Annotated in this window: 56 protein-coding genes and 1 other annotated feature (2 of these 57 cut by a window edge); of the genes, 15 read left to right on the top strand and 41 right to left on the bottom strand. The window is 44.5% G+C overall.

Features of this window, described 5'->3' with window-relative positions; genetic code table 11:
- The 3 genes in view from NYE20_RS16280 to thpR are tightly spaced (at most 48 nt apart) and all read right to left on the bottom strand, a layout consistent with a single transcriptional unit that may run on beyond the window.
- Positions 1–108, bottom strand: partial view of a YegS/Rv2252/BmrU family lipid kinase gene (locus tag NYE20_RS16280; RefSeq protein ID WP_161621735.1) — the beginning only. The gene continues 822 nt to the left of window position 1, outside the view; only the first 108 of its 930 coding nucleotides appear in the window; its start codon is at positions 106–108; the stop codon falls past the left edge of the window.
- Between the two features lie 48 nt (positions 109–156).
- On the bottom strand, positions 157–1,071 hold the full coding sequence (locus NYE20_RS16285) for a hypothetical protein (RefSeq protein ID WP_003229241.1): 915 nt from the start codon (positions 1,069–1,071) through the stop codon (positions 157–159).
- A 25-nt stretch (positions 1,072–1,096) separates the two neighbouring features.
- Positions 1,097–1,648 carry an RNA 2',3'-cyclic phosphodiesterase gene (thpR, locus tag NYE20_RS16290; protein ID WP_049141016.1) on the bottom strand — a complete coding sequence of 184 codons (552 nt, stop codon included), beginning with the start codon at positions 1,646–1,648 and terminating at the stop codon, positions 1,097–1,099.
- 148 nt (positions 1,649–1,796) lie between these two features.
- On the opposite strand from thpR, the gene cysK reads away from it, so the two are divergent.
- On the top strand, positions 1,797–2,732 hold the full coding sequence (gene cysK, locus NYE20_RS16295; RefSeq protein ID WP_003229237.1) for a cysteine synthase A: 936 nt from the start codon (positions 1,797–1,799) through the stop codon (positions 2,730–2,732).
- A gap of 33 nt (positions 2,733–2,765) precedes the next feature.
- Here cysK and pepV read toward each other — a convergent pair whose 3' ends face one another.
- A complete protein-coding gene (pepV, locus tag NYE20_RS16300; protein ID WP_161621736.1) occupies positions 2,766–4,157 on the bottom strand; it encodes a dipeptidase PepV in 1,392 nt (463 codons plus the stop codon).
- Between the two features lie 96 nt (positions 4,158–4,253).
- Here pepV and pbuO point away from each other — a divergent pair, with 96 nt between their 5' ends.
- Positions 4,254–5,552 carry a hypoxanthine/guanine permease PbuO gene (gene pbuO, locus NYE20_RS16305; protein ID WP_161621737.1) on the top strand — a complete coding sequence of 433 codons (1,299 nt, stop codon included), beginning with the start codon at positions 4,254–4,256 and terminating at the stop codon, positions 5,550–5,552.
- A 38-nt stretch (positions 5,553–5,590) separates the two neighbouring features.
- Here the strand turns inward: pbuO and NYE20_RS16310 are convergent, their stop codons facing one another.
- Together NYE20_RS16310 and NYE20_RS16315 are read right to left on the bottom strand one after the other, a co-directional pair.
- A complete protein-coding gene (locus tag NYE20_RS16310) occupies positions 5,591–6,748 on the bottom strand; it encodes an ABC transporter permease (RefSeq protein WP_161621738.1) in 1,158 nt (385 codons plus the stop codon).
- Entirely contained in the window at positions 6,745–7,455 is a 711-nt protein-coding gene (locus NYE20_RS16315) for an ABC transporter ATP-binding protein (RefSeq protein ID WP_161621739.1), read from the bottom strand. Before NYE20_RS16315 ends, NYE20_RS16310 begins: the two co-directional genes overlap by 4 nt.
- A gap of 289 nt (positions 7,456–7,744) precedes the next feature.
- Between NYE20_RS16315 and NYE20_RS16320 the strand changes: the two genes are divergently transcribed.
- On the top strand, positions 7,745–7,966 hold the full coding sequence (locus tag NYE20_RS16320; RefSeq protein ID WP_003152337.1) for a DeoR family transcriptional regulator: 222 nt from the start codon (positions 7,745–7,747) through the stop codon (positions 7,964–7,966).
- 121 nt (positions 7,967–8,087) lie between these two features.
- Here NYE20_RS16320 and NYE20_RS16325 read toward each other — a convergent pair whose 3' ends face one another.
- The gene (locus NYE20_RS16325) at positions 8,088–8,807 is read right to left on the bottom strand and encodes a pseudouridine synthase (RefSeq protein WP_101502192.1); all 720 of its coding nucleotides are present in this window, start codon (positions 8,805–8,807) and stop codon (positions 8,088–8,090) included.
- A 68-nt stretch (positions 8,808–8,875) separates the two neighbouring features.
- Positions 8,876–10,510, bottom strand: coding sequence for a lipid II flippase MurJ (gene murJ / locus NYE20_RS16330; RefSeq protein ID WP_014480588.1), 1,635 nt, complete (start codon positions 10,508–10,510; stop codon positions 8,876–8,878).
- 202 nt (positions 10,511–10,712) lie between these two features.
- Between murJ and NYE20_RS16335 the strand changes: the two genes are divergently transcribed.
- Both NYE20_RS16335 and opuD read left to right on the top strand, forming a co-directional pair.
- Entirely contained in the window at positions 10,713–11,975 is a 1,263-nt protein-coding gene (locus NYE20_RS16335; RefSeq protein WP_072173641.1) for an NAD(P)/FAD-dependent oxidoreductase, read from the top strand.
- A 188-nt stretch (positions 11,976–12,163) separates the two neighbouring features.
- Entirely contained in the window at positions 12,164–13,702 is a 1,539-nt protein-coding gene (gene opuD, locus NYE20_RS16340) for a glycine betaine transporter OpuD (protein WP_003229220.1), read from the top strand.
- A 36-nt stretch (positions 13,703–13,738) separates the two neighbouring features.
- Here the strand turns inward: opuD and NYE20_RS16345 are convergent, their stop codons facing one another.
- The 6 genes from NYE20_RS16345 to rmgP form a co-directional block, all read right to left on the bottom strand.
- A complete protein-coding gene (locus NYE20_RS16345) occupies positions 13,739–13,921 on the bottom strand; it encodes a sporulation protein Cse60 (RefSeq protein ID WP_003223398.1) in 183 nt (60 codons plus the stop codon).
- A gap of 67 nt (positions 13,922–13,988) precedes the next feature.
- Positions 13,989–14,657: a YesL family protein gene (locus NYE20_RS16350; RefSeq protein ID WP_161621740.1), complete on the bottom strand. Its 669-nt coding sequence runs from the start codon at positions 14,655–14,657 to the stop codon at positions 13,989–13,991.
- Positions 14,658–14,679: 22 nt separating this feature from the next.
- Positions 14,680–15,966 carry a Gfo/Idh/MocA family oxidoreductase gene (locus NYE20_RS16355; RefSeq protein ID WP_161621741.1) on the bottom strand — a complete coding sequence of 429 codons (1,287 nt, stop codon included), beginning with the start codon at positions 15,964–15,966 and terminating at the stop codon, positions 14,680–14,682.
- A gap of 11 nt (positions 15,967–15,977) precedes the next feature.
- Positions 15,978–16,481, bottom strand: a complete 504-nt coding sequence (gene rmgS / locus NYE20_RS16360; RefSeq protein WP_339183464.1) for a rhamnogalaturonan transport/degradation protein RmgS — start codon at positions 16,479–16,481, stop codon at positions 15,978–15,980.
- Positions 16,478–17,599 (bottom strand): unsaturated rhamnogalacturonyl hydrolase, encoded by a 1,122-nt coding sequence (gene rmgQ, locus NYE20_RS16365; RefSeq protein ID WP_120028495.1) that lies wholly within the window; start codon positions 17,597–17,599, stop codon positions 16,478–16,480. The genes rmgS and rmgQ overlap by 4 nt, the downstream gene beginning before the upstream one ends.
- 7 nt (positions 17,600–17,606) lie before the next feature.
- Complete coding sequence (gene rmgP, locus NYE20_RS16370; RefSeq protein WP_014665041.1) at positions 17,607–18,572, bottom strand: polygalacturonan/rhamnogalacturonan ABC transporter permease; 966 nt, start codon at positions 18,570–18,572, stop codon at positions 17,607–17,609.
- 215 nt (positions 18,573–18,787) lie between these two features.
- Here rmgP and NYE20_RS16375 point away from each other — a divergent pair, with 215 nt between their 5' ends.
- Complete coding sequence (locus NYE20_RS16375) at positions 18,788–21,106, top strand: helix-turn-helix domain-containing protein (protein ID WP_161621743.1); 2,319 nt, start codon at positions 18,788–18,790, stop codon at positions 21,104–21,106.
- Between the two features lie 40 nt (positions 21,107–21,146).
- Here NYE20_RS16375 and NYE20_RS16380 read toward each other — a convergent pair whose 3' ends face one another.
- The 10 genes from NYE20_RS16380 to NYE20_RS16425 form a co-directional block, all read right to left on the bottom strand.
- A complete protein-coding gene (locus tag NYE20_RS16380; RefSeq protein WP_161621744.1) occupies positions 21,147–22,643 on the bottom strand; it encodes an extracellular solute-binding protein in 1,497 nt (498 codons plus the stop codon).
- Positions 22,644–22,667: 24 nt separating this feature from the next.
- Positions 22,668–23,528 (bottom strand): carbohydrate ABC transporter permease, encoded by an 861-nt coding sequence (locus NYE20_RS16385; RefSeq protein ID WP_010886597.1) that lies wholly within the window; start codon positions 23,526–23,528, stop codon positions 22,668–22,670.
- Between the two features lie 205 nt (positions 23,529–23,733).
- Positions 23,734–24,495 (bottom strand): NAD(P)-dependent oxidoreductase, encoded by a 762-nt coding sequence (locus tag NYE20_RS16390; protein WP_159377008.1) that lies wholly within the window; start codon positions 24,493–24,495, stop codon positions 23,734–23,736.
- Between the two features lie 76 nt (positions 24,496–24,571).
- Positions 24,572–25,759 carry a biotin biosynthesis cytochrome P450 gene (gene bioI, locus NYE20_RS16395; RefSeq protein WP_161621745.1) on the bottom strand — a complete coding sequence of 396 codons (1,188 nt, stop codon included), beginning with the start codon at positions 25,757–25,759 and terminating at the stop codon, positions 24,572–24,574.
- Positions 25,760–25,827: 68 nt separating this feature from the next.
- The gene (bioB, locus tag NYE20_RS16400) at positions 25,828–26,835 is read right to left on the bottom strand and encodes a biotin synthase BioB (protein WP_004398967.1); all 1,008 of its coding nucleotides are present in this window, start codon (positions 26,833–26,835) and stop codon (positions 25,828–25,830) included.
- 2 nt (positions 26,836–26,837) lie between these two features.
- Positions 26,838–27,533: a dethiobiotin synthase gene (gene bioD / locus NYE20_RS16405; RefSeq protein WP_041851110.1), complete on the bottom strand. Its 696-nt coding sequence runs from the start codon at positions 27,531–27,533 to the stop codon at positions 26,838–26,840.
- Positions 27,530–28,699 carry an 8-amino-7-oxononanoate synthase gene (gene bioF, locus NYE20_RS16410; RefSeq protein ID WP_161621746.1) on the bottom strand — a complete coding sequence of 390 codons (1,170 nt, stop codon included), beginning with the start codon at positions 28,697–28,699 and terminating at the stop codon, positions 27,530–27,532. Before bioF ends, bioD begins: the two co-directional genes overlap by 4 nt.
- Positions 28,689–30,035 carry an adenosylmethionine--8-amino-7-oxononanoate transaminase gene (gene bioA, locus NYE20_RS16415; RefSeq protein ID WP_015251414.1) on the bottom strand — a complete coding sequence of 449 codons (1,347 nt, stop codon included), beginning with the start codon at positions 30,033–30,035 and terminating at the stop codon, positions 28,689–28,691. Before bioA ends, bioF begins: the two co-directional genes overlap by 11 nt.
- On the bottom strand, positions 30,025–30,801 hold the full coding sequence (gene bioW, locus NYE20_RS16420; RefSeq protein WP_161621747.1) for a 6-carboxyhexanoate--CoA ligase: 777 nt from the start codon (positions 30,799–30,801) through the stop codon (positions 30,025–30,027). The genes bioA and bioW overlap by 11 nt, the downstream gene beginning before the upstream one ends.
- A 208-nt stretch (positions 30,802–31,009) precedes the next feature.
- Positions 31,010–31,909, bottom strand: a complete 900-nt coding sequence (locus NYE20_RS16425) for a dienelactone hydrolase family protein (RefSeq protein WP_041851112.1) — start codon at positions 31,907–31,909, stop codon at positions 31,010–31,012.
- Positions 31,910–32,126: 217 nt separating this feature from the next.
- Between NYE20_RS16425 and NYE20_RS16430 the strand changes: the two genes are divergently transcribed.
- The 5 genes from NYE20_RS16430 to melA are packed head-to-tail and all read left to right on the top strand — an operon-like array spanning position 32,127 to position 37,524.
- The gene (locus tag NYE20_RS16430) at positions 32,127–33,161 is read left to right on the top strand and encodes a LacI family DNA-binding transcriptional regulator (RefSeq protein ID WP_041851113.1); all 1,035 of its coding nucleotides are present in this window, start codon (positions 32,127–32,129) and stop codon (positions 33,159–33,161) included.
- 33 nt (positions 33,162–33,194) lie between these two features.
- Positions 33,195–34,475, top strand: a complete 1,281-nt coding sequence (locus NYE20_RS16435) for an ABC transporter substrate-binding protein (protein WP_103803278.1) — start codon at positions 33,195–33,197, stop codon at positions 34,473–34,475.
- Complete coding sequence (locus NYE20_RS16440; RefSeq protein WP_015251409.1) at positions 34,468–35,379, top strand: sugar ABC transporter permease; 912 nt, start codon at positions 34,468–34,470, stop codon at positions 35,377–35,379. Before NYE20_RS16435 ends, NYE20_RS16440 begins: the two co-directional genes overlap by 8 nt.
- Positions 35,376–36,206, top strand: coding sequence for a carbohydrate ABC transporter permease (locus tag NYE20_RS16445; protein WP_014480612.1), 831 nt, complete (start codon positions 35,376–35,378; stop codon positions 36,204–36,206). The genes NYE20_RS16440 and NYE20_RS16445 overlap by 4 nt, the downstream gene beginning before the upstream one ends.
- A 19-nt stretch (positions 36,207–36,225) precedes the next feature.
- A complete protein-coding gene (gene melA, locus NYE20_RS16450) occupies positions 36,226–37,524 on the top strand; it encodes an alpha-galactosidase MelA (RefSeq protein ID WP_161621748.1) in 1,299 nt (432 codons plus the stop codon).
- Between the two features lie 21 nt (positions 37,525–37,545).
- On the opposite strand, the gene NYE20_RS16455 is transcribed toward melA, so the two are convergent.
- The 3 genes from NYE20_RS16455 to NYE20_RS16465 all read right to left on the bottom strand — a co-directional run bounded on the left by NYE20_RS16455 (position 37,546) and on the right by NYE20_RS16465 (position 41,149).
- A complete protein-coding gene (locus NYE20_RS16455) occupies positions 37,546–37,857 on the bottom strand; it encodes a rhodanese-like domain-containing protein (protein WP_004398993.1) in 312 nt (103 codons plus the stop codon).
- Between the two features lie 115 nt (positions 37,858–37,972).
- Positions 37,973–40,387, bottom strand: a complete 2,415-nt coding sequence (leuS, locus tag NYE20_RS16460; RefSeq protein ID WP_015251406.1) for a leucine--tRNA ligase — start codon at positions 40,385–40,387, stop codon at positions 37,973–37,975.
- 109 nt (positions 40,388–40,496) lie between these two features.
- Positions 40,497–40,711 (bottom strand) — a binding site (T-box leader).
- Between the two features lie 102 nt (positions 40,712–40,813).
- Positions 40,814–41,149: a DUF4257 domain-containing protein gene (locus NYE20_RS16465; protein ID WP_003246114.1), complete on the bottom strand. Its 336-nt coding sequence runs from the start codon at positions 41,147–41,149 to the stop codon at positions 40,814–40,816.
- 404 nt (positions 41,150–41,553) lie between these two features.
- Here NYE20_RS16465 and NYE20_RS16470 point away from each other — a divergent pair, with 404 nt between their 5' ends.
- Positions 41,554–42,339: a blue-light photoreceptor gene (locus tag NYE20_RS16470; protein WP_003229169.1), complete on the top strand. Its 786-nt coding sequence runs from the start codon at positions 41,554–41,556 to the stop codon at positions 42,337–42,339.
- Positions 42,340–42,575: 236 nt separating this feature from the next.
- Here the strand turns inward: NYE20_RS16470 and NYE20_RS16475 are convergent, their stop codons facing one another.
- Positions 42,576–43,769, bottom strand: coding sequence for an MFS transporter (locus NYE20_RS16475; protein ID WP_072175867.1), 1,194 nt, complete (start codon positions 43,767–43,769; stop codon positions 42,576–42,578).
- A gap of 188 nt (positions 43,770–43,957) precedes the next feature.
- Here NYE20_RS16475 and NYE20_RS16480 point away from each other — a divergent pair, with 188 nt between their 5' ends.
- Entirely contained in the window at positions 43,958–44,704 is a 747-nt protein-coding gene (locus NYE20_RS16480) for an LMBR1 domain-containing protein (protein WP_161621749.1), read from the top strand.
- A 36-nt stretch (positions 44,705–44,740) separates the two neighbouring features.
- Here the strand turns inward: NYE20_RS16480 and bceB are convergent, their stop codons facing one another.
- The 12 genes from bceB to NYE20_RS16540 all read right to left on the bottom strand — a co-directional run bounded on the left by bceB (position 44,741) and on the right by NYE20_RS16540 (position 55,181).
- Positions 44,741–46,681 carry a bacitracin ABC transporter permease BceB gene (gene bceB, locus NYE20_RS16485; protein WP_141949772.1) on the bottom strand — a complete coding sequence of 647 codons (1,941 nt, stop codon included), beginning with the start codon at positions 46,679–46,681 and terminating at the stop codon, positions 44,741–44,743.
- On the bottom strand, positions 46,671–47,432 hold the full coding sequence (bceA, locus tag NYE20_RS16490; RefSeq protein WP_003229137.1) for a bacitracin ABC transporter ATP-binding protein BceA: 762 nt from the start codon (positions 47,430–47,432) through the stop codon (positions 46,671–46,673). Before bceA ends, bceB begins: the two co-directional genes overlap by 11 nt.
- A gap of 101 nt (positions 47,433–47,533) precedes the next feature.
- Positions 47,534–48,538, bottom strand: coding sequence for a two-component sensor histidine kinase BceS (gene bceS / locus NYE20_RS16495; protein WP_161619632.1), 1,005 nt, complete (start codon positions 48,536–48,538; stop codon positions 47,534–47,536).
- A complete protein-coding gene (bceR, locus tag NYE20_RS16500) occupies positions 48,531–49,226 on the bottom strand; it encodes a two-component response regulator BceR (protein WP_070547660.1) in 696 nt (231 codons plus the stop codon). Before bceR ends, bceS begins: the two co-directional genes overlap by 8 nt.
- A 96-nt stretch (positions 49,227–49,322) precedes the next feature.
- Entirely contained in the window at positions 49,323–50,633 is a 1,311-nt protein-coding gene (ytrF, locus tag NYE20_RS16505; protein ID WP_049140981.1) for an ABC transporter permease YtrF, read from the bottom strand.
- A complete protein-coding gene (gene ytrE / locus NYE20_RS16510) occupies positions 50,623–51,318 on the bottom strand; it encodes an ABC transporter ATP-binding protein YtrE (RefSeq protein ID WP_014477726.1) in 696 nt (231 codons plus the stop codon). The genes ytrF and ytrE overlap by 11 nt, the downstream gene beginning before the upstream one ends.
- A gap of 14 nt (positions 51,319–51,332) precedes the next feature.
- Entirely contained in the window at positions 51,333–52,310 is a 978-nt protein-coding gene (gene ytrD / locus NYE20_RS16515) for an ABC transporter permease YtrD (RefSeq protein ID WP_161621750.1), read from the bottom strand.
- A 29-nt stretch (positions 52,311–52,339) separates the two neighbouring features.
- Entirely contained in the window at positions 52,340–53,326 is a 987-nt protein-coding gene (gene ytrC, locus NYE20_RS16520) for an ABC transporter permease YtrC (protein ID WP_015483589.1), read from the bottom strand.
- Positions 53,320–54,198, bottom strand: coding sequence for an ABC transporter ATP-binding protein YtrB (gene ytrB, locus NYE20_RS16525; RefSeq protein WP_003229123.1), 879 nt, complete (start codon positions 54,196–54,198; stop codon positions 53,320–53,322). The genes ytrC and ytrB overlap by 7 nt, the downstream gene beginning before the upstream one ends.
- Positions 54,191–54,583 (bottom strand): GntR family transcriptional regulator YtrA, encoded by a 393-nt coding sequence (gene ytrA, locus NYE20_RS16530; protein ID WP_003229121.1) that lies wholly within the window; start codon positions 54,581–54,583, stop codon positions 54,191–54,193. The genes ytrB and ytrA overlap by 8 nt, the downstream gene beginning before the upstream one ends.
- 33 nt (positions 54,584–54,616) lie before the next feature.
- The gene (locus NYE20_RS16535; protein WP_003229119.1) at positions 54,617–54,754 is read right to left on the bottom strand and encodes a hypothetical protein; all 138 of its coding nucleotides are present in this window, start codon (positions 54,752–54,754) and stop codon (positions 54,617–54,619) included.
- Positions 54,755–54,908: 154 nt separating this feature from the next.
- Positions 54,909–55,181 (bottom strand): YtzC family protein, encoded by a 273-nt coding sequence (locus NYE20_RS16540; protein ID WP_161621751.1) that lies wholly within the window; start codon positions 55,179–55,181, stop codon positions 54,909–54,911.
- A gap of 161 nt (positions 55,182–55,342) precedes the next feature.
- Here NYE20_RS16540 and NYE20_RS16545 point away from each other — a divergent pair, with 161 nt between their 5' ends.
- Entirely contained in the window at positions 55,343–56,311 is a 969-nt protein-coding gene (locus NYE20_RS16545) for a TIGR01212 family radical SAM protein (protein WP_161621752.1), read from the top strand.
- Complete coding sequence (locus NYE20_RS16550; protein ID WP_161621753.1) at positions 56,308–56,892, top strand: class I SAM-dependent methyltransferase; 585 nt, start codon at positions 56,308–56,310, stop codon at positions 56,890–56,892. The genes NYE20_RS16545 and NYE20_RS16550 overlap by 4 nt, the downstream gene beginning before the upstream one ends.
- Here the strand turns inward: NYE20_RS16550 and tbcS are convergent.
- A protein-coding gene (tbcS, locus tag NYE20_RS16555; protein ID WP_161621754.1) for a tetraprenyl-beta-curcumene synthase crosses the window boundary here: on the bottom strand, positions 56,882–57,671 show its 3' portion. The gene runs 314 nt beyond the window's last position; only the last 790 of its 1,104 coding nucleotides appear in the window; its start codon lies beyond the right edge, outside the window — the gene reads right to left on this strand; its stop codon occupies positions 56,882–56,884. The two genes, NYE20_RS16550 and tbcS, sit on opposite strands and share 11 nt — an antisense overlap.

The raw sequence follows: 57,671 nt of genomic DNA on the forward strand, positions 1-57,671 counted from the left end.
ACGGTGCTCAACCTTTCGTTTGATCAATTCTTTTTGAATGGACTTCCAAACACGCAGGCCGTTTCGATGTCCTGCTGTCGGATTAATAATAAAAAACCAATGGCTCATCTTTCTCACCTGCTTATGTTATGAGAAAACCGCTCAAATCGTTCTCTTTTACTCCAGCCACTCCTGTCTGCGATAGGAGTCAGACATGCAGTAAGACAATAGAGCCTTTGCAGCCTTTACCTGATGATGTTTGATCGGAGCAGTGTTTTTCTTCTGCCGCTCAATCCATTCTTCCGCGCTCCGCTTATCCGCTATTTCTAAGCCGTATGGCGGCTCCGGGTAATCGATGTACGACGTTCTGCTCAGAAGCAATTTTCGAACCGGAATCTCAGCCTGTTTTTCCTTTACGATCTTTGACACAACCGAGTCCGTACGAAACAGGCTAAGCCCTGGATTTAACACTGATGCAGTCTGAGAGGCTGTTTTCTTGTCCCAAAAACGATTTTTAGACCCTATGTAGACACTGTCTTCCTCAGCCTCTAAAAAAGAAACGCAATAAATTTCCAGAGGAGAAATAATCACAATGCTTAATTCAACCGCCGCCTGCTGAATTTTCAGCACAGGCTTATACATAATAAAATAAGAATCAGGCAGCTGCTGGGTCAGATAACGCAAAATGCGGTCCTGCTTCACCTGGTTTGAGAGTTGAGATATTTCTGAAAGAGTAGAGCTTGCCCATTTGAGCTGAAAATCATATAAATGTCTTTTATAAAAAGAAGCAAGCGCCACCCTGCTCTTCGGGAGCCTTACATGAATATCTTCTTCGTCCTCAAACCATTGGTGTCTCTCTTCTTGTATATCGGCTTTTATCTCTTCTTTTCTTCTCTTCAATGAAAATTTTTTTCGTTTCTGCACCGGTTCCGGTTCTTCAGCACTGGCTTGCCTTTCTTCATGCTGTCGCTCCGCTGCTTCTACTAGTGAAAGCCAGCGCTCTTTTTTCAGACGTACAAACTGGTTGATATAATGGTACGGATCAAGCTCATATCTTGATATATAATCATGAATTTTGATGATTTGTGCCATGTTTGTTTCTCCACTCCGCAATGAATTAAGATAATTGAAATTTGAATATTTCCTTGTATTTTGGTGATTGGTTCAAGTGTATTTGAAAGAGCGAAAATCGTTCAGCCATCATCGAAACTTCGCCGCTTTCAAACGGAACATGAGCTGGAAATCCTTCTTCGCCTGTCCATTTTCTTGCCAGCGTCATATGAGGATGATACGGTCTTTTTTCCACTTGAAAGCCGGCCTGAAGTACAGCCTGCTTCGTATGTTCCCGCAGTCTATCAAGCGTTTTGTTTTTCTTTGGCTCCAGATGTAAAACGCGCGGCCTTCTGCGGTCGCCGAATACATCTATCTTGTCAAACTCAATTGAAAATGGGTCAATTTCTGAAGCAATCTCTGCTAGCGAAACTTCAAGCTTCTTTATTTGTGTCTCATCCGCCGCTCCGAGAAAAATTAACGTGATATGATAGTCAAGCGGGTGCACCCATTTTTGAAACGTCAATACCGGTTCGTTTTTCGCAGCCTGGTAGATCGGATTTGCAATTCCCTCAGGTATGGGAACACCGATGAAATAATGAGGCCGTATATCTGGCATCCGTCTGACACTCCCTTCTTTGACAGCTATTATTTTATCAATAAAGAGGCTGTGCGGATAGAGGAACAGTGTATGAAAACACTCTCGCACAAACGTTTATTATGTTAGGATATTATATGACACTTGTTTTATTCAGAAAGGAATGACAATGTTGAAAATCGTTGCAAACACAGCTGATCTGATAGGAGATACACCGCTAGTGAGATTGAATCGGCTTCAGCCGGAAAATGCGGCACAAGTCTATTTAAAGCTTGAATTTTTCAATCCGAGCGGCAGTGTGAAAGACAGAGCCGCTTATCAAATGATCATAGAAGCTGAACAAAACGGTTTACTCAAGCCGGGATCAGTTATTATAGAGCCGACAAGCGGAAATACCGGAATCGGGCTCGCCATGAATGCGGCAGCACGCGGATATAAAGCAATTTTAGTTATGCCTGATACGATGACGAAGGAACGGATCAACCTGCTTAAAGCTTACGGTGCAGAGGTTGTATTAACTCCCGGAGAGGAAAGAATGCCGGGCAGCATCAAAAAAGCGAAGGAGCTTGCCGAACAAATTCCGAACAGCTATATTCCAATGCAGTTCGATAACACTGCTAATCCTGATGCGCACCGGAAAACAACAGCGCCTGAAATCGCCCGGGCAATAGAGGAAATCGGAAAACCGCTCGGCGCTTTTGTCGCCTCCTCTGGAACGGGCGGAACCATTACCGGAACAGGTGAGGCGCTCAAAGAGCTTTTTCCGGATATCACGGTTCATGTTGTTGAGCCAGCGGGTTCGCCTGTATTATCCGGCGGAAAACCTGGCGCGCATAAACTTGTAGGAACGAGCCCAGGCTTTATACCGCCGATTTTAAATGAAGACGTTTATGATGAAATTATCAAAATCTCTGATGAAGACGCGTATACGACGACAAGACGGCTTGCTGCTGAAGAAGGAATTCTTGTCGGTCCTTCATCAGGCGCTGCCTGCTTCGCGGCAATCGAAACAGCGAAACGCCTCTCTCCTGACAAAGTTGTGGTCTGCATGACAGCTGATACAGGAGAACGGTACTTATCAACTGATTTATGGTCATTTATTTAAAAAAAGGACTGGCTTCAGCAGAAGCCGGTCCTTTTATTTTGCAAGCTCGTAAATGGCCTGAGCATATAACGCTGTCGATCTCAGCAGGTCATCAATTTCGATATATTCATCCTTTTGGTGTGCGCTGTCAGGACGTCCGGGGAACAGCGGGCCGAACGCGACACCGGCTTTTAAGGATCTCGCATATGTCCCCCCGCCGATTGAGATTAAGTCAGCTTTTTTACCCAGCTGGCCTTCATAAACCTTTTGCAGGGTTTTGACTAACGGATGATCTGCGGACACGTGATGCGGCTTGCTGTCTTTGAATTCTCCCAGCTCAAATTCAGATGCGCTTTCGAATGCATCGCGGATCACTTTGCTTTCAGCTGTCACAGGATAGCGGATATTGATCCCGAGCTCGCCTCCTTGCCCTTCTTTATAGCGCAGTGTTCCGACATTTAATGTCAGCTCACCGCTGATTTCATCCTCACAGTCGATGTCCAGTTTTTTTCCTCTTGTATCACCTGAGAACTTATCTGTCACAACTTGCACAAACCGCTTTCCTGCATCGTCAAGCTCAGTCTGCTGGAGAAATTCGCACAATAAAATACCGGCATTGATCCCATTGTTCGGTTCCATCGCATGGCAGGAAAGACCGTACATACGCAAAATGAGCTGTCCGTTCTCTATTGCAGCTTCCCCTTTTTGGTCCGTCGTGCGGAGCATGTCTTTAAATGAAGACAGAATCTCTTCATTTTTCGGCCCTTCAATGACAGCTTCCGCAGCATCAGGCACCATGTTCAAACGAAGGCCTGATTGAAACGAGACAAGCACTGCCTTTGGTTCTGCTTGATTTGGACGGTGTGGAATAAGTAAAGAAGCATCGATGATCCCTTTTTCCGCATTAATGATCGGAAAATCGGCGTCAGGCGCAAAGCCCATTGTTGGCATTTCTTCATGCTTGAAATAATGCTCTACGCATCTCCAATCACTTTCTTCATCTGTTCCGATAATCATTCTGACTCGCTTGGACAGGGGCAGATTCATGTCTTTCACGATTTTCAGCGCGTAGAATGCCGCCATTGTCGGGCCTTTGTCATCAATGGCGCCCCTTGCATAAATCCGTCCGTTGCGGATTTCAGCTAAAAATGGATCACTCGTCCACCCATCTCCCGGCGGCACGACGTCAACATGGCAAAGTACGCCGATAATGTCATCGCCCTCCCCCCATTCAATATGACCTGCGAAGCCGTCAAGATTTTTTGTTGTAAAGCCTTCTTTTTCTCCAAGCTCCAGCAATGAAGTCAGGCTGGCGTTTACCCCTTCTCCAAACGGTTTACCGGGTCCGGCGGTTGTTTCGTCCATGACACTATTGATTCTCAAAAATTCCTGCGTATCACGAATTAAATCCTCTTTTTTTCTGATCACTTCAACTTCCCAGTTCATAATGATCCCCTTTCCGCAAGAAATGACTTGCAAAAACCAAATAAAACGAATAATATTAATGGTGTTTTGTTAAAACGTTCGTAATTGGAGGATACTATGTTTCATCTAAAAGAGCAGCAAACATCCATAAAGCAAGAAATCATAGCAGGGCTGACGACCTTTTTCACAATGGTCTATATCGTCGTGGTCAATCCGGTCATTCTGGCTAACGCCGGGGTTCCTTTCGACCAGGTGTTCACCGCAACGATTATTGCCTCCATTGTCGGAACGCTGTGGATGGCCCTGGCAGCAAATTATCCGATTGCTATTGCGCCCGGCATGGGCTTGAACGCTTATTTAGCCTTTCATGTCGTAAGCGCAAGCGATGGCGGCATCACGTACGCAACAGCTTTCAGCGCAGTATTTACAGCAGGGGTTCTCTTCATTATTCTATCGTTAACGCCTTTAAGAAAACAACTTATAGAAGCGATTCCAAACAATTTAAAATACGGGATCACAACTGGGATCGGGCTGTTTATTGCTTTTATCGGTTTGCGTCAAGCGGGCATTGTGGCAGCTGATGAGTCAAACCTGGTCACTCTCGGCAATCTGCATTCACCTGGTGTTATCTTAACGCTGGTTGGCCTTTTGATCAGCGTGGTCCTGATGGTGCTGAATGTAAGCGGCGCTTTATTTATCGGAATGGCAGCTACCGCTTTGATCGCCTTTTTCACCGGTCAGCTCCATTTTCCAAAGGGATTTATGTCGCTTCCTCATTTGCCGGAAGGATTGATGATCTCAAATCCATTTACCGCTTTTGGCGATGTCATTCATCACGGCCTGTACGCTGTCGTCTTTTCTTTTCTATTAGTCACCATTTTTGATACGACAGGCACGATGATCGGAGTTGCCGAGCAAGCCGGGCTGATGAAAAACAACAAGCTGCCTAACGTGCGAAAAGCGCTGCTTGCTGATTCAACAGCGACGACAGTAGGAGCTGTTTTCGGCACAAGTCCGACAACCGCATTTATCGAATCTTCCGCCGGTGTCGCAGCCGGGGGAAGAACGGGGCTTACGGCTTTGACTGTGGCTGTGATGTTTGCCGCTTCAATGTTTTTCAGTCCGCTTGTCAGCGCCTTGTCCGGTATAGCCGCCATCACCTCGCCTGCTTTGATTATCGTCGGCAGCTTGATGATGGGCTCGGTTTCCAATATGAACTGGAAAGAGATGGACGAGGCATTTCCAGCGTTTCTCGTCATTCTGGCCATGCCTTTGACATCCAGCATTTCTACAGGAATCGCGCTTGGCTTTATTTCGTACCCAATAGTAAAAGTGGCGCGGGGAAAATGGAGAGAGATTCATCCGCTCGTCATCGTTTTCGCCATTCTGTTTTTCATCCAGCTGTTTATTTTATAACATAGACCAAAAAACCCAAACGTCGTCGTTTGGGTTTTTTATGTAAACAATAAAGAGACAGCGGCCGCTAAAAAACAACAGGCGGCAAACGCATAGTGCAGGATGTTGATACAGTTTTTTCTGGCCCAATAATATTCATCACTTTCCTTATCGGTGCCAATTAAAAAAGGGGCATCCATGACCTTGTCAAAAATAAGCGTCAGGATATAACGGCAAACCCCTGTATATACCAGCAGCGCAATCACCTTCAGCCAAATTGGGGAAACAAATATGAGAACGGTGAAAGCTGACAATAGCATGTACATCTGCCTCGCATACTCGCCATTCCTCAGCATGACTTTAAAAAACAATTCCTTATAGCCTGTGCAGATCGTTCGTCTTTTAAATATCCTTTTTGAATTTCGGTATAATAACGGTTTTCTTCTCATCCTGTCTTTTACTTTTGGCATTCCCGCCTCCTGACTCATCATCATCACAAGTCCTGCAAGGGCAAGCCTGCTTTTTTTCTCTTCAGTCACCTCAGCTTCAAAAGCCGTGAACGAAGCCGTCTTTTTCAAACTGCGGATAACTGAGAAAAGCAAAAATAAAAGGCCAAAAAGCGTAAGCAAGTGCCACTGAGTCAAAACAATCAGGATAGCAGAACCAGCAAAAAATATAGCTCTGACAAGGATATCACCAATCCATCTCGAAATAGAGCGCGGCTTTCTGATCCTGTCTTGCTTTAAGGATAAAAAGAATATATGAAGGCCAAACAAATAACACAATAGAGCAGTGCTTTCTGCGAATGTGATGTGAACAGAATGACTGATCAAGGGAAGGACAATGAAAAAGAGAAGCAGCCATTTAGCCATCGTGACGAGAAAAGAATACAAAAGCGCGTACCGTTTGAGCTGATAGATGATTTCTTTCTTTTGCAGCAAAAACACTTTGTCCGCTTCCATTAAAAATGTACGAATCGAGCCTGTAAACATGATCAGCCCACACACAGCGTACAGCCATCTCCACTCCGCCACTTCAGACCACTCATAAAGAAGGCCTCTTCCATTCATCAAATCAATATACTGATAGATGACAAAAGCAATCGCCGGCAAAACAATATAGAGAGCGACTGTCCAGTCAATGACCGCATGCAACACTTTAAACTGATACTTGTAATAGTCAAACAGCCTTCGAAAAAAGAGCGTACGCCCGTTCATGGCCGATCACCTTGAACTGCCTTATAAAAACAGTCAAGCAATGACTGCCCCTCTAATCCGGTCTTGTCCTGAATATCTTTTAACGTGCCTTGGAGAAATAATGAACCTTTCTCAATCATATAAAACCGGTCACAGATTTTTTCCGCGGTATCGAGTACATGCGTGCACATAAGAATTCCGGCTCCACGTTCTTTTTCAGCCTTAAGCATGTCCACAAAGCGTTTCGTCGATATCGGATCAAGGCCGATAAACGGTTCATCAATCACATACATATCCGGCTTAGAGAGAAAGGCCTGGATAAGCATTAGTTTTTGCTGCATGCCCTTCGAAAAGGTGACAGGCAGCTCATGTTTGACATGATCAAGCGAAAACGTCTGCAGCAGGCTTTGGGCCCGATGCGCAAATTCTCTCTCTTCAATGCCGTGGAGTGTGCTGATCAGATCCAAATGCTCCCACAGCGTCAGTTCTTCGTAAAAGGACGGATGCTCCGGAATATATGCAAATGAACAGTCGTTCCAGGCAAGATGCCCTTTAAAATCTTCTGAAAGGCCGAGTATCGCCTTGATTGCGGTGCTTTTTCCGGCGCCGTTAGCTCCGATCAGTCCAACTAGTTCCCCTTTTCTGACTTCCAGAAAAACATCGGTGAGCACTTTTTTTCGGCTTGTATACCCGGCCTGTTCTATTGAAGCTTCAAGCAAATTTGTCAAAACTCACCCACCTCCAAAATTTACTACGAAACAGAATAAAAAAAGTTTCTTTAACCATAATAATATTGAGCCGAAATACATAGTAATCCAACAAGGATGGCTGCCCAACGCGAATTGGAAAAAATTAATAGGAGTTATCCCTAGATTCATCACTGCAATATCGTGTATAATGAGGGCGAATTATTTTAACAATTACAGATGTCTGCCTTTGTTGCTATTTCGTACGCAGTTGATAGTCGTGAGTTGTGGTTAGTCAAGTCCATCCGATCTTATGATAGGGAGTGGTTTTTTGAAACCTTCAACAAACCGTATGCTAACTCGAATCAAATCAGTTTACATGTTTATCCAAGAAAAAGGTCTTGTGACAACACAGGAACTGGTTGACGAATTCGGCATTACACCTAGAACGATTCAAAGAGACTTAAATGTGTTGGCATATAATGATCTTGTTCATAGTCCAAGCCGTGGCAAGTGGGAGACAACGAGAAAGAAAGTAAAGATTACCTCATAAATTGAAAAATTACATAGGGCCGCCTGAGAGCGGCCCGATAGATAATAGGGCGCAGAAACTGCTGAGCCTTGTTTTTGTGTGCTTATAAATAAAACCCCGCATTCGATATGCGGGGTTTTTGTCATGCTTGCGGCTCATTGAGCAAATGAAGCTCTTCCTCTGTCAGCTCACGGTATTCTCCGGGTGCCAGAGCGGGATCTAGGGAAACGCGTCCCATCGAAAGCCGCTTCAGATAAACCACTTCATTGCCGACTGCCTTTGCCATTTGCTTGACCTGATGGTATTTTCCTTCTGTAATTGTCAGGTATATCACGGTATTGCCACTGTTGTTTGTTTTGATTTCCGCTCTTGCCGGCTTTGTTTTATAGCCGCCCTCTATGTAGACACCCGTTTCCAAATCGGAGATGTCTTCCCTAGAAATCTGTGATTTTAAATGGACTTCATATGTTTTTGGAACATGCTTTTTAGGAGAAAGGAGCCGATGTGCGAGCTGGCCATCATTTGTGAGCAGCAAAAAGCCCTCTGTATCTTTATCAAGCCTGCCGGCTGGAAATGGCTCAAATCTCATCTCCTCCGGCGTCAGCAGATCGACCACTGTTTGCTGCCGGCTGTCCTCAGTCGCCGACAGCACGCCCTGCGGTTTATTCATCATAAGATAAATGAACTCTCGATAATCAACCGGTTCCCCGTATACGGTCACCTCCTGCGTATCAGGATCAACGTGCGCCTTTACATCTTTGGCAGGTTTGCCGTCGATCATCACGGCTCCAGCCTTTACAACGGCTTTGACTTCTTTTCTGGAACCATACCCGCTGTTGGCAAGCAGCTTATCAAGTCTCATTCCCAATCTCTCCTTTATAAAAGAAAGCCCGCAGCATGCGAGCCCTCAGTTTCATCATATCTAGTTCATCAGCCTGCATGTCTGCCTTTCCTTAAGAAACCTGGCAAACGGCGGCCTAAAATTTTCTGTAAAAATCCTAATCGGTAGCCGCAATACAGGTAGACAGCTCCGCCAACAGCGGCCGCGATCACCACAACAATCGCAGCTTGCAGCTGGCCATCCTGATAGGAAATAAAGAAGCCTAATACCCACTGCACGATTTTCACGGCAATACCCATAATGGCTGATAAGACAAGCATCAAAACAGTTCGTTTAACTAGTATCTTATACGAATAGCCTGCATGGCGCTTAATCATGATAAACCCATATAAAAGTGAAGCGATATATCCAAGCGCCGTCGCTAAAATCGCTCCGTCAGCCTGCATCAGCTTGATCAGCGGAACATTCAGCACAAGCTTGATCACGACACCGATCACAAGGCTGACAACCGCAAATTTTTGCTTATTGATGCCCTGCAGAATGGCTGCGTTGACTGTAAACAAAGAGAACAAAATCGCGACTGGCGAATACCATAGCAAAATGTTTGCTCCCAGTTCAGGGTGAAGGCTCTCTGACCCGTAAAAGAACGTATACGTCGGTCCTGACAATAGAGAGATCCCGACAACAGCCGGAATAATTAAAAACAGGATCGTCTGCATCGTTTGATTAATCTGCTGATTTAACAGCTTATAGTTTCCGCTTGTAAACGATTCAGTAATCGTTGGAATTAATGTCAGTCCGAAAGCAGTTGCTAGGGAAACCGGGATCATCACGAGCTTCTGAACATACAGGGTTAGAATCGCAAGCATGTCCTGGCTGATGGCTTGATGACCGGCTTCAATCATCGCTTTGTTAAACGTATTTGTATCAATATAGTTATACAAAGGGATGGCTAGTCCGACAAAAACGTACGGAGCAGCATAGCTGAACAGCTCGAAAAACATTTTCTTGTAGCTTAGGTTTGCTGTCGGACCCGTATTCGGCATCATCGCCAGCAGGCTGCCCTTCCGTTTGTTCCAATAAATATAAAGCACGACCAGCCCTCCGAAGGCACCGATCAGCGCTGCGAAGGTTGCATAGCCCACAGCGATGACAAGGCCGCCGTTGAAAACCTTCAAAATCAAGAATGTCGCACTCAATAGAAAGATGATGCGGACAATCTGTTCAACGACTTGGGAAACAGCTGTCGGACCCATCATTTGGTGCCCTTGAAAGAATCCGCGGACAAGGCTCATAATCGGTACGACCAAAAGCGCTAAGCTGACCATGCGGATGACATAAACGACATGATCAATTGTCAAGCCGTTATTATCCTTGCCTCCCAGCGATATTTCCGCAAACATCGGAGCCGATAGATACAGAATGAAAAAGGCTATCATTCCTGTGACGAGCATAACCGACATGCCCGCCTTGAGCATTTTCCTGCTTGTCTCATAATCCCCTTTTGAATTATATTTGGAAACAAATTTAGAAACAGCGGCCGGAAAGCCCATCGTAGCAATATTCAAAAATAAAGTGTATTGGTTGTATCCGTATTGAAATAATGCACCGCCTGTCGCCCCGACCATAATGCTGAAGGGAATTAAATAGACCATCCCCAGAATCCGCGATATATATGTACCGAGCGTTAATACAAACGTGCCTCTTAACAGTTTGCTTGACATGTTTCTTCATCACCATTTTCTACGAAGATTCAACTTTTCTATTTTACCACAACTGGGCATTTAGACGGTAATAAATACAAAAGCAATCTTGTGAACATTCATGTCCGCGGCAAAAGACGTTTAAGGAGCGGCTTTCTTTCGCTATAATAGTACTGCGGACGGGGTGTCCGCACACGAAATGAAAAGAAAGTTGATGATAAAGATGAAACAATATGACGTAATCGTAATCGGCGGAGGCCCTTCAGGCTTGATGGCTGCGATTGCAGCAGGAGAACAGGGCGCTGGCGTGTTGCTGATAGATAAAGGAAATAAATTAGGACGGAAACTCGCGATTTCCGGGGGCGGCCGCTGTAATGTGACGAACCGCCTTCCTGTGGAAGAAATTATCAAGCACATCCCCGGCAACGGGCGTTTTTTATACAGCGCGTTTTCTGAATTTAATAATGAGGACATTATCAAGTTTTTTGAAAACCTCGGCATTCAATTGAAGGAAGAGGATCACGGCCGGATGTTTCCTGTGACCGACAAAGCCCAAAGTGTCGTTGACGCGCTGTTAAACAGGCTGAAGCAGCTCCGCGTAACAATCAGAACGAACGAGAAAATTAAATCTGTTATATATGAAGATGGACAGGCAGCAGGGATTGTGACGAATAATGGCGAAATGATCCATAGCCAGGCAGTCATTATCGCTGTAGGCGGTAAAAGCGTGCCTCATACCGGAAGCACGGGAGACGGCTATGAATGGGCTGAAGCCGCGGGCCATACCATAACAGAGCTGTTTCCGACAGAGGTTCCCGTCACTTCTGGCGAACCGTTCATTAAGCAAAAAACACTTCAGGGCTTATCACTAAGAGATGTAGCCGTCAGTGTGTTAAATAAAAAAGGCAAACCGATTATCACACATAAAATGGACATGCTGTTTACCCATTTCGGCCTCTCAGGACCTGCCATTCTCAGATGCAGCCAATTTGTCGTAAAAGAGCTGAAAAAACAGCCTCAAGTGCCGATCAGAATCGACTTGTATCCGGATATCAATGAAGAAACGCTTTTCCAAAAGATGTATAAAGAACTGAAGGAAGCACCGAAAAAAACCATTAAAAACGTGCTGAAGCCTTGGATGCAGGAGCGCTATCTTCTATTCCTGCTCGAAAAAAACGGCATCTCTCCGAACGTATCGTTTTCTGAGCTGCCGAAGGATCCTTTCAGACAATTTGTAAGGGACTGCAAGCAGTTTACTGTCCTCGCAAATGGCACACTGTCGCTTGATAAGGCATTTGTCACGGGAGGCGGGGTATCTGTAAAAGAAATTGACCCGAAAAAGATGGCTTCTAAAAAAATGGAGGGGCTTTATTTTTGCGGTGAAATTCTGGATATCCATGGCTACACAGGCGGATACAATATTACCTCCGCCCTTGTCACAGGCAGGCTTGCAGGGCTAAATGCCGGGCAATACGCCCGTTCTTAATCATTACTCTTTAAATCTCTTGCCTCCAAACTCACATTTGAACATTCCCCGCATTCATGTTAGGGTGAGACTTGTTTTGTTTCACCTGATTGCGGGGTAATTTTAAGAGAGGAATGAGCTGCCATCGTACGACCATACTAAGCCTGCGAGCAAGATATAGGCGTACACAAAAAATTAGAGGGTGAGAAATGTTGAAACATATATCTAGTGTATTTTGGATTGTGATTGCAATCACAGCTGCAGCTGTATTATGGGGTGTTATTTCTCCTGACAGCCTGCAAAATGTGTCTCAATCGGCACAAGCATTTATTACCGATTCATTTGGTTGGTATTATCTTTTAGTTGTCTCTTTGTTTGTCGGGTTTTGTCTCTTTTTGATTTTCAGCCCGATCGGAAAAATCAAACTCGGAAAGCCTGATGAAAAACCGGAATTCGGGTTATTATCATGGTTTGCCATGCTGTTCAGCGCAGGCATGGGAATCGGCTTAGTATTCTACGGTGCGGCTGAACCGATCAGCCATTACGCAATTAGCTCTCCATCAGGTGAAACAGAAACCCCCCAAGCCTTCAGAGATGCACTCCGCTATACGTTTTTCCACTGGGGTTTGCACGCTTGGGCCATTTATGCCATTGTGGCATTATGCATTGCCTATTTCCAATTCCGCAAAGGCGCGCCCGGATTAATCAGCAGCACACTGTCACCGATTCTCGGGGATAAAGTAAACGGACCGATCGGAAAGGCCATTGACTGTATTGCAGTTTTCGCCACTGTTGTCGGGGTGTCAACAAGTCTTGGTCTTGGCGCAACCCAAATTAACGGCGGTTTGAATTACCTGTTCGGCATTCCGAATGCGTTTATCGTCCAATTGGTTTTAATCATTATTGTGACAGTGCTCTTTTTACTTTCTGCGTGGAGCGGACTCGGAAAAGGAATTAAGTATTTAAGCAACACAAACATGGTATTGGCCGGATTGTTAATGTTGTTTATGCTCGTTGTCGGTCCTACAGTGCTGATAATGAACTCATTTACAGATTCTATCGGACAATACATTCAAAATATTGTTCAAATGAGCTTCAGACTGACACCGAATGATCCTGAAAAACGCGAATGGATTAATAGCTGGACGATTTTCTATTGGGCATGGTGGATTTCCTGGTCTCCATTTGTCGGCATTTTCATCGCCCGTGTATCCAGAGGCCGGACGATCCGCGAATTTTTAATCGGCGTCTTGGTGACACCTTGTATTTTGACATTTCTATGGTTCTCCATTTTCGGCGTATCAGCCATGGATCTCCAGCAAAAAGGCGCGTTCAATGTAGCAAAGCTGTCCACTGAAACGATGCTGTTCGGAACACTTGATCACTATCCGCTGACAATGGTGACATCGATCCTTGCATTGATTCTGATCGCAGTATTTTTTATCACGTCTGCAGATTCAGCTACATTCGTGCTGGGCATGCAGACGTCGTACGGTTCTTTAAATCCGGCGAATTCTGTGAAACTCAGCTGGGGCATCATTCAGTCCGCCATGGCGGCTGTGCTCCTATATTCCGGAGGGCTTGCCGCTTTGCAGAACACAGCGATTCTGGCAGCGCTGCCGTTTTCTATCGTTATCCTGCTGATGATTGCCTCTCTCTATCAATCGCTCTCAAAAGAAAGAAGAGAGATCAAAAAAGCGGAGAAACTCGATAAACCGAGAAGTCCAAGAGTGAAAAAAGCATATTAACAAAAAAGATCTTTCCGCGCCTGCGGAAAGATCTTTTTATTTGCGATATAAGATAAGGGCGGAAAAACAGTAAAGCTGCTCGCCGTCTGGGTCGCACGCGGCCGAAACCGTATATTTGATATCAATCAGCTGCTCCTCCGATATCCCTTTTAAAAATGAATTGATTTCCGTCTGTAAGTCTTTTTCATGCTCTTCATCAAATACCGCTACCTTCAGCATTTTATCCGCTCTCCTTTCTCTATCAATCTATTCCGTTTGGAACAGCGTTATGATAGAGAAATGATGATTATCTCGTTTCCGGATAAAAAGCTTTCCGTATATGGGATTTCCTCTGTGGCTCGCCGCCGTGCTGCTCCACTTTCAGCAGCACGGCATAAACAATGCGCATATGACAGTAGCTGATAAGGCTGACGCTGAAAAAAGGGACAATGCCCGGCAGGTACGCAAGCAAGAAAAAGAGAGCAACAGTCAGCGCAAGCATAGCAAGCGTATATTGCAAATACGCCACACTGAGCAAGAGCGAAAATTTCACATACAGACGTTTTTTCCAGTCAAAATGGACAAGCAGCGGAAACACATAAAAAAGCATGGATACGAACAAAAAGCCAAATATCATAATGGCGAAGCGCAGGATGTGCAGAAGGAAATGACTTGGATAAATGAAAACCAAATCAATATAAATGATCACTCCGATGAGCGCCAGAACAGCGCCGAGCAGATTCGAACGAAAAAATTCACCCTTGTATTCCTGCCAAAACGTTTTGAGCACCGGAACGTTGTCCTGCCCCTGGATCCACTTCCGCATGACAGCAAATAAAGCCGCGGTCGCGGGCATAATGCCAAACACACCGAGACCGAGCAACGTAAAAAACAGCCACAGCAAGTTTGTATACGCAAATCTCATGATCCATTCGCAAAAACGCAGCATCCGTCCCAGTGAGCCATCATGTTCCATGGCGCCCCCTCCTTTTTTTGCATTATACATTCTGCATCTGAAAAAGCTCTTTCATGCCGATCGGCTTCTTTTCGGCAACCGAGCGCCACATTCCCTCACCAACCGCGATGGAGTAGGCTCCAGCTTCAGCCCCGGCTAAAATATCATAGCGGCGCAGCGGGTCTTTTCCTAAAAAAAGATCCTCAAGCAAAAGCGGATCACCTCCGCCATGCCCCCCTTCATTTTTGACTACTTGTATCGTCTGCTTTGATTCAAAAAGCGGATAGTATTCGATTGTCTGCTCAGGAAAAGCAAACGGAATTCTGGAAGGTTCGTGAAATTCATTTGATTCAATACGCCCTTTTGTGCCGTTGATCGTCAGCCGGTAGCCTTCATACGGGGCCGAAAAAACAATCGAGTAGCTTAACAGTGCGCCGCCATCATATTTGACTGCCGCTACGTACGTATCCTCGATGTCAATTTCCTCGTCAAAAATACACGCGTCAGGCCTGTATGCAGTATATAAGCTAGACTGGTCTCCTGCTTCGAGATGATCATCTTTTATAGAAGCTTTAGAGGAACGGGGATGCCACCTTGAATAGTAGTGGCATTTTTCTTTAACACGGCACGTCCCGCAAAAACGCCCGTCTTCTTCCGGCAAGGGGTTCCACTCACTGTCCGGCCCATAGTAATTCAAGGCGCCATAAGCAAATACCTCTTCCGGATTTTGCCCGAGCCACCAATTAACGAGATCGAAGTGATGTGTTGATTTATGGACAGAAAGACCGCCGGAAAACTGTCTCGACCTGTTCCAGCGTTTAAAATAGCTGGCGCCATGATACGTATCAATATACCAATTTAAATCAACGGAGGTGACCCTGCCTATTTTTCCGTCCAGAATCATTTCTTTTATTTTCCGATGAAACGGGCTGTAGCGATAGTTAAACGCGACGATGACTTTTCCTTCGCTTTTGGCCTCCGCTTCAAGCACCCGATTCGCATCCTGCACTGTTGTCACCATTGGTTTTTCAGTAATTACATCTGTATCCCACTGAAGGCTTTTCACAATATATGTGACATGCGTATCGTCCCTGCCTGCCACAATGACGATATCAGGCTTTGACACGCGCATCATCTCGTCAAAAGCATCTTCGCTAAACTCGGGCACGTGGGCCAGCTCGGGAAATTTCTTTTTGCAAACGGCAAAACGTTTCGGATCGGCATCCAGCAATCCCGTAATCTCATAATGAGTTGAAAACCGCTCCAACAGCGGTTTGATAAACATACTGAATGCTCTGCTGCTCAATCCGCAAAAGACGATGTTCTTCAATATCCTCACCTCTATCGGGCTTCAGTTAGTTGAGAAATCAGCTGCAGCGCTTCCTCTGTTTTTTTAGCATACACAGGGATAAACGCCGCCATATCGCGATTCAATTGAAAAGAATAGCCGTTCAGCTGTTTTTTCCCTTTTTCGATCTGAACGGCATAGATCGTTTTTTCTCCTGTTTTTTTATTAACAGTTGTATAAGGAGATGTTTTTTCAGGAGGCAATCCGTTTAACGGCTGAAAATTTTCCGGATCATCGTAAGCTTGAAACATGTCTTCAGGCACGATAAAAACATCCCCCTCATGGGCGGTAATTTCAGTCAGCAGTTTTTCCTGAAAAGCTGGAAAGATATCGACCTTCCCGGCATTCTGCTCGGCGACCTTTTTTATTTTTTCCTGTACGCCAGCCTGCATATCAGAAAAGAGAATGACATGCATTCTGTCCGGCCTGCTTGAGCATGATGCCAAAAAAAGCACTGAGACGATCACACACAAAGCCGTACGTATCTTTTTTGTCATTTCCCCGCTGACCTAAAAAGAGGCTCCAGCTCTGTCATAGCTAAAATAAACGCGCCGGCTCCGTGCAGGTCGTTTGTGCTTCTTTCGCGGCTGACATAATAGTCATAGAAACCGGCTGACGTTCCGACACATATATCTTTGACGAGAAACGCTCCGTCTTCTGATGTTTCGGTTTTATGCTGAATCAAGCCTTGATACGCTTTTAGCAGTGTTGTTTCGTAAGCTCTGTCTAAATAGCCTTTATTGATTCCCTTCGCAAATGCGTACATGTACAGGCAGGATCCTGAGCTTTCCAGCCAGTTATCAGACCTGTCTCCCTTATCAACGATCTGATACCATAACCCGGTCTCCTTGTCTTGATAGCGGCAGATGCTTTCCATCATGTCCTGCAGCGTGTTTTTCCACACATGACGGTTTGGATGCTTCTTCGGCAGCTCTTCAATCATGTCAGCAAGAGACATGACGTACCAGCCGATGGAACGTGCCCAAAATTCCGGTGAACAGCCTGTCTCTTCATTGGCCCAAGGCATTTTTTTCGCTTCATCCCAGGCGTGATAAAAGAGTCCGGTTTTTGCATCCTTCGTATGCTTTCTCATTAATGACTCCTGCAGCACGACCTGATCAAACAGCTCCGGCTCCTGCTTCAGATTGGCATATTTCAGTGCGAACGGCCCCCCCATGTATAAGCCGTCAAGCCACATTTGGTAAGGATAACCGTCTTTGTGCCAAAAACCGCCCTCAGACGTCCGGTTCAGTGTTCCATATAAGCCGCGCAGCCTTTTTGCCGCTTTGACATACCGTTCATCCTTCGTCTGCTCGTATAATGGAAAAAGAATGAGACCCGCTTGAATGGCGTCCAGTTCATCTCTTCTAAATAATAGATTGCCATAATCATCGATTAAGAGATCTGCATAGGCCTTCGCATACTCAAAATACCGCTTTTCCCCGGTTGCTTCCCACAGCCGCAATACACCGCATAAGAAAACACCCTGGTGGTAGTGCCAGCGGTTTGCAGGAGGCAGCTCCTCGACTGCGTACGTATTCATAATGGTTTTTGCCAATGCCTCCGCGTACGTAAGAGGCGATTTTACAGCGATTGATTGATCCATTGAACCCATCCCTTTCTTAATAAATTCCTTCCTCGCCAAATTTCTTCGCCAAACGATTCGCTAGCATGACCAAAATCAGCCCGACCGCCGCTTTAAATACGCCGACTGCTGTACTGTAGCTGAATTGGCCCTGTTTCAGCCCTGCAGTATAAACATACGTATCAAAAATTTCCGCCACTTCCCTGTTAGTCGCATTTAACAGCAAATACACATGCTCGAAGCCAAGCTCCAGCGTGTCTCCGATTTTCAAAATCAGCAAAACGACGATAACGCTTTTAATGGCGGGCAGCGTAATATGCCACATTTGCCGCAGCCGTCCCGCTCCGTCCATTTTCGCCGCTTCATACAGCTGGGGGTCAACCGCTGTAATGGCCGCCAGATAAATGATCGTCGACCAGCCCGCTTCCCTCCAGATAACCTGAAGAATATACAGGGGCCGGAACCATTCTTCGTTCAGCAGAAAATTGATTTTTTCACCGCCAAAAAACACAATCAGTTCATTAATCAAGCCTCCGTCTACCGTTAACAGCACAAACGAAAGCGATACAACAATGACCCAAGACATAAAATGCGGGATATAAATCAGCGTCTGGACAAATTTTTTAAAGAGAGCAATCCGCACTTCGTTCAATAAAAGCGCCAGCAGTATCGGCACCGGGAAAAATATGGCCAGGTTCAAAGCAAATAACACGAGCGTGTTTTTTAACAAGAGAAAAAATGTAGGCTCAGTAAACAGCCTGATAAAATGCTTCAGCCCCACCCACTCACTGCCCAAAATGCCGAGGAACGGCTGATAATCCTGAAACGCAATCACAATTCCCCACATCGGGACATACTTAAAAAGCAAAAAATAAATACACCCTGGCAAAATCATCAAGTACAAATATTTTTGCTGAATCAGCTTACTTAGTAAGCGCTTTCTTTTTTCTTTTTTAAAAATGACTGCATCAACAGCCGGCGCTTGCGCTTCTGCTGTTTTCATTTTTTCCTAGCCTCCTTTCACGGGTTCTTGCATTCACTGTAGCGCAGCAGGCAAAAGTCCGTCTACAATCATATGATCACATCCTGTTTTATCCCTTTATAATCAAGGGTTCAGCAGGTCCACCTGAAAAAAAGACACCGATATTAGAAAATGATTATTGACAATATCTATCAATCTTTGGATTAATTGTATTAAGGTGAAGTGGATGTTATGAAATGGGGGGTTTTATGAAAAGAAGCCAATACAAGTTTTACTACAAACTGATCACGTTTTTCTGCCTGCTCAGCACCATTCCGGTTATTTTGGTCGGATTGTTTTCGTACGAGCACTCTCAGAAAACGGCTATTTCCAACGTTTCGGAGGAAAAATTCGACACACTCCAGCAGACCCAGCAAAGCATCGAGCATATATTGAAAACCGTCGATCACTCTTTAACCCACTATGTGAGTTCGCCGCCTCTCCTTCGCACATTGTCCGAGCCTTTGCACTCAGACCAATTTCAAATCTATAACCAAGTGAACCAAGAGCTCAATTATCTGCAAAGCTTTGATACCGATCTGTCCAACATGACGTTAGTCAGTTATACGAAAAAATGGTACATGAACAATTCCGGTTTGTACCGTTTGAATACAGACACTCTTCATGAAGCAGCCTCAGCGTACACGAAACACAAAGCGAGCCGCTCATATTGGGCGCTTGAGGAAAACAATCATTTGATTTCAACCAAAGAAGGCACATCAGAAAACTGCCGCTACAATATCAATTTAATTAAGCAGCTTCCTTTGAACAGCACAAATACAAAGGGATTGGCCGCCGCAAGCATCCCGAGCTGTTCGCTTGTCAAAAATATGCCTGGCTATTCAAACGCCAACAACCTGTTTATCATCGATGAAAAAGGCCGCATTATCCTTCATAACAACATGTCTGACATTGGTGAATCTCTTCATAACGACGGCTTTGTCCAAAAAGTGCTGGCGCAAAACGCCAATAGCGGACAGTTTGAAACAGTGATTGACCGGATTCATTATAAAGTCACCTATCAAAAATCTGACTATAATACATGGACTTATTTTTCTCTCGTTTCCCTGCCTGAGTTAAAAAAAGAAGCCAAATCAATCGGCTGGATCACTTTTGCAGTATGCCTCATTTTGTTAACGCTTTCATTGCTGTTCTCTTGGCTTGGCTCCCGCCATTTTTACAAGCCGATCAGGGTGCTTTACGAATCATTCGCAAGACATGGAGCCATACAAGAGAAACAACAGCCTCCTCAAAATGAATTTGAGTTAATTGAACAGAGCTTTAAGCAGCTGAAGGACCGAAATGACGACCTTGAGGAAACGATGAAGCAGCAGGCCACTCATCTGCAGCAATATTTTATGGTCAGGCTTATGCTTGGAAAACTGACGGATGAGGAGGTTGATAACCGTTTTGAAAGCCTCGGCTTAAAGCAAAATTGGCGGCACCTTGCCCTGCTTGTGCTCCAAATTGACACACTGAATCATACGCCTTATGAGAAAAAAGATATGGATCTGCTTTTGTTTGCCGTCAACAGCCTGATTGAGCGATGCATCCCGACGGACAAACATCTTGCCCCCGCCGTAGTTGACAAACAGCAGGCGACGATTTTGATCAACCAAAGCGGGACAAAGGAAGAATTCATGGCTGAGCTGAATGAGACTGCAAGGATGATTCAGGAAAAAGCGGAAGCTGAGCTGCATCTGTCTGTCAGCATCGGCATCAGCCAGCCGTTTGATGTGCTGACAAAAGCGAAAACAGCCTATGCGGAAGGCTCAGAAGCGTTGAAATACCGGCTTAAAGCGGAAAACAAGTCGATCATTTTTTACGAAGACCTTGACCAGAAAAAAACCTTCAAAACCCATTTTCCAAAGCAGCTTCAGCATGAGCTGTTTGATGCTGTCAAAGCAGGAGACAAGGAGAAAGCGGATAAATGCCTGCACGCGATTTTGCAAGCCATTTTCACCCAGAACACCAACCCGTATCAATTTCAAATCGCCATCGCCCGTTTTTTGAACCATGTGATTGAGCTGATGCATGTGCTCGGGATCGAATTGTTTGAGCTTGAAGAAAACAAAATGCTGTATGACCAAATTTTTGAGCTGAAAACGTTCGAGGATACCGAAAACTGGCTAAAGAATGAGTTTATTGATCCGATGACAGACAAAGTGAACGCCCGCGCGGATGCCCAGTACAAAAATATTTCCGACAACATCATTCATATCATCCATCATGAGTTTGAATCCGAATTGACACTGGACGAAATCGCGCGCAGGCTGCATTACAACCCAAATTATTTAAGCAGCATTTTCAAAAAAGAAATGGGTATTTCATTCAGCGAGTATGTCTCAAGCTACCGACACCATATGGCGAAAAGCTGGCTTGCCGAAACAGACATGGCGGTCAAGGACATTGCCGAAAAGCTGAAATATAAAAACTCGCAAAATTTTATCAGGTCTTTTAAAAAGCTGGAGGGGATTACACCGGGAAACTACCGCCAGCAAAAAAGAAGCATGTAAAAAACCCAAAACCGCTTGCGCGTTTTGGGTTTTTCCAACATTATTTTGTTTGTTTAAATGCTTCTTCGTATTCCTGAATAATTTGTTTTCCTCCGCTTGACTCCCATTTTTCCACTTCTTTATCGAACTGGCTTTCTGTGATGTCTCCAATCATATATTTATAAGTCGCATCATCAATGATTTTCTTCAGTTCATCCCCCCGTTCCGACTCCGATGCGGAATACAGGCTTTCAGCCGGGTTTGAGACGATAATCTTTTCATTGTCCTCGGTCAGCTCCTCGTACGCCGTCCGAAGCGGATCTCCAGTGTTTTTTAAGTAGGCTTTATCAATGGCAATTAAGGCGGACAGCGGCTGAATATCAGTCTGCCAGTCTTTTACCTGGCTTTCTTTGCGTGTGAACGTTTTGTCCGCACCTTTGTTGTAATGAACGCCGTCAATGCCATAAGTCATCAGGCTATAGACATCTTCTTCGGCAATTCGGTCAAAAAAAGCCAAGATCCGTTTAAGCTCAGCTTCCGTTTTCACACTCGTTTTCGGGAAAGCAAACACGCCGTTATGGCCTCCTGATGCCCATACCCGCTCTTTCCCATCTGGGCCTTTTATACGGTTGACGATCTCGAGCTTCATCGATTTATCAGAGGCATGGTCGCGCAGATTGACCGCATCTACCATATTGCCAATATAAATTCCGGCTTTTCCTTGCGAAAACAGCTCCTGCTGCTGGGTTTTGCTTGTGACGGGAAAATCCTTATTCATATACCCGTTATCACGCAGCTTCTTCATATAGTTCATCGTGTCTTTGTATTCCTGTGTCATGAAATCAGGCGTGAATTTGCCGCCTGATTCCTTCCAATCTGTAGGCATGCCTTCATACGAGCCAATCGTTTTAAACGCGCCGTAAATCAAGTCATTACGGTCTGCCAGCCCGAATGTATCATCTTTCCCATCCTTGTCCGGGTCGTCCTCCGTAAATGCTTTGGCCACTTCATAAAGCTCATCCAACGTTTTCGGGGTTTTCAAATTTAAATTGTCCAGCCAGTCCTTCCGAATGACGATCCCCTGTCTGGAAAGCGGGCGCTCTCTGTATATCCCGTAGAGCTTGCCGTCAATTGTCACATTTTTATTAATGAGTTTGTTCATTTTGTTTAAGTTGGGATAATCCTTGATATAATCACCGATTTCCCAGAACATTCCTGACCGGAAGGCATTCATGACTGACGAATTTTTAATATCCTGGATCGTCACGATTTGCGGAAGATTGCCCGCTGCAAGCGCCGCATTCAGCCTGTCTTCTTTCACCGCGTCTGGAACCCAGGTGATGTCGAGTTCTGTATTTGTCAGCTTTTCAATTTCTTTAATCGCCCTGTCTTTCGGCGGCTGCTGGTGATACAAAATCGCCATCCAAGACAGCTTTACCTTTGAATCCGGGTCAGCTTTGCCTTCAGCCGAAGACTGATCAGCCCCTTTACAGCCCGCCAGCACTCCGCCGAGTGCCAGTACAAGCACAATCAAAAGCACCCTCCATTTGTTTCCCATCGTACCCCTCCGTTTCATATTTCTTTATCCTTTGACAGATCCCAGCAAAGCTCCTTTTGCAAAATGCTTTTGTATAAACGGATAGACAAGCAGAACCGGGATGGTCGCCACCACTATGACCGCCATTTTAATGGTTTGCTCAGGCGGCGGGCTGCCCGACCCCATTTCAGACATATCCCCCTGCATACCGCTTGATACAATGACGATTTGGCGCAGAAGCACCTGAATCGGCCATTTTGCTGAATCATTTAAGTACAAGATCGCTGTCATATACGTGTTCCAATACGTGACCGCATAAAATAGTGAAATCGTTGCGATCGCAGGAAGAGACAGCGGCAGCACAATTTTAAAGAATATGCCCAGATCATTGCACCCGTCAATTTTCGCGGACTCTTCCAGGCTTGACGGGATATTTTGAAAGAAGTTTTTCAGAATGATCAGGTTAAAGGCATTAATGGCTGTCGGCAAAATAAGCGCCCAGTAAGAATCGAGCAATCCAAGCGATTTGACCACAAGGAAAGTCGGAATCATGCCGCCGCTAAACAGCATCGTAAATACGACGAGAAACATGAGCGGCTGCCGGCCGATTAAATCACGGCGGGATAACCCGTAAGCCATCAGTGAAGAAAGAAACATGCTGACCGCAGTGCCTATCACTGTCACAAACACAGAAACAAGCAAACTCTTATAAATAATATCTGTTGAAAAAATGTAGCGATAAGCATCTAGCGAAAAAGTGGTCGGTATTAAAATAAATTTTTTCGACACGACTTCTTCTACTGTGGCAAAGGATGCTGCGATGACATGAATGAACGGAAGTACGCATATTAAAGCGAACATCAGCAAGAAACCATAAATCAACATATCAAACAGACGGTTTTTCAGTGAATGTGCGATAGCTCCCACCTCTCTTTGTAAGCGTTATCATATTTTGAAAACCGAGCTCAGCATGTGACGATATCGTGTCTAAAATGTAGCAAATCTGTGATTGCCATGTCTATAATCATTTGAACAGAGTCCCTGGCCGGGCGGGGGCTTCCGCGAATTGAGACCGATAACAAAAGAAAAAGAGCATAATCTTAGAAAATGATTATGCTCCGTTCTCCTCCTCGTTCAGAAGTTCGGCCGTATTGATTTGTGGCGAAAACCCAAGTTCATTCACGGCAGATTCAATGGACCATGGCCGGCCCGGATTATCAGAGACGGCGTAATAAGTGCCGTACCGGATATTGGTCTCAATAGCGGCTTTAAAAATCGACAGCAGATCGGGGTGAGAAAGCAGTGTCTTTTTCGTCCGTTCTTTTTCATGCAGCGTATCCATTTCATCTGTGACGACTGTTCCGATTCGCAGGTTGATTACTGATAGCTTATTTTCCAAATAAAACAAATGGCCGATCTGTTCAGAGGTCAGCTTTAATACACCGTACAAGTTTTTTGACAGCGGATAATCGCTTGTTGTGATTTCCCGTCCTAAGAGCGAGCGCCCGTCTTTTTCGTATACATCTGTGACATGATTGCTGCTGGCGAACACGAGCTTTTGAATGCCGAGCTCCGCTGCCGCACGGCACAGATAATAGCTTGCCCTATAGAAAACATCCGTCATTTTTTCAAACTCAGCGATGTCCATAATATCGTATTTGATTTTAACAGCGAGTAAATTCAAGATGGCATCGGTATCTTTTGGAATCTTCTTCAACAGCTCCTCATAATTTGCCGCGTCAGCCTGAATGGAAGAGAATTTGCCATCGAAATGATCTTTATCAAGCACTGTCACTTCATAGTCTGAAATAAGCCCTTCAGCAAGCAGTCTCCCAATCACACCATTTCCGCCGGCGATCAGCACTTTTTTCACGATGTTCACTCCCCTTTTTTATAGATTGCCCATTTTCGGCGGGGCTGACACTTTTTTGGCACTCATATTCTTAGGCTTATTCAAAAGTCACCGGCAGCTCCTCAAGCGCCCGAAATCCAAAAAGCGGCCGATACCGCCATTCAAAATCCGCGAGCTTAAGGCTGGGCATCCGCTGCAGAAGAGTGTTAATCGCAATTTGCGCTTCTAATCGTGCCAGCGAGGACCCTAAACAAACATGATGGCCATGACCGAATGAAAGATGCTGATTAGGACTTCTCGTAATATCGAAGACATCCGGGTTCGTGAAAATGCTTGGGTCTCGATTAGCCGCTCCTAACAAAAGATAGACTTGCTCTCCTTGACGGATCGTCACCCCGCTGATGTCAATATCCTCTGACGCAACTCTGGCTGTCATTTGCGTGGGGCTTTCATAGCGTAAACATTCCTCGACTGCGGTACCAATAAGATCTGGATTTTCTCTCAGTTTCAAAAGCTGTTCTGGATGCTGCAGCAGACAAAGGACTGAATTGCTGATGAGATTAACCGTTGTCTCATGTCCGGCGATCGCCAGCAATATGCACGTAGATGCCGCCTCCTCTTCCGTCAGCTTATCCTTTTCTTTCCCCTTCAAGAGCATGCTGATCATATCCTGTTGAGGGTGGCGTTTTCTCTTTTGAATCAGCTCTCTGAAATATGTCATAGCCTGCACAGCCATATGATTGCCCTCTGTTAATGCCTTTCTTGACCGGGTAAAATCAATCGTTTGAATGAGACTCCCAGCCCACTCCTTTAATTGCTCCCTATCTTCCTCAGGTACACCTATAATGTTAGCTATGACAAAGCTTGCTAAAGGAAAAGCAAAGTCCGAAATGACCTCCATCTTTTTTTCACCTTGCACTTGATCAAGCAATTGATGGACAGTTTCAATGATATACGGCTGATAACTCTCTGTCGCTCTCGGCGTAAATGCTCCGCTGGCAAGCGTCCGCAATCGTCTATGATCAGGCTGGTTCTGAAACAGCATCATTTGATTTTGCACATGTGAAAGGTCCTGATATTTGGTCGAGCTCTCAGGCAGCGGGGTGCGGACTTTGAATCTCGCATCTTTCAAAATAGCAGCCGTTTCTTCATATCCTGTGACATACCAGCCCGGGTATTTTAAGAAACTCCCTTTATAGATAGGATGAACAGCTCGCAATGTGTCGTAAAAAGAATATGGGTTTTTCAAAAACTCAGAAGATGCAGTTGACGATGCAATTGTCACGTGATTTTCTCCTTTCTGTTCAAAAATAAAAGCAATCGACATCATACCGATTGCTTTTATTGATTCTTTCAGCTTTTCGCACTTAAACTAGCCTTCATTTCTTCGACTGATTCAACTTCAAAGCCTAAATCACTCAGCATTTTATGATCCTCCGTCTCCTCTTGCCCGGCAGTTGTTAAGTAGTCTCCGACAAAAATGGAGTTTGCGGCGTAAAGCCCTAATGGCTGCAATGTGCGGAGATTGACCTCTCTTCCTCCGGAAATGCGAATTTCTTTTGATGGATTGATAAAACGGAACAGCGCCAGCACTTTTAAACAATACAGCGGGTTTAATTCGTTGACGCCTTCTAACGGCGTGCCATCAATTGCATGCAAAAAATTCACCGGAATGGAATCCGCGTCAAGAGCCTTCAAGCTTTTGGCGATGTCAATGACATCCTGTTTCGTCTCCTTCATCCCGATAATGGCGCCTGAACACGGAGACAACCCCGATTCTTTTGCGATTTCAACCGTATTGACTCTGTCATCGTATGTATGTGAGGTCGTGATGTTTGAATGGTTCCTCTGTGACGTATTCAAATTATGATTATAGCGGTCTACTCCGGCATCTTTGAGCCGCTTCGCCTGCTCTGGCTTCAACAGTCCGAGACACGCACAAATCTTCAATCCATACGTCTCTTTAATTTCCTGAACCGCATCTACGACCTGATCCACTTCTCTGTTAGACGGCCCTCTGCCGCTTGCCACGATACAATATGTGCCGATATTCAGATCGTGCGCCCGCTTCGCGCCTTCAAGCAGCGTTTCCTTATTCACCATCCGATAAGACTCAATCGGCGCTTTCGAAATCGCAGACTGTGAACAATAGCCGCAGTTTTCCGGGCAGAGCCCGGATTTCGCATTCATAATCATATTGAGCTTTACTTTTTTTCCATAAAAGTGTTTTCTGATATGAAAAGCTCCATGCATTAATAGCAAAATATCTTCATCAGGACAATGTAATATTGAAAGCGCCTCTTCGTCAGTCACTTCTGCTCCAGCCAGCACCCGGTCTGCAAGTTCCATCCATTGATTCATTCTCATACCCCCACTTGATTCATCAGTAATGATAGATTGATATGGTCTTTTACCATATGTAGAACCGTTTCTTTCGTCACGTTGGCAAGCTTTGGCGTAACCCCTAAAATCGGAACACCGCATAAGCGCTCAATCATCTCAGGATTGGTTTTTTCATCTTCATCAGGAGAGTCACTAATTCCATTGATGATAATTCCGGCAATTGGAAGCCCCATGCTTTCTGCATATTTGACAGTTAAAAAGGTATGATTAATGGTTCCAAGGTGAGGACGTGCCACAATAATCATGGGAAGCTGCAACGCTTTTATGACATGACTGACCAAATAGTCCTCTCCCAATGGCACAGAAATACCGCCCGCACCTTCTACGATGAAGCATTCATGTTTTTCTCTAATCCGCCCCCAATGGCTTAAAACCTCTTCCATGGTGACAGTCTTTCCCTCAAGTTTCCCTGCAACGTATGGTGCAAGCGGCGCCTTGAAGGCAAAAGGCGTAATGTCTTCATGGGAGAGACTGGTCTGCGACATGTCTTTCAGCAGACTAGTATCACTATCTGGATGATGACGCGATATCCCGCTTAAAAATGGTTTATACACCCCGACATCTTTGTTATGTTCTCGCAATAAAGCGGCGATTCCGCTGGATATAACCGTTTTCCCCACTTCTGTATCTGTTCCTGTCACAAAAAAACCCCTCAAATGATGTGCAGCTCCTTTCCGATTGAATGAAATGTTTGCAGCAAATGATCAATATCACCCGTACTGTGATCCGACGTGATTGTGATTCGAATCCGGCTTTCACCTGGCGCAACGGTCGGCGGCCGAATGGCAGGAGCAAAAATTCCCTTGCCCTGCAGTTTTTCAGCAAATAGGACCGTTTTATGGGCATCGCCAATGACCACGGGAATAATCGGTGTGTGATCTCCTTTCACGACATAACCCATATTCTTCAGACTGGTTCTGATCATGCTGATATAAGAAAATAAAAGCTGTCGTTTTTCCCTGCTGGCTTCAATGATGTTGAAAGCCTCGTGAGCAGCCGCACAGCTGGCTGGCGGAATAGCGGTTTGAAAGATAAATGTTCTGGCATGGTTCAGCAAAAAGTCGATGAAGACCGCTGATCCTGCCGCAAAACCTCCTTCCGCGCCAACAGCCTTGCTTAAGGTGCCGATCACAATGTCAGGACAAACACCAAAGTATTCACTCGTTCCTCGTCCCGAATCACCCAAAACTCCTGTTGCATGGGCATCATCAACGACCACGAAGGCATGATAGCGTTGCGCAAGTGAGATGATCTGATCAAGAGGGGCGATTGTGCCATCCATGCTGAATACCCCGTCTGTTACGATAAAACGGCGCTGATAACGCTGTGTTTCATTCAGCTTGTTTTCAAGATCATTCATATCAATATGCCGATAAACAACTGTATCAGCCTTAGAAAGTCGGCAGCCGTCAATAATACTTGCATGATTGAGCTGGTCACTTAAAATGACATCTTCCTTTTCTGGCAAGGATGAAAGGACACCGACATTGGCCAAGTAACCGCTCGAAAACAGCAGGGCCGCTTCTGTCCGTTTAAAGCTGGCAATCTTCTTTTCTAGCTTTTCATGCCAGACCGAATTGCCTGTCGTTAAACGTGAACCGCTGCTTCCTGTCCCAAATTGCTGCAATGCTGTTTGGGCTGCATCGATCAAACGTCTATCGCTTGCGAGCCCTAAATAATTGTTTGAGGACCAGACCGTTTGATTTTCGCCATCAATGTTCCTCTCTGGAACCGGTGCCCCATTCATTGACCGCAGGTTACGGTGTACGCCGGCTTCCTTTACTATGTCTAACCGCTCGTTTAACCAGGAATCAATCTTCAAGGCTCGTAACCTCGTGGATCGCTTGTTTCATAATGGCAACCATTTCCGAGAGCTCTTCAGCTGTGCTGGCAAGAGGAGGAAGAAATGCAATCACGTCCCCAAGCGGCCTTGTCAGCATTCCTAACTCTCTCATTTTTAAGGAAACTTTATATCCAATCCGCCGATCAGCCGGGTAAGGTTCTTTGGTTTCCTTTGACCGGACAAGCTCTGCACCGCACATAAAGCCAAGCTGCCGAATATCCCCAACATGAGGAAGAGCGTGCAGATCTTGAAGAAGAAAATGGAGCTTTTTACTTTTTTCCGCTACTTGTTCCACAATGTTTTCAGATTCAAATAATGCCAGATTTTCAAGCGCAACCGCACAGCCAAGCTGATTGCCTGTATAGGAATGACCATGGAAAAAGGTTTTTAGGTTTTCATAATCATCATAGAATGCCTTATAGATGTCTTCAGTGGCAAACGTAACGGCAATTGGCAAATAGCCTCCTGTAATGCCTTTACCGGCAGCCATCAGATCAGGCTGGACATTCTCGTGCTCGCACGCAAACATTTTTCCTGTACGACCAAAGCCTGTAGCGACTTCATCAACGATCATTAAGACATCGTATGTTGTACATAGCTCGCGCACCCCTGCCAAATATCCTTCCGGCATCACGATCATACCGGAAGCCCCTTGTACCATTGATTCAATGGAAAGCGCGGCAATTTCCTCGTGATGTTCCTTAAGCAGCTGTTCAAGCTCTCGGAGGCACTGATCACGGCACTCATCAGGATCACCGCTTTCAGAGCGATACACATAAGGAATCGGGGCCTTGTAACTCTCGAACATCAACGGGCCGTATACGTGGTGAAAAAGCTCAATTGAACCGACACTGACGGCGCCAATCGTATCACCGTGATACCCGTTTTTCATTGCGATGAATTTTTGTTTCTCGGGCTTCCCGATGTTCTTCCAATACTGAAACGCCATTTTTAGGGCTATTTCCATCGCTTCTGCGCCGCTGTCTGAATAAAAGACCCGCGTGAGCTTTTTTGGGCTGATATCGATTAATGTCTCGGCAAGCTGGGTTGCTGGAACATTGGTCATGCCCAATAACGTGGAGTGCGCAATTTTTCCGAGCTGTTTTTTTATGGCGTCATCTAGTTCTTTTTTGCGGTGTCCGTGGACATTAAGCCAAACTGATGAAAAACCGTCATAGTATTCCTTGCCATTTATGTCTTTGACTTTGATTCCAGTCCCGCTTTCGATGATTAAGGGGTTTTCATCATAATCTTTCATTTGGGTAAATGGCAGCCAGAGGTGCTTTTTACTTTTTTCTATCAAATCATGAGTCATGGTCTTCCTCCCACTCGATTAAAATAGGCTGCTTCTCCAGATCATGTATGTACGTGTTTACATCATTGGATCCATCAATAAAAAAGACTCGGCAGCCCTCTTCAGTCCCGTATTCTTTCATTGCTGTAATACGCTGATAGCCCATTTTCTTACCCGCAACATAGCCTGTTATGTAATCCGGATCGTCCGACCAGCATAATTCTGCAACGGCTGCCGGGTGCCAGCTTACCTTTGAAGCGAGCGCAAGGGCCTCTTTTATTCTTGAATGAGCTGGCACGTGACTGTGAAGCGCCCATTTTTCAAAATTAGCGTCCGGCCAATCCATTCTGGAGACCCGCACCCCTTTTTCTTTTGTTTGATCCATTCGCTTGCCTGTATGAATATCAAACAACACCGCACCCCTGACATCTGACCATTCAGGGATTTGTTCATATGCTTTTTCAATCACGTCTCGTGGAACGCCTTCTTTTTCCAATAACAATCGGGCAAGCTTTTGTCCTTCTTCCGGGCAGCTCACTTCATTCGTATACACAAGCAATGGCTGAATGGTTTTTATCGATTCATGTACCTCTTCAAATTGAATTTGCATAAAATCAGGTTTTCCTCTTGAATGGGATAACCCTTTTTCTAATAAAGCATTGACTGTATGCTTCATCTCATGGAAAGGAATAAGCCGTTCTCCGCCGGATATATGCTTTCCGCCGTCTTCATGAGATCCATTCATAGAAGCCCTCATTCTGACACTATAAAAAGTTTCTTCTTGCATCATTTCTCGCCCTTTCACTGAAACTGAAGAACGTGTAGTGCTTCTCACCTCAATTGTTAACCAATTATATTTAAAGGTTAACAATTAGAATATATTATTCTCTCCTGTTTCTGTCAATAGAAGAAAGGATCGATTTATGGCAGTTGGTTAAAAGGAAACAAAAAGACCGTTTTCACACAAAACGGTCTTTTTCGATTTCTTTTTACAGTCACAGCCACTTTTGCAAAAACCGGACAGCTTCATGCCTCATAACTGCTGTTTCGAAATGTCCCGAAGCAGAACGGACCACTCGGTAGCAATCAGAAGCTCCCTGTCCAGCATAGACAGCTGTCAATTCTTTTTCGATTTTGTCCACGCCCTCGGCCGGCGTTAACCGATCGTGTACACCAACAAGACTAAGGTGCGGGCGCGGCGCGATCAGGCCTTGGATCTCCGATGCGGAAAAATGCTTTGCAAGCGATGGGACGTAATAATAAAAGCCGTGCCTATCAAGATTCTGTGTTTTGATCAGCACGTGATGATCCACCTGGCTGCACAAATCCACACACACCTTAATCCGGTCATCGAGCGCCGCTGTCCACCACGCCATCAAACCTCCCATAGACATGCCGATGGTTCCGATCCTGTCAGGCTGAACATCAGAGCGTGACTGCATATAGTCCAACGCACTTAAACTGTCATAAATCATCATCCCCCACATCACTTTTCCGGTGAGAAGCATTTCTTTAAATATCTCGCTTTCCGCTTTTCCCCGCCGATCTCCAAATCCCCAATGATCAATCGCAAGAACGCCGTATCCGAGTGAAGTAAGCTCATCAGAAAAAGAAGGCGTTTTCAAATAATCCGCTCCCTCAATCAGCTCACTTTTTCCCCTATCATACTGGCCCCCATGCGAATGCTGAAACAATACGGCTGGGCACGGTCCTTCTGTTTTCTTCGGCTTCACAAAATAAGCGGGCACCTTTTCATGTCCATTTAAATCGAGCAGGAGCGTTTCAACAATATTTTCTTCTCTTTCTTCAATACGTAATGTCTCAACACTGATTGGCCTCCGATCAGGCAAATCACCAAGCAAACGAAACAGTTGCTTTCTTCTTTCGACTCTCATCCCATCACCCTTCCTTTTTCGCTTACTTCACATTTACGAGACAGATCTGGGTTCCCCTTTATTTTTCCAACATAAATCACATCATTTACTAAATATTTAGTAAATATAACGAAATATTCCGAAAACAATTATTGTAACCGCTTACTTTTATATGATAGTATCAATTTATCAAAAACAGATGAGTTAATATTTTACTAAATAGATGAGAGGGATACCCATGGTTCGTATTAAAGATATCGCCTTGAAAGCTAAAGTTTCCAGCGCAACTGTGTCCAGAATTTTAAATGAAGATGAGTCGCTTTCTGTTGCGGGCGAAACGAGACAAAGAGTCATCAACATCGCTGAAGAGCTTGGTTATCAAACCGTTGCCAAACGCCGAAAATCCCGCGGGCAAAAACAGCGGGCTCAGCCGCTGATCGGTGTGTTGAGCTGTCTGTCCCCTGATCAGGAAAGGCAGGACCCTTATTTTTCTTCCATTCGGAAAGGGATTGAAAAGGAATGCTTTGAACAGGAAATTTTCATTACAAATTCGATTCATCTCGGCTCCTTTCAGGAACATATCTTTCGGGAATTGGATGGTGTCATTGTCATCGGCCGTGTTCATGATGAAGCGGTTAAGCATATCAGCGGGAGGCTGGAGCATGCCGTATTTATCAATCATTCACCAGATCCGCAAGCATACGATTCGATTGGAATCGATTTTGAATCGGCTTCACGCCAGGCGATTGATCACCTTCTCGACTTAGGCTACAAACGGTTAGGCTACATTGGCGGACAAGAAAAAGAGCATACGCTGAAGGACGGCCAAAGCATTCGCAGAACGATTGAAGATAAACGCCTGACCGCTTTTTTGGAGTCAGCCGCCCCCCAGCCTGAGCATGTGCTGATCGGAGAATACAGCATGCGTGAGGGCTATCGCCTGATGAAGAAAGCAATCGATCAAGGCCATCTGCCGGAAGCATTCTTTATTGCCAGCGATTCTATGGCGATCGGCGCATTAAAAGCGCTTCAGGAAGCCGGACTGCAAGTGCCGCGGGATACCGCAATCGTCAGCTTTAACGGCATTGAGGAAGCTGAATTTGCCAGCACGCCTTTAACGACGGTGAAGGTATACACAGAGGAAATGGGCCGGACAGGCGTAAAACTGCTGCTTGACCGTCTCAATGGCCGAACGCTTCCTCACCATGTCACCCTGCCTACAACATTAATCGTAAGACAAAGCTGCGGATGTACAGCAAAGGAGGTGACATAAGCAAAGATTCATCACGATGATAAGGAGGAAAAGATGAAACACACTTTTGTTTTATTTCTCTCTCTTATTCTGCTTGTTCTGCCCGGGTGTTCAGCAGAGAAAAGCTCAGCAGATACCGCAAAAAAGACGTTAACCATTTATTCTACAATGTCAACCGACAGTGAAAGAGATACGTTCAGAAAACTAGCGGCAGCATTCGAAAAGGAACACAGTGACATTCATGTCAGCCTTCATTTCCCAGGCAATGACTATGAAAATATGATGCGTGTCAGAATGGCGGCCAATGATTTGCCAGATCTATTCGATACACATGGCTGGGGGAAAATCAGGTACGGTGAATATACAGCGGATCTCCGGGATATGGAATGGACTCAAGATCTTGATCCCAATTTAAACAGCATCCTCAAAAATAAAAGCGGAAAGGTGTATGCCTATCCGATCAATCAGGCAAAAGACGGTCTGGCGTATAACCGCAATATTTTAGACCGTTACGGCATTGCTCCGCCGGAAACCATGGATGACTTTATCAAAGCACTGAGAACGATTAAAGAAAAGAGCAAGGGAAGCATTGTTCCCTTCTGGTTTGCCGGCTATGACAAAAGCTCATTCGCTCAATATTACGACCAATTCGCTACACCTCTTCTCATCACAGACCTTGCCCATAATGAAAAAAAACAGCTCATCAATGGCACTTTTCAATGGAGTAAATTCACTTATTTATCAGAAATCCTCAAACAAATGCAGAAAGAAAAATTGATTAACATCGACGCCGTCACGGCAAAAAAATCACAGCTCATTGAATTAATGGCCCAAAACAAAATCGCCTTTACAATGCAAGGCGGCACCCTCGGCCAAGACGTTGCCCAGATCAATCCGAACGTCAAGGTCGGCATTATCCCGACACCCGCCATACATCCCGGTGATAACCCGATATGGATCGGCGGTGAACGCTACACCCTTGCAGCATGGAAAGATTCGCCTCAATTAAAAGAGGCAAAAGAATTTATCGCATTTATGGCCCGCCCGGCCAATGCCAAACAAATGGCTGAAGCCACATCGCTTCCTTCAGGGCTGACCAATGTGAAAGCTGATATTTTCTACGCAAACGATTATGAGCATTATCAAGATGTCAAAGTCGAGCCTTACTTCGACCGTTTATACTTGCCAAACGGAATGTGGGATGTCTTGGGCACGGTTGGGCAGGAGCTGGCGGCTGACATTATGGCGCCTCAAGAAATTTCGCAGAAACTGGGAAGAGAATATAAACGACTCAGGGAGCAATCGGAAACACAGGGAGCTGAAAACAATGAGTGAGATCGCAAGGGACGTTCATGTGAAACAGGTTAAGCCAAAAAAGCAGTCCTCACTTTGGTGGATGTACATTCCTGCTTTGCTCTCCGTTCTGGTCTTTATGATTTATCCGTTTGTGAAAGGCACATTGATTACCTTTACAAACTGGAACGGCTTTTCACAAGTTTACCAATGGGTTGGATTCGCGCAATATGAAAGGCTGTTTTCTGATCCTGACACTTGGCATATCTTAAAAAACACTCTGCTTTACGGGCTTGGGAGCACCTTTTTTCAAAATGTGGTCGGGCTTCTGTACGCTCTGCTCTTAAATCAAAGCATTAAAACGAAAGCGGTAACAAGAACAATTGTGTATTTGCCGGTGATGATCAGCCCGCTCATTATGGGCTACATTTGGTACTTTTTCTTCTCCTATGACGGAGGCGCGCTCAACGATTTGCTCGGGGTCTTCGGCATCAGCCCTATTAATGCGCTCGCCAGTCCCTCGCTCAATCCATGGATCATTGTCATGATTAACACCTATCAATATGTCGGGATCGCTATGGTTGTCTACTTAGCCGGTCTGCAAAGCATTCCGAAAGACTACTATGAAGCGGCGCAAATGGATGGCGCGAAACAAGGCCAGCAGTTTTTTACCATCACGCTGCCGCTGTTAATGCCCTCCATTACCATTAATATGGTCATCAACATTATCGGAGGCTTAAAGCTGTTTGACGTCATCATTGCACTCACCGCTGGCGGCCCCGGAAATGCGTCACAATCCATGTCCACATTTATGTATGATTTGTATTTCAAACGGCAGGATGCCGGCTATGCCGCAACGCAAGGCATATTTATGGCATTTGTCATTTTGATCATCAGCTTTTGCGCGCTTGCGTACTTTAAAAGAAAGGAGACGGAAATGTCATGAGAGCCGCCCGTACAAAAAGCATGCGGATCATTACGCTTCTTGCAGCCATTGTGGCCTGTGCGCATTTTATTCCTTTTTATATCCTGCTGACCACTTCATTGAAAGCAAAAGGAGACTACAGTTCGAAATGGATATTTCCAGCCGACATCTCCTTTCATAATTTTTCAGAGGCGTGGGAGCGCGCTTCGCTAGGAAACTCTTTTATAAACACCATGATCATCACAGGTTTTTCTGCCTTGTTATTAATTATATTCGGCTCACTTGCCGCCTACCCGCTTGCCCGGCGGGAAACGAAACTGAATAAAGCCGTTTTTGCCTTGCTGATTTCCATTATGATCATCCCTCCGTTAACGTCCATGGTTCCTTTGTACCGAATGGTCGTGGACGCCGGAATGGTCAATACACACGCAATCGCCATTTTCATCAATACAGCGGCTTACATGCCTTTAACCGTATTCTTATATTCAGGCTTTATCCGATCGACCATTCCAAAAGAGCTTGAAGAAGCCGCAAGAATTGACGGCGCAGGCATGCTGAAAATCTTTTTTACGATTGTGTTTCCTCTGCTGAAGCCGATCACTGCGACCATCTGTATTATTTCTTGTGTCTTTATTTGGAACGACTATCAATTTGCCATTTTCTTTTTACAAGATCAAAAGGTTCAGACATTAACAGTAGCCATGGCAGGTTTTTTCGGAGAAAACGCAAACAACCTTCATTTAGTTGCCGCAGCGGCACTTATGGCAATGCTGCCGATGGTTGTTCTGTTTTTGGCGCTGCAAAAATACTTTATTGCCGGCCTGTCTTCCGGAGCGGTAAAGGGTTAACATTAAAGGAGGAAGCAATATGAAAAAGATTACATTTATCGGTGCAGGGAGCACGATTTTCGCCAAAAATGTTTTGGGAGACTGCCTGTTAACAGAGGCACTGAATGGATTTGAGTTCGCTCTTTACGACATTGATCCCAAACGCCTGCAGGAATCCCAGCTCATGCTCGAAAATCTAAGAGACCGTTATAACCCAAGTGTGGCCATCAACAGCTATGATGACAGAAAACTCGCCTTGCAAAACGCAGGCTATGTCATCAATGCGATTCAGGTTGGAGGATACAAACCGAGCACAGTCATCGATTTCGAGATTCCTAAACGGTATGGGCTGCGCCAGACGATCGCCGACACAGTCGGCATCGGCGGGATATTCAGATCTCTCAGAACAATCCCGGTCTTATTTGATATCGCAAAAGATATGGAGGAAATGTGCCCTGACGCATGGTTCTTAAACTATACAAATCCAATGGCCACTCTTACAGGCGCCATGCTCCGCTATACCAATATCAAAACAATCGGGCTCTGCCACAGTGTTCAAGTGTGCACGAAGGATTTATGTAAAGCTCTCGGAATGGAGCATGACGGAATTGAGGAACGCATCGCAGGAATCAATCATATGGCTTGGCTTTTGGAAGTCAAAAAAGACGGCACAGATTTATATCCAGAAATCAAAAGGAGAGCGAAAGAAAAACAAAAAACAAAGCATCATGATATGGTGCGGTTTGAATTAATGGATAAGTTCGGCTATTATGTCACGGAATCGTCCGAACATAACGCAGAGTATCACCCATACTTTATTAAACGGAATTACCCTGAATTGATCAGCGAGCTGCAAATCCCGCTCGACGAATATCCGAGAAGGTGCGTCAAGCAGATTGAAAATTGGGAGAAAATGCGGGATGATATCGTCAATAATAAAGACCTTACGCACGAACGCTCAAAGGAATATGGTTCAAGAATTATAGAAGCGATGGAAACAAACGAACCATTCACCTTCGGAGGAAACGTCTTGAATACAGGGCTGATCACCAACCTTCCTTCAAAAGCGGTTGTGGAAGTGACATGCGTCGCCGACAGAAAAAAAATTACACCGTGTTTCGCCGGAGAACTGCCTGAGCAGCTTGCAGCCTTAAACCGGACGAATATTAATACACAGCTGATGACAATCGAAGCGGCTGTCACACAAAAAAAAGAAGCGGTTTACCAAGCTGCAATGCTTGATCCGCATACAAGCGCGGAGCTTTCCATGAAGGACATCATTTCCATGTGTGACGATTTATTTGCAGCACACGGCGATTGGCTTCCGGAATACAAATAAAAACTAGGGGATCGCTCTCCCCTAGTTTTTTGGTTTTGTTTCGCCTTCCCAGGCCATCATGCCGCCTTCAACATTGACTGTTTTAAAGCCTTGCTCATCCAGGTACTTGCAGACGTTCATGCTGCGCATTCCTGAGCGGCAGATAAATACGTACTCTTTGTCTTTATCAAGGGTTTCCATTTTTTCAGGAATATCCCCCATGCGAATATGAACGGCTTGCGGGATCATGCCTTCCGCTACCTCTTCATCTTCTCTGACATCAATTAAATATAATTCTTCGTCCGCCTCAATTTTTTCTTTCAAAGCGGCTGTGCTGATTTCTTTTATTTCCAAAGAAAACACTCCTATTCACAGTGATCATGTTCAGTATATCAAAGTCAGCTGAACGATTGCTATTCTGAGACTGATGAAAAAAATCCCCTTTTGGCAAAGGGGATTTTTTCTAGGCTTAGTTTGCCACAATATTGACAAGCTTGCCAGGCACCGCGATGATTTTCCGAATCGTTTTGCCTTCAAGCTGCTCTTTGACCTTTTCATCTGCTTGAGCAAGCTGTTCCAGCTGTTCTTTCGTTGCATCGGCAGGAACCTGTAATTTCGCTTTTACTTTTCCGTTCAGCTGAACAACGATTTCAACTTCATCATCCACAAGTTTTGTTTCATCATATACAGGCCAAGCTTCGTAGGCAATTGTGCCGGAATGGCCAAGCTTCTCCCAAAGCTCTTCCGCTAAGTGTGGCGCGACAGGAGAAAGAAGCTTCACGAAGCCTTCCATATATTCTTTCGGCAGTTCTGTTGCTTTATACGCTTCATTAATAAAGACCATCAGCTGGGAAATACCCGTGTTGAAACGAAGGCCTTCATAATGGTCTGTGACTTTCATAACCGTTTCATGATAGACGCGCTCCAATGTTTCACCAGCGCCTTCAACGATTTTGCCATTAAGCTCACCGTTTTCTTCAACAAATAGGCGCCATACACGGTCAAGGAAACGACGCGCACCGTCTAATCCTGATTCAGACCAGGCGATTGAAGCATCAAGAGGTCCCATGAACATTTCGTACAATCTCAGCGTATCAGCACCGTGAGAGGACACGATTTCGTCAGGGTTGACAACGTTCCCTTTAGATTTACTCATTTTTTCGTTATTTTCGCCGAGAATCATTCCTTGGTTGTACAGCTTTTGGAACGGTTCTTTCGTCGGCACTACGCCGATATCATAAAGGAACTTATGCCAGAAGCGGGCATACAGAAGGTGAAGCACGGCATGCTCTGCACCGCCGATATACATATCGACCGGAAGCCATTTTTCCAATTTTTCTGGTGATGCCAGCTGATCCGGATTGTGCGGATCAATATAGCGCAAGAAATACCAGCAGCTTCCCGCCCATTGCGGCATTGTATTCGTTTCTCTTCTTCCTTTTTTCCCTGTCTCAGGGTCTGTGACTTCCACCCACTCTTTAATGTTCGCAAGCGGTGATTCGCCCGTTCCGCTCGGTTTGATTTCATCCGTTTTCGGCAAAATCAGCGGCAGCTCCTCTTCCGGGACAGCTGTTGACGTTCCGTCTTCCCAATGAATGACCGGAATCGGCTCGCCCCAATAACGCTGGCGGCTGAAGAGCCAGTCACGAAGACGGTACGTCACTTTCTTCTCACCGTTTTTCGTTTCTTCCAGCCAAGCGATCACTTTCTCAATCGCTTCCTGTTTGTGAAGGCCGTTCAGGAAATCAGAGTTCACGTGCTCGCCGTCGCCAGTATAAGCTGCTTCCTCAACGTTCCCGCCTTTTACGACTTCCTTCACCGGAAGGCCAAATGTTTTGGCGAATTCAAAATCACGCTCGTCGTGGCCTGGAACTGCCATGACAGCACCTGTTCCGTATGATGCAAGAACATAATCCGCAATCCAAATCGGCAGTTTTTCTCCGTTTACAGGATTGATCGCATACGCTCCTGTGAATACGCCTGTCTTTGTTTTCGCAAGATCTGTGCGTTCAAGGTCACTCTTTGATTGAATTTCTTTGATATAAGCTTCAACAGCTTCTTTTTGCTCAGCCGTTGTGATGTTTTCCACCAATGCGTGTTCCGGGGCAAGGACAGTGTATGTAGCGCCAAACAGCGTATCTGGTCTTGTTGTAAACACCGTAAAGGAATCATCATGTCCATCTATTGCAAAATGAACGTGAGCGCCTTCCGAACGGCCGATCCAGTTGCGCTGCATATCTTTAATGCTTTCCGGCCAATCAAGCTCTTCCAAATCCTCAAGGAGCCTGTCCGCATAAGCGGTGATTTTCAGCATCCACTGCTTCATTGGGCGTCTCTCTACCGGATGGCCGCCGCGTTCGCTCTTGCCGTCAATGACTTCTTCGTTGGCAAGAACCGTACCGAGCGCAGGGCACCAGTTTACAGGCACTTCGTCAACGTAAGCAAGGCCTTTTTCGTATAGCTTTAAGAAAATCCATTGCGTCCATTTATAGTATTCAGGGTCAGTCGTATTGATTTCGCGATCCCAGTCATATGAGAAGCCAAGCGCTTGAATTTGGCGGCGGAAGTTATCAATATTCTGCTTCGTAAACACAGCAGGGTCGTTCCCTGTGTCAAGGGCGTATTGTTCAGCTGGCAGGCCGAATGCGTCCCAGCCCATTGGATGAAGGACATCATAGCCCTGCATGCGCTTCATGCGGGACAGAATATCCGTAGCTGTGTATCCTTCAGGATGGCCGACGTGCAACCCAGCTCCAGACGGATAAGGAAACATGTCCAGCGCGTAAAATTTTTGTTTTTCATTATTATCAAGAGTGGCAAATGTTTTGTTTTCAAGCCAATATGTTTGCCATTTCTTTTCTATCTCTTTGTGCTGAAAACTCAAAGTAAAAACCTCCTTCTGATTGAATACGGCGTGTATGGTTCAAGTATTGACGGGAAGGAGAGAATTATATTCAGAATATTCCCAAACTAAAAAAAACTCCCTCATCCCAAAAAGGGACGAGAGACTTTCGTTTTCCCGCGGTACCACCCTCGTTAGCGCGGCATACGCCGCACTCACTTGATACTTTTAACGCAGTTATGCGTCAGCGGCTTTTCACCGCTGCAACTCTGAGGTGAGTTCGGAAACAAACTTGATTGACTTTCACCAGCCGTCAACTCTCTGCAACAATATCTGTTTCTTACTGCTCCTCTTCATTGTTCTTATCGCAACCGTAATCTAACTGTATTTTATAGAATTCTGTTCATAAGTGCAAGCAGGTTTGTATACAATGGGAATGTACCCTGAACGGGCGAAGATTGAGGACAATTATTCGGGTGGAGTTTTGGTTTGACGTTTGGACTCGGCCGGTTCGCCGCCGCTGTTCAGTTCTCTCACAAAGTCAAAACTTCTGAGAACAGCTTCACCGCCGTAGCCTGAGATAATGGATAAGATGACAAGTTGAATTCCTGAATCGGGGTCAGCGGATAATACAAGTAAAATGGAAGCTGTCATTCCGATAAACCAATCTTCCAAAAATCCAAGGTAGATAAACCGCTTCGTCATTCTGGGCTTCTCCAGCCTGCCTCTCTTTTTCACATGACCGAGAATCCCCATGATTCCTCCAATTACACAAGCAATAAGTACCTGATGCAGCATCTTCATCATCACCTTCCTAAAGCCCTTATTTCGTAAAGCGACTTCAGGCCATCCAGCCCCCTTAAACGATTCCGATGATTTTCGATATCTACATACCGGCAAATCTGTAAAAAGCTTGTTTCTTCCATTATATGTGAACACATGATCGGTAAGCTTGATGCATTGGATTCATTTTTCACCCAGTGACATTGACCTAGTCACCTATTTAGCATGTAAAAAACCTTTCCGTTCATATGTTCAAATTCTGTTCTTATTTTTAGTGTATACGAGGACAAGCCCTAATGACAAACAACAAACTGCACTTGCTTGAATCAGAACATGTGTTGTGCTACGGTTACTGTAGAATTCATTTTAAAAAAGGGGAATATCAGGCTTTCGCATAGCAAGCTGACGGCCTAAGGGGGATTTATATGGCTAGTTTTCAATCATTTGGGATACCAGGACAGCTGGAAGTCATCAAAAAAGCGCTTGATCACGTGCGAGTCGGTGTGGTAATTACAGATCCCGCACTTGAAGATAATCCTATTATCTACGTAAATCAAGGCTTTGTTCAAATGACCGGCTACGAGACCGAGGAAATTTTAGGAAAGAACTGCCGCTTCTTACAGGGGAAACACACAGATCCTGCAGAAGTGGACAACATCAGAACCGCTTTACAAAATAAAGAACCGGTCACCGTTCAGATTCAAAACTACAAAAAAGACGGAACGATGTTCTGGAATGAATTAAATATTGATCCAATGGAAATAGAGGATAAAACGTATTTTGTCGGAATTCAGAAAGACATCACCAAGCAAAAAGAGTATGAAAAGCTTCTCGAGGATTCCCTCACGGAAATTACTGCACTTTCAACTCCTATTGTCCCGATTCGCAATGGCATTTCGGCTCTTCCGCTAGTCGGAAACCTGACAGAGGAGCGATTTAATTCCATCGTTTGCACATTGACGAATATCTTATCAACATCCAAAGATGATTATTTGATCATTGATTTATCCGGATTGGCCCAAGTGAACGAACAAACGGCCGACCAAATTTTCAAGCTGAGCCATTTGCTGAAATTGACCGGAACTGAGTTAATCATTACCGGCATTAAACCTGAATTGGCTATGAAAATGAATAAACTGGATGCCAATTTTTCGTCGCTGAAAACATATTCAAATGTAAAGGATGCCGTCAAAGTGCTTCCGATTATGTAAAAAGATCCCGCTCACCCGGCGGGATCTTTCAGATTGTTGACAAAATCCTAAAATGGTTTTCATTTTAGGATTTTGTCATCTTTTCAGCGTGATTGAAAACCCTTGAAGTCTAGGAAGGACGAGCATAGGAGCGGAGCGAATGTTCTAATTCGTGAGCACCGAAGCGCAGGCCTGACAACGAATGCGAGGGTTTGTCGACACGCTGAAAGATCCCGCTCATTCGGCGGGATCTTTTATTATGAAGAGATTGATGCCTGCTTATTTGTTTCTTTAGCTGATTTTATCCGTTTGTCATATAGAAGCGTTGTGGCAATACTGATCAGCAGCAATACCAACAGAGATAAAACAAGGGCCCTAATGCCGTAATGATCGACAAGCACTCCTCCGAACAGGGGACCAATCATTCTGCCGCCTGTCGCCGCACTGTTGACAAAGCCTTGATAAAAGCCTTCTTTCCCTTTAGGGGCGAGCTGATTGGCAATTGTCGGCACAGCAGGCCAAACAAGCATTTCTCCGATCGTCAGGATCACCATCGCAGCGAGAAACATCGGAAATTGCTTTGCAGTCAGCAGCATGCTGAAAGACACAATAAAAATGATAAAGCCGATGACCATTTGCGCTTTTAGCGACTCGGCCCATTTTTTCACCACAAAACTGACGAGCGGCTGGCCGAGCACAATTAGAATTCCGTTAACTGTCCATAGCACGCTGTATAAGGAAAGAGATATTCCAATGCTTTGTGTGTACGAAGCAATTGTGGTGGACCATTGAGAATAAGCCAGCCATCCGAGTACATAGCCTCCGCTTAAAATGATCAATGCGGCAAATTTTGCTTTGCTGTTCACAGCATCATAATCAAGCACGGATGTTTGGGATGCATCACCCGTCTGAATATTTCGAAATCCGAAATATACAACAAAGAAAAAGATCAGATACAATACGGCATTTGCCAAAAATACATATGAAAACGAGAAAGATGCCACGACACCGCCAAGTGCTGAACCGACGGCCACACCCGCGTTTTGCGCGACATATATCGCATTAAATGCCTTCCTTCCCCCTTCAGGCCATACCGATCCCGCCATTGCGTAGCTGGCCGGAAAAACAACACCGGAGCCAAAGCCCACAATCGTCAGCAGCACAATATAGGTCGGCCAATCATGAAAAAAGACAAGGCCCATCAGGCTTGCTAACGTAATGGCTATCCCAAGCATAATCGATTTAAAACCGCCGATTTTATCAAACAAAAAACCTCCGCATAAATTACCAGCCACACTGGCGCCGGAGTTCAGCATCAGGACAAGTCCGGCTACCGTTAACGACTTTCCTAAATGATTATGGATATAAATCGTATTCAACGGCCATAAAAAAGAAGCACCCGTCACATTGATAAACATTCCAATGACTAAAATTTTAAGAGCACGCGGCATACTTATCCCCCTTTCTTACCTAAAAAAGCTCATGAAAAAAACGAAACCTAAAACGGCTCCGTACGAATCCAGTTATCATAGCACATTCATTCTATCTATCTCTCTCACATTTTTCAACTGATGAGCGTGAAAAAATCTAACAAATATTGTTTGAAAAATGTAAAATAAATAGAAAAAGGGGTCATATTATGGAAATGGTATTAGCATTCTTAGGTTTTCTGGCATGTCTCATTGCACTGGGCTATGGATTATATCACTTTGTCAGATATGTACTGAAAAAGGAAAAACGTTTCTCCAAGAGACTTTTTTGGCCGCTTTTCATTGGAGGCCTTGTGCTGCTCTTTACCGGGGCAGCATTGGCAGAACCTGACACTTCCGCAGCAAATGCCGAGAAAAAATATTCAGCGCTAAACGCCGAATACAAAAACCTCACAAAAGAGCATGAAGAACTTGAGAAAGAATATAAATCTGTCAGCTCTGAAGCAAAGAAATTAAAAGACAACAAAGAAGATCAAGACAAGCTTGAGAAGCTTGAAAAAGAAAATCGCGAACTAAAAAAGACTCAGAAATCATTAAAAACTGAGTTGAAAGAGCTTCAAGAAAATCAAAAGCAGCTCAAAGAAGATACAAAAACGGTAAAGGCTGAAAATGAAACACTCCGACAAGATAAAACAAAGCTTGAAAAGCAATTAAAAGAGGCAAATAGCCAAACTGCCAGTTCTCATGAAGACGCTGGAGGTTCTTCAAGCAATACGAATAAAAGTGATGAAACCAAAACAGCTGACAAAGCAGAAGGCTGTAATATCAAAGGAAGCAAAAACGGCATCTACCACACGCCAGGCAGTACATACTATGACCGGACAACCGATCCGGCTGAAATGTTTTGCTCAGTTGAAGAAGCTGAAGCCGCCGGTTACCGGGCGCCAAAACGATAAACAAAAAGCTCCAGAATGTCTGGAGCTTTTTCTGTTTCACAACGACGATTTAATGACCTTCTTATAATAAAGAACTGACAGAAAACCAAAAATGGAGTAGAGCGCAGTATATAACACCATCACCATAATCATAGGCGCCCATACCTCTGATCCGAATAAGAACCAGCCGGATTGGACGGCAAAGTAACTGTGGAAGAGGCCGACAACGAGCGGAATGCCGAAGTTGTACATTTGTTTGATGCGTATTCCCTTTATTAGGTCGCCCTGCGTAAAACCGAGTTTTCTTAAAATCGTATAGCTCGGTTTTTCATCTTCACTTTCACCCATTTGTTTAAAATAAAGGATACAACCTGATGTAATCAGGAACGTTAACCCTAAGAAGCCGACGATGAACATCACCATACCAAACAGTGATTTTTGCGCAGCACTTGTATCCAGTCTTGATAAATGCTCGTTTTTCTTGTTCACCTGTTGAAAAAGCTCATTTGCTTTTTCCATTTGATCGTCATGTTTCACATTGACGCCGATAAATGTAGATTGCGCCAGCTGAATGCGGGGGTCCTTATCCTTGTTCAGCTGTTGAAACAGGCTGTCATCCACAATGACAGCGGGCATGCCCCCGCTTGTAAACGTGTAGGATACAAGAAACTCTTCTCTTAATCCTTTATATTTTAATGGCTGCGTCTCATGTTTGCTTTTTATTTTAATAATACCAGAGTCCTTGAAAACCATTATTTTTTGCAGCAAGTCGGTGTATCCTGAGAAAACGGCTTCTCCAGCCGCCACATCGACTCCTTTTACATCTTTGTCGCTAACAACAGCAAGCTGCATATTGCTGGGATCGCCCTGCATCTCTTTCGGAGTTCCATCCATGATATTTGCAATGTCAACATTTGCTTGCAGGACAGGTGTTGCCTTTTTTACAAACGAGATGTTGCTTTCCCTCAATCTGTTTTCAAATAACTTGGCATCTTTCTCATTCATGAATGAAAAATCAGCCGCTACATTTTGTTCAGCGGTCTTTTCTGACGAGTAATACGAGATGTAAGCAAGAGATAACAGCCCGATGGCGAGCGCTGAAACGGTTGTAATAATCGTCAGCAGCAAGGCGTTCGATTTCATTCTGAACATGATCGATGACAGTGACAGGACCTCAGAAATATTTAAGTAGCCGCCCTTGCTTTTTCGAATGATATTCGAGATAAACGTAACTGATCCTTTATAAAACAAAAACGTCCCGATAATGACGCTCCCCAGAATGAAGCTCATCGCACCAAACAGTTCATTAATGGTCTTAAATTTTCCGCCAAACAGCTCAGAAGACACATAGTATCCTGTCAAAATCAACACGATGCCTAAAGCGCCGATTATCATTTGGAAAAATGATATTTTCTTTACTTTGTCTTCAGTGGAGGACGTTACTTTAAACAAAGATAAAATACTCTGTTTTTTGATAAACGTATAATTCATGATCATGATCAAAAGGTAAATGCCGCAGAACACAATGACCGTTTGGACCAAGGCCTGCTCAGAAAAATGCAGTTTCGCATCCGCTTTGACATCGACAATTTTGAACAGAATCATCAAGACAAGCTTCGATATCGAAAACCCGGCCGCTACCCCGATCGCTAATGAACCGAAATACAGCATGACATTTTCTGCACTTAAGATGCGAAAAATTTTATGCTTCGTCATTCCAATTAATTGAAACAGCCCGATTTCTTTACTCCGTCTCTTAATAAAAATCGTATTGGCATATAAAATGAAGATCGCGACCACAGCCACAAGCAAAATCGAAGCGGTTTTAATAGCCGCAGCTCCCTTGATCGAAGCCTTCACTTCGTTAATTGCTGGGTCATACTGCAGCGTGACAAAGGCGAAATAAAGCGCCACGCTAAAGATGAGCGCAAACACATACAGATAGTAATTACGAAGATTCTTTTTCAAATTTCGCAGGATGAGCTGATTAATGTTCATGCTGCACCCCGCCTAATACGCCTTGCGTTTTCATAATATCCTGGAAAAACGTCTGCCTGTCCTGGCCCCCTTTATTCAGCTGTGTATACATTTGCCCGTCCTTAATAAAAATGACTCTGCCGCAGTAGCTGGCAGCGACGGGATCATGGGTAACCATAATAATCGTGGCGTTTCGTTTTTGATTGAGCTGGCTCAGCTTATTTAATAGATCAGAGGCCGATTTCGAATCAAGCGCGCCGGTCGGTTCATCAGCGAAAATAATGCTCGGGTCATGAATAAACGCTCTTCCGGCGGATGTTCTCTGCTTCTGGCCGCCGGAAATTTCATTCGGGTACTTATCCCGCAATTCATATATTCCCAGTTCCTTTGCAACTTCCTCAAACTTGCGATTGGCTTCCTTTTTTGATAGTTTCGTGATCGATAAAGGCAGAAGGATATTCTCTTTCACTGTCAATGTGTCTAACAAATTGTAATCTTGAAAGATAAAGCCTAAATGCTGTTTTCTAAATTCAGCCAGCTGCTTTTCCTTCATAGCCGTCATGTCATTTCCATTAATATGAATGGTTCCGTGACTGACCTGATCGATTGAGGACAGAACGTTGAGCAAAGTGGTTTTTCCCGACCCGGAAGCACCCATAATACTGACGAATTCGCCCTTTTCAATGTGAATATCGATGCCCTTCAGCACTTCCTGTTTATTCAGCTTGTTTCCATAACTTTTTCGAATTTTATTCGCTTCTAAAATCACCATTTACGCAGTCTCCTTTATATTGGATAATCTCATTATAAAAAGGAATGCCGGGCTTTTCCTTCGATACGGCGAACAAAAAAGAAAAGCATGTGACATTTTCGTCACATGCTTATGACATGTTCAAATTGATTCCGTCTTGGAAAGGTTAATGTAAAAACTGTCCCCGCACCGAACTCCGACTCAACATCAATAAGGATCAATAACGGCGCCGCTGCTTTTTTTGCCAAGTACAGCCCCATGCCAGTTGACGCTTGATCATGGTGATCCGTTGTGGATGTAAACCCTTTATCAAAAATACGCGGTACATCTTTTGGATCAATGCCCCTGCCACAGTCTTTCACTTGGAGCTGCGTCTGTTCCCCTTTTCGAAAGCTTTTGATCTCAATTTCAGAGGCTTCGCTGTATTTCACCGCGTTTGTCAGCAGCTGCCTGATGATAAACGCCAGCCATTTTGCATCGCTCAGCACTTCTTTGGCCTCGAGCTGTATGTCAAAACCGATCCCTTTTTGGATACACCACGATTGTAAGTCTTTGATTTCTTTAAAGATCAAAGGCTGAAGCTGAATGAATTCTACTGACAGGTCGTTTTCAATAAATGAAATGCGTTTTTGATGAAGCTGCTGATCAAGAAGCAGGTGAATACGCAGCCATTCATATGACAGCTGGGATTTCAGTGCTTTTTCTTCCATTCTATCAATGATTAAATGCATCGCTGTTAATGGAGTTTTGACCTCATGGATCCATGCCATCAGCTCATCTTTTTCATTTTCCAATGCTAAGCGATGCCGTGCTGCGGTCTGCTTCAAGTGTTCTGTTTGCCCGGCAATGCTTCTTTCAACCATTGCTTCAAACGGCGTTTCCGGTTCATTTATGGCTGTCACATCGAGATTGTTCTCCCATGTTTTCAAGCTTTTATAAAACGCTGTTTCTTTCCGATAGCGGAACCAAAGGAATATGATAAAAAACAAGATGCACAAATACACCATATAAAGTACATTCCCGAATGATATGGAAGGATCGACAAAAGCAATGAACAGCATCAAAGCCTGCTGAAACAAAAACGCGGCAATCCAGCTCCGCCTTTCGATAAGGAATGCTTTAATCATAGAACTTGTCCTCTTCCTTCGCGATGTAGCCCTGGCCCACCTTTGTCTCGATATATGCGCCAAGCTGCAGGACGTCCAGTTTTTTTCGCAGGCGATTGACATTGACGGTCAGCGTATTATCACTAACAAAACGCTCATCGTTCCACAAGCTTCTGATCAGCTCTTCACGGCTGACGATCTTGTTTTTTTGCTCTATTAGTTGTTTAAGAATGAACATCTCATTTTTGGTCAGTTCAACAGATCCTTTGTCATTGCTGACGAGGTTCTGCTCCGCGTCTACAGCAGCGCCGCACCACGTTTTAATCGTACTCGGCTCCGTATTATAATGGTGCACACGCCGGAACATCGCTTGGATTTTCGCAATCAGCACATCAAAATGAAATGGCTTTTGGATAAAGTCATCTGCCCCGAGCTGCATGGACATCACCATATCAGCAGGATGATCCCGGGAGGATAAAAAGAGAATCGGAACATTTGACCGGGAGCGGATCTGCCGGCACCAATGAAAGCCGTCAAATTTAGGCAGCTGTACATCAATAATGACACAATCAGGATTAACCGCCGCAAATTCCTGCAGCACCTGACTGAAATCCTGAATGCCGTATACATCATAGGACCATCCCGTTAAACGATCCTTGATTTCATGAAACAGCGATTCATCATCTTCAATCAGCAAAAGTTTAAACAATCAATTCACCGCACTTTTTCCTTTTTTATCAAGTGTATAGCAAAACGCTATCATGTGCTATAGAAAAAGCCGGCTGTCTCAGCCGGCTCGTTCGCATTATAGTTCTCTTCTCAACGCTGTCAGCACGTTGGTTTTTGTTGCTTTTCTCGCCGGGTTCATTCCGGAAATGACTGCGACCCCTCCGCAAATCACAACGGCAATGATCACAAGACTCGCCGGGATGTAGGAGAATGTGTAATTCAAGTCGCCCGCATCGCTTCCGCTTGTAGCCGCAAGAATCATCGGAACGGCCAGGTTGACAAGGTAGCTCACGCCATAAGAAATGATAATCCCAATCACACAGCCTAAAATTCCGATATACGCGCTTTCCATCAAGAACATTCGGCGAATGATTGACGGGCTCGCCCCAATCGCTTTCATAATGCCGATCTCTTGCGTTCTCTCTGTCACCGCCATCGTCATCGTGTTAAAAATGCCGATCGCTGAAATGATAACTGCGATACATCCGACAAAGATCAGTCCGATTTTGAAGACCATGAAGAAGGTATTGGCTCCCTCAAGTTCGGTAGTCACTGATGTGACATAGTACCCGTCATCTGTTAGATCATTTGTCAGCTGTTCCACATTCTCAAACTTATCAGCAAAAACACCAATGTTCGTTTCAACATTTCCGCCTTTGAAGTCTAAGAATTCCGAAAAATCTTTTTTGAATTGATCACTGATAAAAATGTTTGAGTCCTCCATCCAGTCTTGAGATGGTTTTTTTGTAATACCGACAATTTTAAAGTCATATGCTTTTGTTTTTGTAACATCCCCTGTTTTAGGATCTGTCTTCGATACACTTAGTTCTATTGTTTTGTTCAGAATATCTTTCGTATAGCCCTTTGGTTCTTTTATATCTTCTGGATTTCCTTTTGCTTCTTCGATTTTTTTGTTATATTCTTCCGATTCTTTTTTCGTCAATAATCTCTTTGCGAAGTCGTATCCTACTACGATTTCATTTTCTGACTTTGCGACTCTTCCCTTTTCCAATTCCATATTGGCCTTTAATTCATCATTCATATTAGTAAAAATGAGATTTGAGCTTTCATTTGTACGATTGCCTAAAGTAGCTTTGTTTGGTTCATACACTTGCGTTCTTTCTACAACTGACCTTACGTGATCATACTTCTCTAAATCAGCTTTTTTAATAGGCTTGTCTCCTTCCTTGCCCATTACACTGACTTTCGTTACAACCTGCTGGCTCATTGTCATATCTGTAATTGTCTTTTGAATCCCAAATCCAACGGACGACAGCACAACCAAAAACGCACACGCCATTGTTGTTGCAAGAATCGTCATAAAGACGCGAAGTCTGTTTTTCTTCATATTTCTTCTGATAAAATGAACCTGATCCTTAAACCTCAACGGTAATTCCTCCTTTTAGCACACCATCATGAAGCTGAAATTTTGAATGTCCGATAGAAGCGACTTCATCATCGTGAGTAATGATCACAAATGTAATGCCACGCTCACGATTCAGCTGCTGGATCAATTCCAGCACTTCATGTTCCGTTTCTGAATCAAGGCTTCCGGTCGGCTCATCCGCTAAGATAATCGAAGGATTTAAAATCAACGCTCGAGCAATACTGACACGCTGCTGCTGGCCGCCTGACAGTTCATTCGGATAATGAGCGGCGTGGTTTTCCAGACCGACGCGTTTCAGCATGTCCTGCACCTTTTGCTTCCGCTCAGAGGGCTTGATTCCTTTTAACGCCAGCGGCATTTCAACATTCTCATACGTCGTTAAACCCGGGATGAGCTGAAAGCTTTGGAAAATAAACCCGAAATGATCAAGCCGAAATTGCGCCCATTCCTTTTCATTAAACCCCGTAACATCAGTGCCATTAATGACAATCCGCCCTTTTGTCGGCGATATGTAGCCGGAAATTAAATTCAAAAGCGTTGATTTACCTGAGCCGCTTCGTCCGACAATACAGGCGATTTCCCCTTTCGCCACACGTAATGAAACATCCTTCAATACTGGAACTTCATTCTCACGGCCCTTTTTTCCGATCGTGAAAGAATGGTCGATATGCTGAACATCTATCATATGTTCTCTCTCCCTTACAAAAGTTTTGTTTTTTTATAAATCGCAAAATAACTAATCAAGAAACCGATTACCGCGCCGGCAGCCATGCCAATGAGATAGCCTGTAAAGCTCTCGCTAGCAGAAAATCCAAAGTACCCAAAGCCCATGATTCCTATGATAATCACGATCATCTGCACCGGACGGTCAAGCGGCTTCCATAAGAAGAAGTACCCGTTTCTTTCATTAGATAGTTTGACAAAACTAATATAGCCGATGATGTAGAAGATGATAGTCATGATAGCCGGAATCACTAAATAATATGGTGAATTCTCAACCCATTTCGCGTCTACATAGATTATCGGAATGAAATACTGCACCCATTTGGGTACTGGACCATGGATAAAATCGATTGATCCGCCAAAAAGGATCTCCAGGTTGATCGCAGGCAGGCTGATGAGTAAAAACGGCGAAATGGCCACGGTAAATGAGACTAGAAGCTGTGCGAAACTATTGCCTGTCAAAGCTCCTCCGGCCATAACCAAAGAATAAGCCAGCATGCTAACAATAATCATTCCCAAGCTGTAATTGTGAAAATAAACGGCCTGATCAGGCTTCAAAAACAAAATCAGTAAAACAGATAAAACATAACCTATGAGCTGCGGGATCACAATCACCATTCCGCTAGTAAAGAACTTCGCGTTAAATATCTGCCCTCGTGTATAAGGAAGGCTTAATGTAAAATCAAAAAAGCCCTTGCTTCGTTCAATCCCTAGCTGGCTGACCGCCAAAACGACTCCCCAAATCCAAAACAATGAGATAAATGAGCTGTTTAAATAATCAACGCTGAATACGCAGGGGCCGACCCAATTTTCTTTTCCAGTGACACAGCCTTGATAGATGAGATACATATTTAAAATTGATAATGGATTACCTAATATAAAAACCAAAATGGTGATAACTAAGGCGACTTTATTCTGCCGCCACTCTTTGTAAAGCAGTCCGGAATCCGGCAACTCACTTCCCTCCAAACCTAAGGCATTTCTTACACTTTTGTTTTCTTATAAATAGAGAAGTAGCTCACAAAGAATCCAGCCACTGCCCCAATGATCATACCCAAAATATAACCAATAATGGAATGTCCGGTATAGTATCCAAATAAACCAAATCCAAGGATGCCGAAAGCCATAACCAGAATTTGCACCGGACGGTCTAATCTGTTCCATAAGAAAAAGTGTCCGTTTCGTTCACTTGGATGCTTTTTGAAGCTTATCAAACCAATCAAGTAAAATAGAATGCTCATTACGGCTGGAATCAATAAAAGATATTTACTGTTAGTCATCCATTCATTTACAACGTAACTAATCGGTACTAGGTTCGATAAATTGCTTGCCAGAGAGAAATAACTCTCAGGGGAAGGGAACATTTCCCATATACTCACACCAAAAACAACTTCAAGGTTTCCAACCGGCAATGCAATAATTAAATACGGCAATATAGCTGCAGAAAACGCCGTTAACAGCTGGGCAAAAGCATTTCCAGTTAACGCTCCGGCGGCCATCACCAGTGAAAAAGCCATAAAACTAATCACAATTACTCCAACGCTGCTGTGCTCAAAAAAGTAGACGTGTTCAGGGTTATAGACAACAATCAGCAGCCATGCGAGTAAAAAGCCAATCAATTGCGACAGCACAATCACAAAACCGCCTAACCAAAATTTCGTCTGGAAAATTTGGCTTCTGTTATATGGAAGGCTTAATATAAAATCCATCGTGCCTTTCGAACGTTCCATTCCTAGGAAGCAGACCGCCAAAATGACACCCGGCACCCAGTTGAGATCTATCAGATTGCTTATGGAATAATTCACAATAAAATCACAATATTGCGGGTCTTGGCGATCAAGACATCCTTGATAAGACAAATACGTATTAACGATAGAAAGCGGATTTGCCAGCACTAAAAACGCGATACTTAACAAAATCACCACTTGATTCTGCTTCCACTCTCGATAGAGGAGACCTCGGTCTACCATCTCCGCTTCCCTCCAAACTTCGCAATGAACACTTCTTCCAGGTTGACAGGAAGCTCATTCCATACTTTTGGCTTCAGCTCTCTCAAAAAGCTCTTTTTCTCCTCATCGCTTTTCGGAATCAGCACTGTGTAAAACACGCCGGCCTGATCGAGCATCGGAATGTTTTGCTCTCTGATGGCCAGATTGACATCTGTGTCAAACGCCATTTGTATTTTGATGTATTCTTCTTTTAATTCATCAAGATCCATGACGTTGGTCAGCCTGTTATCTTCAAGAAAGCCAATTCGGTTGCACATCCGCTCTATGTCTTCAAGCCGGTGGGACGTAATCAGGATACTCGTATCACGCTCTGCCACTTCATCGACCATCAGCTGCAGCACATCATGTCTAGTTACCGCATCAATACCATCCGTCGGCTCATCAAGGAGGATCAGCGCCGGTCTCGCCGCAAACGACAGAACGAGCGATAGCTGCTTTTTTAAGCCTGTCGACAGCTCACGGTATTTTTTCGTTTCCGGAATTTCGTATCTGTTCATCAGCTCATTCGCGTACGTGACATCAAATTTCGGATATATTCTTCTCAAAATATCGACTAACTGCTTGTATGTATACTTATCGTAAAACGGATTTTGAACAGGCATGTAGATGATATTTTGTTTGACTTTCGGGTGCTTTTTGATTTCTACGCCGTCAAATAAAATCGTTCCGCTGTCAGCGAAAATGATTTGCTGGATTAAGCGAAGCATCGTCGTTTTGCCCGATCCATTGCGTCCAAGCAATCCAAAGATTTCTCCTTTTTCGATTGTTAATGAAACATCTTTTAATACTTGATTGCCGTCAATCGCTTTTGACAGCTGCCGCAGTTCAATCATTTTTTTTGCCTCCCTTCACATCAGCGCTGATTTCCTTTATCCATTCGTGCAGTTTTTCCAGCTCAACCCCTGCATAGTGTGCATCGATGATGAGCTGTTTGAGTTGCTCTTTAATCATCGTCATCTTCCCTTCAACCAGTGTCGTTTTTGCATTCTCCGATATATAGGTCCCTCTGCCCCGCAGCGTCTCAATAATCCCCTCTCGCTCAAGTTCTTTATACGCTTTGCTGACAGTGTTCGGATTCGCAATAATGATCGTTGCCAATTCTCTGACAGAAGGAAGCTTATCACCAGGCTTCATGATCCCTTTCAAACAAAGCTCTTTCATTTGCTGAATAATTTGTTCGTAAATGGGTGTTGAGCTTCTTGGATCGATTTGAATCATTTACTTCCCTACTTTCTATACGATCTGAACCTTTTATAGATAAAAATGATCAATTATACTTTTTTGCCATTCAAAACCGATCATCACGAGAACAAGAAAAAAAGAACAAGCGATCACAGATGCCGCAATCAGCATTGGCACGTTACGTTTGTTTCGTTTTTTATGTTTCATAACTGCCTCCCTTAATGTCAATATATAAATGATTTTATATTAGTGTCTACAGTGTATTACTTCAATTAGTACACTTAATACAATAAATACTTTGACTCACAAAGTCAATCCTTTTTTTACAAAAAAACGGACCCTTTTAAAAGGGTCCGTTTTCCTACACATCAAGAGGGTGCTGCAGGATCATATTATTTTGCAAAGATTGAAGCTGAAGTCTCATTCTGTACAGCTGTTCTCTCTGCTGATCATTTGACGACAGCCATAGTTTATTCAAGGCATTTACCGCACCTTCTAGCTGCATTTGTGCATCACTATATTCTTGATCGTTATAATGCTCTTGTTTAGAAGCGATTTTCAGCTGTTCTTCAGCATAATCATAGGCCTGCATACATTGCTGGAGATGTTCATCTACTGATTGTCTTGTTGCCACAGTAACCCCTCCTCTTGGTAATGGAAATCATCCATCATTCATATTGTAGCCTCATCTGACTTTATTCAATAAAGTAATTTATGGTCGATATTCATTTGTTCTCTTGTGAAATGCGTGCTACAATTTTAGGATGCAATCGTACGCAAGGAGGCACATGAATTGTGATGCAGAACAATCCTTTTCTTTATTCAAATACGGAAAAACGCTATCATACATTGAATTATCATCTCAGAGAACATTTCGGCCATAAGGTGTTTAAAGTAGCGCTTGACGGCGGTTTTGACTGTCCGAATCGGGACGGCACCGTAGCCCACGGAGGCTGTACGTTTTGCAGCGCAGCAGGCTCCGGCGATTTTGCCGGAAACCGGGCCGATGATTTAATTACGCAATTCCATGACATCAAAAACCGCATGCACGAAAAATGGAAGGACGGCAAATACATCGCTTATTTTCAGGCTTTCACCAACACGCATGCGCCGGTTGAAGTGCTTCGCGAAAAATTCGAATCAGTGCTAGCGCTTGATGATGTGGTTGGCATTTCGATCGCCACTCGCCCTGACTGTCTGCCTGATGATGTCGTTGATTACCTGGCAGAGCTGAATCAACGCACCTATTTGTGGGTGGAGCTTGGGCTTCAAACAGTTCATGAACGGACTGCACTTCTGATCAACCGCGCACATGATTTTAACTGCTATGTGGAAGGCGTCAATAAATTAAGAAAACACGGCATACGTGTCTGCTCGCATATTATCAACGGGCTGCCTTTGGAAGACCGGGACATGATGATGGATACGGCAAAGGCCGTCGCAGATTTGGACGTCCAGGGCATTAAAATCCATCTGCTTCACCTACTGAAAGGCACGCCAATGGTCAAGCAATATGAAAAGGGGAAGCTGGAATTTCTTTCTCAAGATGATTATGTGCAGCTCGTCTGCGATCAGCTTGAGATCATTCCGCCTGAAATGATCGTCCACCGCATTACAGGTGACGGACCGATTGAGTTGATGATCGGGCCAATGTGGAGCGTCAACAAATGGGAAGTGCTTGGCGCCATTAATAAAGAGCTAGAAAACCGAGGCAGCTATCAAGGAAAGTTCTTTCAACGGCTTGAGGAGGAATCAGTGCTATGATTTTGAAGAAAATTCTTCCCTACAGCAAAGAACTGCTGAAAATGGCCGCGGGAGAAGGAGATATTGTCGTAGATGCGACAATGGGCAACGGACATGATACACAGTTTTTAGCGGAGCTTGTTGGTGAAAACGGCCATGTGTACGCATTCGACATCCAAGAATCAGCCGTGGCCAATACAAAGGAACGGCTCGGTGACATGTATCAAGCGCGAACAACGTTATTTCACAAAAGCCATGATAAAATCGTTGAATCCCTCCCGCCTGAAACACATGGCAAAGTGGCGGCCGCGGTATTTAACCTCGGCTATTTGCCGGGCGGGGACAAATCAATTACGACAAACGGCAGTTCTACGATCAAAGCCATTGAACAGCTTCTCAGCATCATGAAAGACGAAGGTCTAATTGTTCTCGTCGTCTATCATGGGCACCCGGAAGGCAAAGCTGAAAAAAACGACGTGCTTGAGTTTTGCCGGGACTTGGACCAGCAAACAGCGCGTGTATTATCATACGGATTTATCAATCAGCAAAATGACCCGCCATTTATTATCGCCATCGAAAAAAAAGCTCAGATCAGCAAATGATTTGAGCTTTTTTCTTTGAGTTTTTCATCCAGGACAATTTTTGAAATTTCCGGTAGGCTCTGCCGTTGATATAAAAGAAAAGGGAGGTTTTTCCGCTGGCTTTGATCAGCTTCTTTGCGAGCCGGCCCATTTCCTTTTGGCCCGCCACTTTATCATCTGACAAATAAACGCCAAGCAAGCCGCGATTGATTAAACGATGGAAGTTTTCATGCGGAATGCCTTGTAAATGCTCGTCGGCTTTATGGATAAAGTGTTCAAGCCGGTCCATCATCTCTTCATGAGACTGATAATACGAGCAGAAATTCAAGTCTCCTTCCAGCAAGTCCTCCTCTTGATCAATCAAATAATCAAGCAGGATATGAAGGCCCTGTATGTAAGGAAAATAGCTGTCGCGGATTTTTTTAGCGGTGCTTTCTGTGAAATCAGGCTGGAACGAATACGCAACAAGACAGAAAATGCCTAACGTTGAGCCTGCGCAGGCTGAAAATTCATACCATTCCATCTCAGGCAGCTCTGATTCATACTGAGTAAACCACTTTTCAAGCCGCGGAACACGCTCATGCTCAATAACGTGCTTATGCACCTGCAAATCGCTATAATAGCCGCACAGTTCAAGCAGATACGGTTTAATCATGTCATAGTGCTCAATCGAACCAAGGACACGCTGGCACGTTTTGACCAGTTCGTGCAGATATCCGCTGTCATCCTGTTCTTCTCTGAATTGATAATAGTTTTGCAGTTCCGCCCCAACTGTCAGTGCGTCCTGCATTGAGGCATGG

This window comes from Bacillus sp. FSL R5-0416 (assembly GCF_037975425.1).
GTDB lineage: Bacteria > Bacillota > Bacilli > Bacillales > Bacillaceae > Bacillus > Bacillus subtilis.

Bases quoted from the DNA above. Each gene is read 5' to 3' on its own strand.
- NYE20_RS16285 (WP_003229241.1), bottom strand. From the start codon at position 1,071: ATGGCACAAATCATCAAAATTCATGATTATATATCAAGATATGAGCTT.
- thpR (WP_049141016.1), bottom strand. From the start codon at position 1,648: ATGCCAGATATACGGCCTCATTATTTCATCGGTGTTCCCATACCTGAG.
- cysK (WP_003229237.1), top strand. From the start codon at position 1,797: ATGTTGAAAATCGTTGCAAACACAGCTGATCTGATAGGAGATACACCG.
- pepV (WP_161621736.1), bottom strand. From the start codon at position 4,157: ATGAACTGGGAAGTTGAAGTGATCAGAAAAAAAGAGGATTTAATTCGT.
- pbuO (WP_161621737.1), top strand. From the start codon at position 4,254: ATGTTTCATCTAAAAGAGCAGCAAACATCCATAAAGCAAGAAATCATA.
- NYE20_RS16310 (WP_161621738.1), bottom strand. From the start codon at position 6,748: ATGAACGGGCGTACGCTCTTTTTTCGAAGGCTGTTTGACTATTACAAG.
- NYE20_RS16325 (WP_101502192.1), bottom strand. From the start codon at position 8,807: ATGAGACTTGATAAGCTGCTTGCCAACAGCGGGTATGGTTCCAGAAAA.
- murJ (WP_014480588.1), bottom strand. From the start codon at position 10,510: ATGTCAAGCAAACTGTTAAGAGGCACGTTTGTATTAACGCTCGGTACA.
- NYE20_RS16335 (WP_072173641.1), top strand. From the start codon at position 10,713: ATGAAACAATATGACGTAATCGTAATCGGCGGAGGCCCTTCAGGCTTG.
- opuD (WP_003229220.1), top strand. From the start codon at position 12,164: ATGTTGAAACATATATCTAGTGTATTTTGGATTGTGATTGCAATCACA.
- NYE20_RS16345 (WP_003223398.1), bottom strand. From the start codon at position 13,921: ATGCTGAAGGTAGCGGTATTTGATGAAGAGCATGAAAAAGACTTACAG.
- NYE20_RS16350 (WP_161621740.1), bottom strand. From the start codon at position 14,657: ATGGAACATGATGGCTCACTGGGACGGATGCTGCGTTTTTGCGAATGG.
- rmgS (WP_339183464.1), bottom strand. From the start codon at position 16,481: ATGACAAAAAAGATACGTACGGCTTTGTGTGTGATCGTCTCAGTGCTT.
- rmgQ (WP_120028495.1), bottom strand. From the start codon at position 17,599: ATGGGTTCAATGGATCAATCAATCGCTGTAAAATCGCCTCTTACGTAC.
- rmgP (WP_014665041.1), bottom strand. From the start codon at position 18,572: ATGAAAACAGCAGAAGCGCAAGCGCCGGCTGTTGATGCAGTCATTTTT.
- NYE20_RS16375 (WP_161621743.1), top strand. From the start codon at position 18,788: ATGGGGGGTTTTATGAAAAGAAGCCAATACAAGTTTTACTACAAACTG.
- NYE20_RS16380 (WP_161621744.1), bottom strand. From the start codon at position 22,643: ATGGGAAACAAATGGAGGGTGCTTTTGATTGTGCTTGTACTGGCACTC.
- bioB (WP_004398967.1), bottom strand. From the start codon at position 26,835: ATGAATCAATGGATGGAACTTGCAGACCGGGTGCTGGCTGGAGCAGAA.
- bioA (WP_015251414.1), bottom strand. From the start codon at position 30,035: ATGACTCATGATTTGATAGAAAAAAGTAAAAAGCACCTCTGGCTGCCA.
- bioW (WP_161621747.1), bottom strand. From the start codon at position 30,801: ATGCAAGAAGAAACTTTTTATAGTGTCAGAATGAGGGCTTCTATGAAT.
- NYE20_RS16425 (WP_041851112.1), bottom strand. From the start codon at position 31,909: ATGAGAGTCGAAAGAAGAAAGCAACTGTTTCGTTTGCTTGGTGATTTG.
- NYE20_RS16430 (WP_041851113.1), top strand. From the start codon at position 32,127: ATGGTTCGTATTAAAGATATCGCCTTGAAAGCTAAAGTTTCCAGCGCA.
- NYE20_RS16435 (WP_103803278.1), top strand. From the start codon at position 33,195: ATGAAACACACTTTTGTTTTATTTCTCTCTCTTATTCTGCTTGTTCTG.
- NYE20_RS16440 (WP_015251409.1), top strand. From the start codon at position 34,468: ATGAGTGAGATCGCAAGGGACGTTCATGTGAAACAGGTTAAGCCAAAA.
- NYE20_RS16445 (WP_014480612.1), top strand. From the start codon at position 35,376: ATGAGAGCCGCCCGTACAAAAAGCATGCGGATCATTACGCTTCTTGCA.
- melA (WP_161621748.1), top strand. From the start codon at position 36,226: ATGAAAAAGATTACATTTATCGGTGCAGGGAGCACGATTTTCGCCAAA.
- NYE20_RS16465 (WP_003246114.1), bottom strand. From the start codon at position 41,149: ATGAAGATGCTGCATCAGGTACTTATTGCTTGTGTAATTGGAGGAATC.
- NYE20_RS16470 (WP_003229169.1), top strand. From the start codon at position 41,554: ATGGCTAGTTTTCAATCATTTGGGATACCAGGACAGCTGGAAGTCATC.
- NYE20_RS16475 (WP_072175867.1), bottom strand. From the start codon at position 43,769: ATGCCGCGTGCTCTTAAAATTTTAGTCATTGGAATGTTTATCAATGTG.
- NYE20_RS16480 (WP_161621749.1), top strand. From the start codon at position 43,958: ATGGAAATGGTATTAGCATTCTTAGGTTTTCTGGCATGTCTCATTGCA.
- bceB (WP_141949772.1), bottom strand. From the start codon at position 46,681: ATGAACATTAATCAGCTCATCCTGCGAAATTTGAAAAAGAATCTTCGT.
- bceA (WP_003229137.1), bottom strand. From the start codon at position 47,432: ATGGTGATTTTAGAAGCGAATAAAATTCGAAAAAGTTATGGAAACAAG.
- bceS (WP_161619632.1), bottom strand. From the start codon at position 48,538: ATGATTAAAGCATTCCTTATCGAAAGGCGGAGCTGGATTGCCGCGTTT.
- ytrE (WP_014477726.1), bottom strand. From the start codon at position 51,318: ATGATAGATGTTCAGCATATCGACCATTCTTTCACGATCGGAAAAAAG.
- ytrC (WP_015483589.1), bottom strand. From the start codon at position 53,326: ATGGTAGACCGAGGTCTCCTCTATCGAGAGTGGAAGCAGAATCAAGTG.
- ytrB (WP_003229123.1), bottom strand. From the start codon at position 54,198: ATGATTGAACTGCGGCAGCTGTCAAAAGCGATTGACGGCAATCAAGTA.
- ytrA (WP_003229121.1), bottom strand. From the start codon at position 54,583: ATGATTCAAATCGATCCAAGAAGCTCAACACCCATTTACGAACAAATT.
- NYE20_RS16535 (WP_003229119.1), bottom strand. From the start codon at position 54,754: ATGAAACATAAAAAACGAAACAAACGTAACGTGCCAATGCTGATTGCG.
- NYE20_RS16550 (WP_161621753.1), top strand. From the start codon at position 56,308: ATGATTTTGAAGAAAATTCTTCCCTACAGCAAAGAACTGCTGAAAATG.